Below are 57,671 nucleotides of genomic sequence, written 5' to 3'. Positions count from 1 at the left end.
GCCGCCGAAAGACATTTTCGAACGCCCGCAATCGCCGCGACTGGCGGAATTTCTCAAGAACATTCGTTTTTAAATCATCACTTCAGGAGATCCATTATGAGCATTACTCGTTACGGCACCGGCGCCACGGCCGGCGGCGGCCAGCCTCGTCCTTTCGCCCGCGCGGTGGAAGCGGATGGCTGGTTGTACGTGTCGGGCCAGGTGCCGGCGGTGGACGGTGAAATCATCACCGGCGGCATCGTCGAGCAGACGCACCAGACCATGCGCAACGTAGTAGCGATTCTCGAAGAAGCCGGCTACGCCCTTGAAGACGTGGTGCGCGTGGGTGTATGGCTGGAAGACCCACGGGACTTCTGGAGCTTCAACAAAGTGTTCGGCGAATACTTCAACCCGGAACATGCCCCGGCGCGGGCGTGTGTGCAGGCGAACATGATGGTCGATTGCAAGGTTGAGATTGATTGCGTGGCCTACAAGAAAAAAGGCTAAATGCCCGTCTCTTGAGACCACAGGAGACCCAATGTGGGAGCGGGCTTGCTCGCGAAAACGGTGGATCAGTTGCAGATGTATTCACTGACACACCGCCTTCGCGAGCAAGCCCGCTCCCACAGGGGATCTGTGTTGATAGCTACATCTTCAAACGGGACCGACTACTGCCATGACCGAAGACACCATCAAACGCCGCGCCAAAGGCCTCGACCGGGCGTTCGATATCCTCGATTTCCTCAAGGAAATCGGCCAACCCCTGCGCCCGAATGATATCGCCAGCGGCATCGGCAGCCCCAAATCCACGGTCTACGAACTGGTGGCCTCGCTGCTGGAACGGCGCATCCTCGAAACCGTCGGCAAGGACGGTCACGTCTACCTCGGCCGTCAGCTGTACTTCCTCGGCCAGGCCCACCTGCGCCATTTCGACCTGACCCGCGAAGCCGACCACGCCCTGCAGGAAATCGTCAGCCAGACCCACGAAACCGCCCAGATGTGCCTGCTCAATGGCCGCAAATACACCGTGGCCCTGATGCGCGAAGGCGAGCGGCATTTCCGCATTTCCTCAGACATTGGCGAGAACGCGCCCATCCCCTGGACCGCCTCCGGCCGCCTGCTGCTGGGCCACCTGAGCGACCAGCAAATCATCGACCTGATCGACAACGACGACTTCATCCTCCCGGACGGTCAGCGCCTGCCTCTGGAAACCTTCCTTGGGCAAATCCGCCAGGCCACCCTCGACGGATTCTTCTCCTTCGACAGCGTCGCCGACACCTTTACCCATTGCTTTGCCGCCCCGGTTCGGGACGCCCAAGGCATCAGCATTGCGACCCTGTGCATCGTCGCCCCACGGGCCGATGCCATCAAAAACTACAACGACTATCGCCGGGTGCTGATCGACAGCGCGAACAACCTGGCCCGTCGCATCAACGAATAGGAAACCCTTATGTCTGCCTTCAATGCCGTTGAAAAAGGCGCCGCCCCGGTCGGTGCGCACCTGGTCCGTGACGTCAGCCTGCCGGCCCTGGTGCTGCACCGCGATGCCCTGGAGCACAACATCCGCTGGATGCAGGATTTCGTCAGCAACAGCGGCGCGCAACTGGCGCCCCACGGCAAGACCAGCATGATGCCGGCGTTGTTCCAGCGGCAGATCGAGCAGGGCGCCTGGGGCATCACCCTGGCCAACGCCGTGCAGACCCGCGCCGCGTATGCCGGTGGTGTTCGCCGGGTGTTGATGGCCAACCAACTGGTGGGCGCGCCGAACATGGCGCTGATCGCCGACCTGCTGGCCGACCCTGAATTCGACTTCCACTGCATGGTCGACCACCCGGACAATGTGGCCGACCTGGGGTTGTTCTTTGCCGCCCGCGGCTTGCGCCTGAACGTGATGATCGAATACGGCGTGGTCGGCGGCCGTTGCGGTTGCCGCACCGAACAGCAGGTGCTCGACCTGGCCAAGGCAATCAAGGCCCAGCCGGCGCTCGCCCTCACCGGCATCGAAGGTTACGAAGGAGTGATCCACGGCGAGCACGCCATCAGTGGCATCCGCGAATTCGCCGCCTCCCTGGTACGTCTTGCCGTCGACCTGCAAAACAGCGGCGCCTTTGACCTTGGCAAGCCGATCATCACCGCCTCGGGTTCCGCCTGGTACGACCTGATCGCCGAATCCTTCGAAGCCCAGAACGCCGCTGGCCGCTTCCTCAGCGTATTGCGCCCGGGTAGCTACGTGGCTCACGACCATGGCATCTACAAAGAAGCGCAGTGCTGCGTACTCGACCGTCGCAGCGACCTCAACGAAGGCCTGCGCCCGGCGCTGGAAGTCTGGGCCCACGTGCAGTCGCTGCCGGAGCCAGGCTTCGCGGTGATCGCCCTGGGCAAGCGCGACGTTGCCTACGACGCCGGCCTGCCGGTGCCGCTCAAGCGCTACAAGGCGGGCGTGCTTCCGGCCGAGGGTGATGATGTGACCGCGTGCAAGGTCACCGCCGTGATGGACCAGCATGCGTTCATGGTCGTCGCGCCAGGGGTTGAGTTGCGCATTGGCGACATCATCTCCTTCGGCACTTCCCATCCGTGCCTGACCTTCGACAAGTGGCAAGTGGGTAATTTGGTGGATGAGCAGTTGCAGGTGATCGAAAGCCTGCATACCTGCTTCTAGACCTAATCGTGCCCTTCGCGAGCAAGCCCGCTCCCACATTCGACCGAGTTCCTTCAGTTGAAATGCAATCAAATGTGGGAGCGGGCTTGCTCGCGAAGAGGCCCTCCAGTACATCGAGAGACCCCTTGGCATGAACACACAACCGCGCATCGCCTTCATCGGCGAATGCATGATCGAACTGCAACACCGCGCCGACGGCAGCCTGCAACAAAGCTTCGGCGGCGACACCCTGAACGCCGCCGTCTACCTGCGCCGCGAACTGGGTGAACCCAGCACCGTCGACTACGTCACCGCCCTGGGCGATGACAGCTTCAGCGACGCCATGTGCAAGCACTGGGCCGAAGAAGGCCTGGGCCTGAGCATGGTCCAACGCCTGCCTGATCGCCTGCCGGGGTTGTACTGCATCCAGACCGATGCCAACGGCGAGCGAAAATTCCTCTACTGGCGCAACGAAGCCGCCGTGCGCGACTGCTTTACCACGCCGGCGGCCGAGCCGATCCTGGCGGCGCTGCCGGCATACGACGTGGTGTATTTCAGCGGCATCACCCTGGCGGTATTGGGCGAAGTCGGCCGTGCACGCCTGCTGGAAACCCTGGTCGAAACCCGCCAGCGCGGCGGCAAGGTGGTGTTCGACAACAACTACCGGCCGCGCTTGTGGGCCAGCGTGGACGCGGCGCGTGCGGCGTATCACAGGGTATTGGCCGAGGTGGATATTGCTTTGCTGACCGAGGATGACGAGCGCGCATTGTTTGGTTATGAGGACAGCGAGCAGGTGTTTGCGGCGTATCCGGGCATTGCCGAGGTGGTGCTGAAACGTGGCGCGGATGCGTGTTTGATTCGTTGTGAGGGTGAGCGATTCGAGGTGCCGGCGTTGGTGGTGGAGAAGGTGGTCGATACGACTGCGGCGGGGGACTCGTTCAGTGCGGCTTACCTGGCCAGTCGGCTCAAGGGCGGCTCGCCGCAGGAAGCAGCCTTGGCCGGGCATCGGCTGGCGAGCCGGGTGATTCAGGTGCCAGGAGCACTCATTCCCCGAGACTAACGCTATCTATTGTGGCGAGGGAGCTTGCTCCCGCTGGAGTGCGAAGCGCTCCCGGCTTTTTTGGGGCCGCTACGCAGCCCAGCGGGAGCAAGCTCCCTCGCCACAAAAAAGCCATCAATCCCGGTAAAACACCTGCACCAGGTGATACCCAAACTTGCTCTTGATCGGCCCATGAACCACCTTCACGGGCTTCTTGAAGATCACCGCATCAATCACCCCCACCATCTGCCCCGGCCGCACTTCACCCAAATCACCGCCGCGCTTGGCAGAAGGGCAGGTGGAGTACTTCTTGGCCAACACGTCAAACGCTTCGCCCTTGGCAATACGCTGCTTGAGCTGTTCGGCTTCTTCACTGGTTTTCACCAGAATGTGACGGGCTTGGGCTTTCATTGATCGGTCCTGATGTGAAACGGCGCGCGATTATGCCTGAAGTCAGGCCTCTGAGCTGATCATGCTACGGATTTTGTTAGCCAGCAGATCGATCGAAAACGGCTTGGCTACCATGTCCATGCCTGCCTCCAGGAACCCCTGGCGCTCGGCGGCTTTCTCGGCATATCCGGTCATGAACAATACCTTGAGCTCCGGCCGGTGTTGCCGGGCGATTTCTGCCAGTTGCCTGCCGTTCATCCCCGGCAAGCCCACATCGGTCACCAGCAAATCCACCCGCAGGTCGGACTCCAGCAGCGGCAACGCCGCCCGTGCATCCGCCGCCTGGTGCGCGGTGTAACCCAGCTCATCCAGCACATTCACCACCAGCATCCGCACCGCCGGGTCGTCCTCGACCACCACCACAGCTTCGCCTTCCAGCGCTACCGGGGCTTCGCCCTGACTGGCGGGCACCGTCCTTTCCAGCGCGGTGCCATGCAGGCGCGGCAAGTACAGGCGCACGCAAGTGCCCTGGCCCGGCTCGCTCTGAATGGTCACGTGGCCGCCGGACTGCTGGGCAAACCCATAGATCATCGACAAGCCAAGGCCGGTGCCCTGGCCGATGGGCTTGGTGGTGAAGAACGGGTCGAAGGCCTTGGCGAGGATTTTCGCGGTCATGCCGGCGCCGTTATCGCTCACGCCGAGCATCACATAATCGCCGGCCTTGACCGGCTCCAGGGTGGTGATGTCGGTGCCGTCGAGGTAACTGTTGGCGGTCTCGATGCACAATTGACCGCCGTCGGGCATGGCATCCCGGGCATTGATCACCAGGTTGAGCAGGGCGTTTTCCAGCTGGCTGGCGTCGGTGTTCACCGGCCAGATGTCGGTGCCCAGTTGCACCTTGAGTTCGATGTGCGCGCCCTTGGTGCGGCGGAACAGGTCTTCCAGGGACGCCACCAACTGATTCGGATCCACCGGCTTGGGGTCCAGGGATTGGCGGCGGGAGAACGCCAGCAGGCGGTGGGTCAGCGCAGCGGCACGATGGGCCGAGGACACGGCGGCGTCGGTGAAGCGGCCGATCTCGTCGCTGCGTCCGGCAGCGATGTAGCGTTGCATCAGGTCCAGGCTGCCGATGATCCCGGTGAGCATGTTGTTGAAGTCATGGGCGATGCCGCCGGTGAGCTGGCCGACCGCTTCCATCTTCTGGGCATGGCGCAGGGCGTCTTCGGCGCGCTCGCGCTCGAACATCTCGTTTTGCAGGCGCTGGTTGGCTTCGGCCAGGGCCTGGGTGCGTTGGTTGACGCGCTCTTCGAGGTTTTCGTTGAGGTGACGCAGGGCTTCTTCGGTCAGTTTGCGCTCGGTCTCGTCAATCACAAAAATGTAGAAACCGTTGACTGAACCGTCAGCGCTGAAACGCGGCAGGTACTTCATCAGCGCGTGGCGGGGGCGGCCGTCATGGTGTGGCGTGACGGTGACAAAACTGCAGGCCTTGCCCTTGAGCGCCGCCTCGATCTTGTCGACGCGCCCGGCATAGATTTCGTCGCCCACGACTTCGCGGATGGTCTTGCCGTACAGCTCCTGCGGGGTCATGCCGTACCAGTCCAGGTAGGCGCTGTTGTTCAGGCGAAAGCGCTGCTCGTGGTCGACATAGCCAATCAGCACCGGCATGGCGTTGATGATTAGTTGCAGCTCGGTCTGGCTTTGGCGCAGGGCCTGTTCGGTGTGCTTGCGTTCGGTCAGGTCGAGGGCGGCACCGAGAAACCGTGCCGGTCGGCCATGATGGTCCTTGTAGCAACGGCCCCGGGCAAACACCCAGCGCACTTCGCCGTCGGCTTGCAGCAGGCGATATTCCTCGGCGTATTCGGTGCCGTGGGTGATGCAATGCTTGATGCTCCGGGCCACCATGCCACGGTCTTCAGGGTGCACGCCTTGCAGGTAGTCGCTGATGGGCAGCAGGCCGGCATCGCAGGGATCAACCCCGTGCAGTTGGGCGAAATGTGCGTCGGCGATAAACCGGTCTTCGCCAATGTCCCAGTCCCAGGTGCCCACGGCGTCGGTGGCGGCCAGGGCCAGTTGCAGGCGCTGCTCGGTGTTGCGCTGGGCCTTGAGGCTGTTTTCGGTGCGCTGCTGGAGTTCCAGGGCGATGCGCCGGCGCTCGTTGGTTTCGATGGCGGTGATCAGGATCCCGGCGACCTCACCGCGCTCATCGCGAATCGGGCTGTAGGTCAGGTCCAGCCAGATCTCGGTGTCGCGGTGGTTGCGTTGCAGCACAAAACGCTGCTCGGTGAACGTGCGCACCTGGCCCGCGAAGACGGCGCTGTAGATCGGATCGGTAAACGGCTTCAGTTCCGGCCAGATCAAGTCGGCAGGCTGGCCGAAGGCGCCAGGGTGCTTGTTGCCGGCCAGCAGGGCGAAGCCGTCGTTGTAGATCTGAGTGAGTTCGGCGCCCCACAGCAACAGCATCGGCATGGGTGAATGGATCACGATGTCGACGGCTGTACGGAGGCTTTGCGGCCAATCAATGGCGTCACCGAGAGGGCTTCGTGCCCAGTCCAGCCGCGCAATCAGTGCCGCGGCCTCGCTGCCGGTGGGTGATACGTTCATGTAAATGCCCTGCGCGTAACGCTTGAATAATGACAAAAGCCGATTATCCCGCGAGGAGAGATCGGCTTTCCACCCTCGAAAAATAGCATGCTTGAGGGTTTTGTCTTCAAATGAGTGCTTAAGCGCTAAAACGTTTCATCTTTCTGCCAGCTCCGGGCGATCACGAAACTGCTCCAGGGCTTCGGGGTTGGCCAGGGCGTCGGTGTTCTTCACCACTTCGCCATGCACCACGTTGCGCACCGCCAGTTCGACGATCTTGCCGCTGATGGTGCGCGGGATGTCCGTCACCGCCAGAATCTTCGCCGGCACATGGCGCGGTGTGGTATTGGCGCGGATCACCTCGCGGATCTGTTGCTCCAGGGCGTCATCCAGTTCGACGCCGTCGTTGAGCCGCACAAACAGCACCACCCGCACGTCATCCTGCCAGCGTTGGCCGATGGCCAGGCTTTCCAGCACCTGCGGTACCTTTTCCACCTGACGATAAATCTCTGCGGTGCCGATGCGCACGCCGCCGGGGTTGAGCACGGCGTCTGAACGGCCATGAATCAGCAGGCTGCCATTGGGTCGCTGTTCGGCGTAGTCACCCTGGGCCCATACACCGGGAAACTGGCTGAAATACGAAGCCCGCAGTTTTTCCTGGTGCGGGTCATTCCACAAGCCGATAGGCATCGCCGGGAAGTGCCGGGTGCACACCAGTTCGCCTTTTTCGCCTACCAGCGGGCGGCCCCGGTCGTCCCAGACTTCGATGGCCATCGCCAGGCTCTTGCACTGCATCTCGCCACGCCGCACCGGCAGCACCGGGTTGCCGATCACGAAGCAGGAGACGATATCGGTACCGCCAGACATCGACGACAGGCACAGCTCGGGCTTGATCTCGCGGTACACGTAGTCGTAGCTCTGTGGCGACAGCGGCGAGCCGGTGGAGATCAAGCCCTTGAGGCTGCTCAGGTCATGGCTCAGCCGCGGTTGCAGCCCGGCCTTTTCCAGGGTGGCGAGGAACTTCGGACTGGTGCCGAACACGCTGATTTTTTCCTGGTCGATCAGGTCCATCAGGCGTTCCGGCCCCGGGTGAAACGGTGAGCCGTCATACAGCACCGCCGTGGCGCCGATGGCCAGCACCGACACCAGCCAGTTCCACATCATCCAGCCGCAGGTGGTGTAGTAGAACAGGCAGTCATCCCGGGACAGGTCTGCGTGCAGGCCGTGTTCCTTGAGGTGGGTGAGCAACACGCCGCCGGTGCCGTGGATGATGCACTTGGGCACGCCGGTGGTGCCGCTGGAATAGAGGATGTACAGCGGATGATCGAAGGGCACGGCGACGAAATCGGGTTCGCCGCCGGGGGTGTAGAAGTCGTCCCAGAGTGCAACGTTGGCCCGGGTCTGATAATCCTCGGGACGCGCTTGCGGGCGGGCGTACGGCACGATGATCAGCTGTTGCAGGGACGGCAGCCGCTCGAGGATTTCATTGAGCTTGCTGCTTTGGTCGATGACCTTGCCGGCGTAGCGATAACCGGCGCAGGTGATCAGCACCTTGGGTTCGATCTGGCCGAAGCGGTCGATCACGCCCTGGGTGCCGAAGTCGGGCGAGGAGCATGACCAGATCGCGCCGAGGCTGGTGGTGGCGAGCATGCCCACCAGAGTTTGCCAGGTATTGGGCATGCACGCTGCGACCCGGTCACCTACGCCCACACCAGCCGCCCGCAGGCTGCGTTGCAGGCCGGCGACGTGGTGGGCCAGTTCGGCGTAGGTCAGTTGTTCGCGCTGGCCGTCTTCGCTGATGGCGACCACGGCGGGATGATCGTCGCGACGGCGCAGCAGGTGCTCGGCAAAATTCAGAGTGGCTCCGGGAAACCACTGGGCGCTGGGCATCTTGGCGTCTTCGATCAGCACCGCGCTGGGTGGCGTGCGGAACTGCACCTCGAAAAACTCGACAATGGACTGCCAGAAATCCGGGCGCTGGTCGATGCTCCACTGGTGCAGGGCCGGGTAGTCGCTGATCTGCAAGGCATGGCGATCATTGATGAAGCGCCGGAACTGATCCATCCGGGTGTTGTGGATGCGTTCGGAGGAGGGTTGCCAGAGTATTTCGGACATAAGGAAATCTCTTTTTTATTATCTGATCTATCAAGCGACACCGTTCAAAATGTGGGAGCGGGCTTGCTCGCGAATACGGTGGGTCAGTTCCAGATGTGTTAACTGATACACCGCATTCGCGAGCAAGCCCGCTCCCACATTTGATCTCCGGTGTCTTGGGGATCGTCGTTTACTGCGCCAGCCAGCCGCCGTCGATATTCCACGCCGCGCCCCGCACCTGGCTGCCGGCTTCACTGCACAGGAACAGCACCAGCTCACCCAGTTGCGGCGGCGTCACAAACTCCAGGGACGGCTGCTTCTCCGCCAGCAAATCCTGCTGCGCCTGCTGTGGGTCAACCCCGGTGGCGATGCGATCATCAATCTGTTTCTGTACCAGCGGCGTCAACACCCAGCCCGGGCAGATGGCGTTGCAGGTGACATTGCTCTGGGCGGTTTCCAGGCCCACCACCTTGGTCAGCCCGATCACCCCATGCTTGGCAGCCACATAAGCCGCCTTGCCCACCGAACCCACCAGCCCATGCACCGAGGCAATGTTGACGATCCGCCCCCAGCCCTTGGCCTTCATGCCCGGCAGGCTCAACCGCGTGCTGTGGAACACCGACGACAGGTTGATCGCAATGATCGAGTCCCAGCGCTCCACCGGAAACTCGTCAACCAGCGCCACATGCTGAATCCCGGCGTTGTTCACCAGGATGTCGATGCCGCCAAACTCGCGCTCCGCGTAGGCGATCATCTCGGCGATCTGTGCCGGGTCGCTGACATCCGCCGGGTGATGCCCCACCTTGCCACCGAAGGCCTGCACCTGGGCGATCACCGCGCTGGCGTCGCCGAAGCCGTTGAGGATCAGGTTGGCGCCGGCTTTGGCCAGGCTCAGGGCGATGCCCAAGCCGATGCCGCTGGTGGAACCGGTGACCAGGGCGGTCTTGCCGTTCAATGTCGTCATATCAACCTCACACAATGCCGGTGGCGTAGAAAGTACCAATCACCACGAACACCGCGAGGGTCTTGATGATCGTGATGCCGAAAATATCTTTATAGGCTTCGCGGTGGGTCAGCCCGGTGACCGCCAGCAGCGTGATCACGGCACCGTTGTGGGGCAGGGTGTCCATGCCGCCACTGGCCATGGCCGCGACCCGGTGCAGTACTTCAAGGGGGATATTGGCCGCATGGGCCGCTGAAATAAAGCTCTCCGACATGGCCGCCAGCGCAATGCTCATGCCGCCCGAGGCGGAACCGGTGATACCGGCCAGCAGGGTCACGGTAATCGCTTCGTTGACCAGCGGGTTGGGAATGCCCTTGAGCCAGTCCGCCAGCACCAGGAAGCCCGGCAGCGAGGCGATCACCGCACCAAAACCGTATTCCGAAGCGGTGTTCATCGCCGCCAGCAATGCACCGCTGACCGCGCTCTTGCTGCCCTCGGCGAGCTTGCTGCGAATCGCCGAGAAGCCGAATACCAGCACCACAATGATCCCCACCAGCAACGCCGCCTGCACTGCCCAGATCGCCGTGAGCTTGGCGACTTCGGTCTGCACCGGCACGCTCATGCCCGGCAGGCTGAGGGTGTGGGTCTTGCCGTACCACAGCGGAATCCAGTGGGTGAACAGGAGGTTCATGATGCCCACCAGCAGCAGCGGCGACAGCGCGATCCACGGGTTGGGCAGCTTGATGTCTTCGGCGGTCTCCGGCTCGTTGCGCAGGTTGGTGCCATAGCCTTCACCGGCGCGCTGGGCCTTGTTGCGCTGGCGCGCCAGGTACAGCATGCCGACGCAGAACACGAAGATGGTGCCGATCAGCCCCAGCCACGGCGCAGCCCAGGCGGTGGTGTTGAAGAAGGTACTGGGGATGATGTTCTGGATCTGCGGCGTGCCGGGCAGGGCGTCCATGGTGAACGAGAACGCGCCGAGGGCGATGGTTGCCGGCAGCAGGCGCTTGGGAATATTGCTCTGGCGGAACATCTCGGCGGCAAACGGGTACACCGCGAACACCACCACAAACAGCGACACGCCGCCGTAAGTCAGCAGGGCGCACACCAACACGATCACCAGCATTGCCTGGCGGGTGCCGAGCAACCGGATCGCGGCGGCGACGATGGAGCGCGAGAAGCCGGAGATTTCAATCAGCTTGCCGAACACCGCGCCGAGCAGGAATACCGGGAAATACAGTTTGAGGAAGCCGACCATCTTCTCCATGAACACCCCGGTGAAGGCGGGAGCGACAGCGGAAGGGTCGGTGAGCAGCACAGCGCCGAGGGCGGCGATGGGGGCAAACAGGATGACGCTGTAGCCACGGTAGGCGGCCAGCATCAGCAGCGCCAGGGCTGCGAGGGCAATGATCACACTCATGGTGTGTCTCCATCTGATTGTTATTTTTGTGGGGTGAGGCGATGGGAGGGGCTATAGCGAGATGTGTGCCAGGTTCTTAACATGTTGAAATATATAGAGAAATTCTTGATCTGTGAGAGTGTTCTCAAGTTTTGTCCCGAGTTTGAGACTGTTGGAGATCAAATGTGGGAGCGGGCTTGCTCGCGAATGCGGTGTATCAGGCAGTAATTCAGGCACTGACACACCGCATTCGCGAGCAAGCCCGCTCCCACATTGGATTTTCTCTGTATTTGGAATTGTGTCTCTTTTTTGAGACTAGGCGATGCCCAAGGCAACCATCTTCTTGTACAAGGTCGACCGGCCAAGCCCCAGCCGCTTCGCCGCCTCCACCACATTCCCCTCACATTGCTTCAACGCCGCCCCAATCACCTGCCGGTCAAAGCGCTCCCTGGCCGCGCTGAAACTCTCACCCTCAACGGTCTCTACCGAGCTGTGCTCTACCGGACTGAACGTACCAATTGCCGCGCGAATTTCACTGGCATCCAGCACCAGGTCATCACTCAACAACGCCGCCCGCTCCAGCACATTGCGCAGCTCGCGGATATTCCCCGGCCACGCATGCTGCGCCAACAACGCCAAGGCCTCGCGGTCCAGTTCATGCTGGCTGCGCAACTCCTCCAGTATCGCCTCACTCAACGCCGGCAAATCATCCAGCCGCGCACGCAACGGCGGCACCTGGATCGGCAGCACATTCAGGCGGTAATACAGGTCCGCGCGGAACTCTCCGCGCTTGATCGCCGCTTCCAGATCCATGGAGGTGGCGGCAATCACCCGCACATCACTGTGGATCATCTCGTTGGAGCCCACTGGCTCGAACTCTTTCTCCTGCAACACCCGCAGCAGCTTGCTTTGCAGCGGCAGCGGCATGTCGCCGATCTCATCGAGAAACAGCGTGCCGCCCTGGGCAATCTGCAACTTGCCGGGGCGGCCCTTGCGGTCTGCGCCGGTAAACGCGCCCGGTGCCGTGCCAAAGAATTCGGCTTCCAGCAAATCATGGGGAATCGCCGCGCTGTTGATGCTCACAAAGGCTTTGTGCGCCCGAGGCGATGCACCGTGAATCGCCTGGGCCAGCAACTCCTTGCCGGTCCCGGTTTCCCCCAGCAACAACACCGGCGACTCCGCACTCGCACTGCGCCGGGCCCGGCGTTTGACTTCCAGGCTGGCCGCGCTGGTGCCGATAAAGTGCGCAAAGTTGTACTTGCTCTGCCGCGACCGTAGCAGCGACCGGGTGGAAGCCAATTCCTGCTGCATGCTCAGGTAGCGCTCGATCAGCGGCGACAGGTTGCGCAATTCATCAAACAGCGCAAACCCGATCGCACCGATCACCTTGCCTGCGTCGTCGTGGATCGGCAGCCGCATCACCACCAGCGGGCCTTTGGGCGTGTCCTGGATATCCAGCAGAATCGGCTGGTCGTTGCGGACCACCTGGCGCAACAGGCTGTTGGAAATCACCTGCTCGCACGGCTGGCCGATGGCTTCGTCGGCGCTTTTCAGGCCGAAGCGCCTGGCGTAGCGCTCGTTCATCCAGACGATATTCGCGTCACCGTCGACAATCACCGTGCCTTCGCTGGACTGCTCGATGATCTCGAACAACGACTGGATCGCCAGGCCTCGAACGTATTGGTAATCCTTGAGGCTGCCGGTGGCGTTCATGGATGCGCCGCCGCGAGGAGTTCCTGGGTGTAGGGATGTTGAGGCGCGGCAAACACTTCATCGCTCGGCCCGCGCTCCACCACCTTGCCGTCCTTGATCACGATCATGTCGTGGGCCAGGGCCCGCACCACCGCCAGGTCATGGCTGATAAACAGGTAGGTCAGGCCATACTTTTCCTGCAACTCAAGCAGCAGGGCGACCACCTGTTTCTGCACGGTACGGTCCAGCGCCGAGGTGGGTTCATCCAGCAGGATCAGCGCCGGTTTGAGTACCAAAGCCCGGGCGATGGCGATGCGTTGGCGCTGGCCGCCGGAGAATTCGTGGGGGTAGCGATGGCGGCTGGCCGGGTCCAGGCCGACATCTTCCAGCACGCGGATCACTTGCGCTTCGCGGTCCTTGAGGCTGCACGGGGCGTGCACTTCGAGGCCTTCGCTGATGATCTGCGCCACCGACATCCGCGGGCTGAGGCTGCCGAACGGGTCCTGGAACACCACCTGCATCTGCTTGCGCCACGGCTGCATCTGCTTTTGCGTCAGGCCGTCGAGGGCCTCGCCCTGGAAGCGAATCGCGCCGCTGGAATCCAGCAGCCGCAGAATCGCCTGGCCCAGGGTGGATTTGCCCGAGCCGGACTCGCCGACAATCCCTAGCGTCTTGCCGCGCTGCACCGTCAGGCTGATGCCGTCCACCGCTTGCAGGTACTGCTTGCGCCGGAACAATCCGCCGCCCAGCGGGAACTGCACGCTCAGGTTATCCACCTGCAGCACGGTCTCCCGCGCCTCGTGATTCAAGACGATGCCTGCCGGTTCAGCATCCAGCAGCAGGCGGCTGTAAGGGTGCTTGGGGGCGCAGAACAGGGTTTCGCAATCCGCCTGTTCGACAATTTCCCCTGCTTTCATCACGCACACCCGCTGGGCAATGCTGCGCACCAAGTTGAGGTCATGGCTGATCAGCAGCAGCGACATGCCCAGCCGTTGTTGCAGGGACTTGAGCAGCAGCAGGATCTTGCGCTGCACCGTCACATCCAGCGCGGTGGTGGGTTCGTCGGCGATCAACAGTTCCGGCTCGCAGGCCAGGGCCATGGCGATCATCACCCGCTGGCGCTGGCCGCCGGAGAGTTGATGGGGGTAGGCCTTGAGGCGTTCCCGGGGTTTCTGGATGCCCACCAGTTCGAGCAATTCAAGGATCCGCGCCTGGGCTTGCTTGCCGCCCAGGCCCTTGTGCAACAGCAGGGTTTCGCCGATCTGCTTCTCGATGCTGTGCAGCGGATTCAGGGAGGTCATCGGCTCCTGGAAGATCATCGCGATCCGGTTGCCCCGCAGTTTTTGCAGGGTGGCGGGCGAGGCGCCGAGCAGTTCCTGGCCGCGATAACGCACCGAACCGGTGGTTTCGGTGCCGGCCTCGGGCAGCAGTTGCAGGATCGAATGGGCGGTCACCGACTTGCCCGAACCCGACTCGCCCACCAGCGCCAGGCACTCGCCGGGGCGCACGTCCAGGCACAGCTTGCGCACCACGGTCTGGCCGTTGAAGGCGACACTCAGGTCGCGAATCTCGATCAGGTTTTCAGTCATCTCAACGGCCTTCATGAGCGTGGGTCGAAGGCGTCACGCAACGCCTCGCCGATAAACACCAGCAACGACAGAATCAGCGCCAGGGTGAAAAACGCGGTCAGCCCCAGCCATGGCGCTTGCAGGTTTTGCTTGCCCTGGGCGATCAGTTCACCCAGTGACGCGCTGCCGGCGGGCATACCGAAGCCGAGGAAATCCAGGGCGCTCAAGGTAGAAATCGCTCCGGTCAAAATGAACGGCAAATAGCTCAAGGTGGCGGTCATTGCGTTTGGCAGGATATGCCGGCGGATGATCTTGCCGTCCCCCAAGCCCAGTGCCCGCGCGGCCTTGACGTACTCCAGGTTGCGCCCCCGCAGGAACTCGGCGCGCACCACGTCTACCAGGGCCAGCCACGAAAACAGCGCCATGATCCCCAGCAACCACCAGAAATTCGGCTCGACAAACCCCGACAGAATGATCAGCAAGTACAGCACCGGCAGCCCGGACCACACTTCCAATATTCGTTGCCCGAGCAAGTCCACCCAACCACCGTAGTAACCCTGCAAGGCCCCGGCGGCGATGCCGATGGCAGCGCTGATGGCGGTGAGGGCCAGGGCAAACAGGATCGATACCCGTGCGCCGAAGATCACCCGTGCCAGTACGTCGCGGGATTGGTCGTCGGTGCCCAGCCAGTTCACGCCCGATGGCGGGCTGGGGGCAGGGCGGGTCAGTTCATAGTTGGGCGTGTCGTCGCTGAACGGGATCGGCGGGAACAGCATCCAGCCGCCGTCCTTCTTGATCAGGTTCTGCACGTATTCACTGCGGTAATCCGCCTGGAAGGGCAGTTGCCCGCCGAACTCCTGCTCGGTGTAACGCTTGAACACCGGGAAATACAGTTCGTCCTGGTAGCTGAGCACCAAAGGTTTGTCATTGGCGATCAACTCGCCGCCGAGGGTCAGGATAAACAGGCCGATAAACAGCCACAGCGACCACCAGCCGCGACGGTTTTTCTTGAAGCGTTCAAAGCGCCGACGGGCCACGGGAGAGAGCTTGAGCATCAGGCGTTCCTCGCGGCGAAGTCGATACGCGGGTCCACCAGGGTGTAGCAAAGGTCACCGATGAGTTTTATCAAGAGGCCAAACAGCGTGAAGATAAACAGCGAGCCGAACACCACCGGATAGTCCCGTGAAACCGCTGCTTCGTAGCTCATGCGGCCCAGGCCGTCGAGGGAGAAAATTACCTCGATCAGCAGCGATCCTGCAAAGAACACCGCGATAAACGCCTGGGGAATCCCCGAAATCACCAACAGCATGGCATTGCGGAACACATGCCCGTAAAGAACCCGGCGTTCACTCAAGCCTTTGGCCCGGGCGGTGACCACGTACTGGCGGGTGATTTCATTGAGGAACGAGTTTTTGGTGAGGATGGTCAAGGTGGCAAAGCCGCCGATCACCAGGGCGCTGACCGGCAGTACCAGGTGCCAGAAGTAATCGGCGATCTTGCCGACGGTGCTCAACTGGTCGAAGTTTTCCGAGACCAGGCCGCGCACCGGGAACCAGTTCAACGAGGTGCCACCGGCGAAGACCACGATCAGGAACATCGCAAACAGGAACGCCGGCATTGCGTAGCCAATGACGATCGCGGTGCTGCTCCACACATCAAAGCTGCTGCCATGGCGCACCGCCTTGCGAATCCCCAGCGGGATCGACACCAGGTAGGTGATCAAGGTGGCCCACAGGCCGAGGGAAATGGTCACCGGCATCTTTTCCAGGATCAGGTCGGTCACGCTTTTGCCACGGAAGAAACTGTTGCCGAAGTCCAGCTGGGCGTAGCTCTTGAGCATCAGCCACAGGCGTTCCGGCGCGGGTTTGTCGAAGCCGTATTGTTTTTCGATGTCCTTGATCAGCTTCGGGTCCAGGCCACGGCTGGCCCGTGAGCCGCTGCTGAGGCTTTCGGCAGACGAACCGCCGACGCCACCGCCACCGATGCCTTGCAGGTGGGCGATGGCCTGTTCCACCGGCCCGCCGGGCGCGGCCTGCACGATAACGAAGTTCACCAGCAGGATAATCACCAGGGTGGGAATGATCAGCAGCAAGCGCCGCACGATATAGGCAAACATCAGCGGGCTCCCGGGCGTTTGGTCAGTTCGGCTTTCATCTGTTCATTGGTCAATGGCGTGGGGCTGATTTCCCACCAGGTTTCCAGGGCCTCATCGGTTTTGGCCTCCACGGCCGGGCGGCCGAAGCGGTTCCACCACGCGGCGGAGGTGCCCGGCGGGTAGTAGTTGGGAATCCACAGGTAATTCCATTGCAGCACGCGGTCCAGGGCGTGGGCATAACTGAGCATCTGCGCCTGGGTGTTGGCCTTGACCAGGCCGTTGATCAGGCTGTCGACGGCCGGGTCTTTCAGCACCATGTAGTTGTTGGCGCCGGTATCAAATGCAGCGGCGGAACCGAAGTAGTTGTACAGCTCCATCCCCGGCGAGGTGGTGACGGGGAAGCCGGTGACGATCATGTCGTAGTCCCGGGCCATCAGGCGGTTGACGTATTGCGAGGAGTCGATACGGCGGATATTGAGGGTGATGCCGATCTGCGCGAGGTTGCGTTTGTACGGCAACAGCAAGCGCTCAAGGCCGTTCTGGGCATTGAGGAAGGTGAATTCCAGCGGCTCGCCCTCGGCATTCACCAGCTTGTCGCCGTCGGGTTTCCAGCCAGCCTGCTCCAGCAGCGCCAGGGCTTGCAGTTGCTTGTCGCGGATCATCCCGCTGCCGTCGGTGGTCGGCGCCTTGAAGACTTGGGTGAACACTTCGTCGGGAATCTGCCCGCGCAGGGGTTCCAGAATCGCCAGCTCCTGGGCGTCCGGCAGTTGGGTCGCCGCCAGCGGGCTGTTGGAGAAGAAGCTCTGCTGGCGGATGTACATGTTGCGCATCATCTGCCGGTTAGCCCATTCGAAGTCCCACAACATGGCCAGGGCCTGGCGCACGCGGCGGTCCTTGAACATCGGCTTTTGCACGTTGAACACATAGCCCTGGGCCGGTTGCGGCGCCTCTTTGGCCAGGTGCGCGCGCTGCAGGCGACCATCGTCGAGGGCCGGGCCGTTGTAGCCGATGGAGTAGCCGGTGGCGGAGAATTCGCGGTTGAAGTCGTAGGCACCGCCCCGCAGGACCTGGCGCGCCACTTCGGTGTCGCCGAAATATTCCAGGCTCAGGTGATCGAAGTTGTAAAGGCCGCGGCTGATGGGCAGGTCCTTGCCCCACCAGTTCGGGTCGCGCTTGAAGGTGATGGTGTTGCCGGCATCGACCTTGCTGATGGTGTACGGGCCGCTGCCCAAGGGAATCTCGTAGCCGCCACCGTCGGCGAAGTTGCGGGTTTTCCACCAATGTTCGGGGAATACCGGCAGGGTGGCGACATCCAGGGGCAGGGTACGGTTTTCGTTGCTGGAGAAGTCGAAGCGCACCTGGCGCGGGCCTTCGACTTCGACGTGTTTGACGTCGGCGAACAGCGTGCGGTAGCGCAGGCTGCCCTGGGTCATCAGCAGGTCGAAGGTGTAGCGCACGTCTTCGGCGGTGATCGGTTGGCCATCGGCGAAGCGCGCCTTGGGGTTCAGGTAAAAACGCAGGGACAGACCGTCGTCTGACCGCTCCATCTTTTCCGCCACCAGGCCGTAGACCGTGTAGGGCTCATCCAGGGAGCGCTGGGCCAGGGGCGAATACAGCCAACCGTCGACCTGGCTGACGCCGATGCCTTTGTCTCCATAGGGCAGTACATGGTCGTAGCGCCCGATTTCGATCGCCGAACGCCGCAAGCTGCCGCCCTTGGGGGCATTGGGGTTGGCGTAGTCGAAATGGGTGAAGCCGGGTTGGTATTTGGCCGGTTCGCCGTATACGGTCAGCGCCGACTGCGGCGCGGCGATCACGGCGGTGCTGGCCAGCAATAGGGCCAGGGTGGAGCAAAACAGGGTAGAAAAAGCGACTCGCATTATCAGCCTTGGGCGCCGGGTGAAGAGGTAAAGGGATTTGTACGCTATGCGCGTGCGCCCCGCCAGTTATCACACTGTCACAGATGCACAACGGCCCACCAAAAGGCGGGCCGTTGTTTTAAACATTAGCGCGGACCGAATCAGTCCTGACGGCTGGTCACTTCCAGCAGGTGATAACCGAACTGGGTTTTCACTGGGCCTTGCACGGTGTTGACCGGGGCGCTGAAGACGACGGTGTCGAATTCTTTAACCATCTGGCCCGGGCCGAACGAACCCAGGTCGCCGCCTTGACGGCTGGACGGGCAGGACGAGTTGGCTTTGGCAACTTCGGCGAAATCGGCGCCGCCTTCGATCTGTGCTTTCAATTCGTTGCACTTGTCTTCGGTGGCAACCAGGATGTGACGGGCGGTGGCTTTGGCCATGAGGGATAACTCCTTGGGTAAAAACGGTGAGCGTACCGGATTCAGGTGGTTATTTCCTGGCAAAGTTCCCCCGGGTTGCATGGACGGTTCAGGAGCTCCGCCCCCTGTAGCAGCTGTCGAGCTCCAGCGAGGCTGCGTCGGCCGCACCACCGCGGTTGCGCCAGGCACATGACCGGGTCGCTCCCAACGCAGCCTCGCTGGGGCTCGACAGCTGCTACGGGGGGGTCAGGTGTGGCGGGCCATTACGCCGCTGTGGGTCAGCCAATCGATAAACAGCGCAAACAGCTCCGCCTGGGAGTTGATCTCAAGCTTGGTATATAAATGCTTGCGGTGCATGCGCACGGTTTCCGGGGAAATGCCCAGCACTTGGGCGGTGGATTTCACCGAGTGCCCGCGCAATATCAGGTGGGCGATCTCCCGTTCGCGCACGGTCAATACACCGCTGCCAAAATGCATGAACGCCGCTTCTATCTGCTGATGCACCTGGGTCTGGGTGAAAGTCTCGTCACTGATCACCTTGCACAGCCCGCCGGTGGTGCCGAAGCGCCGCAGCAGTTCACGCACGATCGGTTGGGCGGTTCGTTGCAGCGCCAGTTGTTCATCGCTGAACTGGCCGGCACTCAGCCCCTGGAACATGCACAGGGAAATCTTGCTGTTGGGGCACAGGTCGACGATGTAATAGCTCTCTTGGGCGCCGCCGCTGCGCAGGTAGTAGGTCTTGTAGTACTCGCTGTTGAAGAAATCGTCCGGGGCGATTTGCGCCAAGTGGTAGAAACCTTCGGCCAGGCCCTTGTCCACCGCCAGGCAGAACGGGTCCAGCAGGTAGCCCCGGGAAAAGTAGCGGTTGATGATTTCTTCGTAGTGCGGCCGGGGGATGCCTTGCTGGTACAGCAAGTGCGGCGCCTGGCCCTGGCGCTCCAGGCTGATCATCATCGATTCGATGGGTGTCAGGGCGCTGAGGGCGCGGGCCAGGTGTTCAAGGAACGACGCTTCGTCAACGCTGACGAAGGCGTGGGCCAATGCGCCATTCCAGGCTTCAAGCACCTGGAAGGACGGGGCAGGGCAGTGATCGGCATTCTGGTTCATGCCGGCCAGTCTACCCGCCGGCCAGGGCCCCGGCAAAAGCACCGGGGCGCCCAGGCTCATCGGCCCTGATACTCGCCGCTCTGGCGCAGCTCTTCGGCGGTGTCGAGGATGCACTGGCGCAGGATTTCCACCACTTGATCCACCTGGGCATGGGTAATGATCAGCGGCGGCGACATCACATTCAGGTGACCGATGGGCCGCACCAGCAAACCTTTGGCCTGGGCCCGCAGGTGGATCTTCTCGCCGATATTCACCGCGTCCGGCAGCAGCGCCTTGGTGTGTTTGTCGGCGACAAACTCAATGCAGGCCATCAAGCGCTGGCAGCGCACGTCGCCCACCAACGGCAGGCTGGCCAGGGTTTGCAGGCGCTGTTCGAGGTACACGCCGACATCCTCGACATGCGCCAGCAGGTTTTCCCGCTCGATGATCTCGATGTTCTTCAGCGCCGCCACGCAACTCACCGGGTGGCCGCTGTAGGTGAACCCGTGGGTAAAGCAACGGCCCTTGCCCGGCTCGCCGATCACTTGCCAGATGCGATCCGAGAAAATACATGCGCCCAACGGCAGGTAGCCTGACGTCAGGCCCTTGGCGGTGGTGATGATGTCCGGCTGCATGTCGAACACCTCCTCGGAGGCGAAGAATTTTCCCAGCCGGCCGAAGGACGTCACCACTTCATCCGCCACGTAGAGCAGGTCGTAGCGTTGGCAGATTTCCCACATGCGCCGGTGATAACCTTTCGGCGGAATGATCACGCCGCCCGAGCCCATGATGGGTTCAGCAAAGAACGCGGCGACTTTATCGGCGCCGATGGTCAGGATCTTGTCTTCGAACTCATCCACCAGGAAATCGAGGAACTGCGCTTCGCTCATGCCCTCCGGCGCCCGGTAATAGTTGGGGCACGAGATGTGGTGGAACAGGTCGCTCATGAAGTCGAATTCGGGGGCGCGGTCGGCGGCCTTGTTGCCGATGGACATCGTGAGGAATGTCGAGCCGTGGTACGCACTGAAGCGCGAGATGATGTGTTTCTTCTCATGCTTGCCGCGGCTGTTCTGATAGAACTGCACCAGGCGGTAGGCGGTATCGACGGCCGTGGAACCGCCGGTGGTCAGGAACACATGGTCGAGGTCGCCGGGGGCCAGGCTGGCAAGTTTGGCGCACAGTTCGATGGCGGTGACGTTGGCCATGTCGCAGAACGGGTTGGAGTAGGCCAACTGGCGCACCTGGTTGGCGATGGCGTCGGCCATTTCTTCGCGGCCCAGGCCGATGTTCGTACACCACATGCCGCCGACGGCATCCAGGTAACGGTTGCCGGTGGTGTCGTAGATGTAGGCACCGTCACCGGCCGCGATGTTCAGCGAGCCTTGCTCACGGTGCTCATCGAACATATGGAAGCCGTGCATGTAATGCGCCTTGTCGGCGGCGTCCAGTTGCTCGTGGTCGAACTGGGCGAAAAAAGCAGGATTTGGCAGAGTCATGGCATTTACCTTCAATGGCTGGGTTTCACTTGCCGGTCTTCACGGCGTTCCAGGTACGGGTGATCAGGCGCACGGCGGCTTGGGACTGGCTTTTCTGGGTGAACAAGCGCTGCATCGTCGCCGCGTCCGGGTAGATGGCCGGGTTGTCGCGTATCTCCGCATTTACAAAGGGCTTGGACGCCAGGTTGCTGTTGGCGTAGTGAATGGTGTTGCTGACGCCGGCGATGACCTGCGGTTGCAGGAGGAACTCGATGAACGTGTGGGCATTCGCCACGTGCGGGGCGTCGGCCGGGATGTAGAAGTTATCGAACCAGATCAGCGAGCCTTCATTGGGAATGAAGTAACCCAGGTTGACCTTGGCCCCGGCTTCCGCCGCCCGGGCCTGGGAAGTGGCGTAGTCGCCCGACCAGGTAGTGGCCATGCACAGCTCGCCGTTGGCCAGGCCGTTGATAAAGCCGCTGGAATCGAATTTGCGGATGTACGGCCGTACCGCCATCAGTACATCCTGGGCGGCCTTGAGGTCTTTGGGCGCCACGCTGTTGGGGTCGAGGCCGAGGTAGGTCAGGGCCAGCGGGATCATGTCAGTAGGGGAGTCCATGAAGGTGATGCCACAGTCGGCAAAACGCGAAATGATCTTGGGGTCGAAGATCATCGCCAGGGAACCGATGGGCGCATCCGGCATGCGTTCCTTGATCTTGTCGATGTTGTAGGTCACGCCATTGCTGCCCCAGGTGTAGGGCGCCGAATAGGTCACGCCCGGATCATGGGTTTCAAGGCTTTTCAGCACTAGCGGGTCTAGGTTGTTCCAGTCGGGCAGCAGCGTTTTGTTGAGGGGCTGGAAGGCCTTGGCCTTGATCAGCAGCGGTACCAGTGACGCGTTGAGCACCACCAAGTCATATCCCGAGCGCCCCGAGAGCAGCTTGCCCTGCACGGTTTCGTAGGAGTCGTAGGTGTCGTAGACCACCTTGATGCCGGTGGCTTTCTCAAAGTCGGCGAGGGTGTGTTCCCCGATGTAATCGGCCCAGTTGTAGATGCGCAAGGTGTTGCCCGGGTCGTCAGCGGCCTGGCTGAGGGACGTGAATGCAAGCAAGACAGCGCTGAACAGGGCGATAACAGCTTTATGCATGGCGGACCCACCTTGAAATTGTGCTTGTTGTCAGGCCGAGGGGCTGATTGCACTTTCAGGCAGGTAGCGGGTGGGCGCCATACCCCGTTCGGGTAGGAGGCGTCAGGGCAGTACGATGTAGTCGTTTCGCGTGACGACCGGGCGGTGAGCGCCTTGCTCCAGGTGGATATAGCGTCCGTCTACCAGGTCGATGGGCAGGCAGTCATCGATATCCAGCACACCGTCGGTATGAGATTGCGTCCAGTGCGGGAGCATCTGCCGTTTGCCCTGGGCAGCAGCTTCCTTGGCCGTGCGCGCAACCACCAGCAGGTAGTGGTGGGCTTCGCCAAAGATGTTCGATTCATAACCGCCCAGATTGATGAAGTACAGGCGCGGCGCACCGGCGTTAGGCGCCAGGTGGCTGAGCTGGACTTTCCAGCCGTCGACGCCGTCGACCGTCATCCAGGAATCGATATGCACACCTTTCGGGCTGCCAAACCAGCCCTCGCGCAGTTGCGGGTAGGCGCCTTCCAGGGTGTCGGCCACGGCGAACACTACGTCATGCACTTCGATTTTCGCACGGGGGTGCTTGCCCCCAAGCATGACCACAAACAGCATTGCGCGTCCTTTGTTTGGCTGGGATGGAAAGGGCCACGATCCTTCGATTGAACCCTTTTGTCCAGTCGGTGCCACACTGTTAATTCGCGAATTCATCAGGAGGTTGTCATGCGCACCATTGATCTGGCCGGCGTTCCCGTCCCTGTTATCGGCCAGGGGACCTGGCGCATGGGCGAAAATCCCGGCCAACGCAGCGCCGAGGTCGCCGCGTTGCAATTGGGTATTGATGAGGGCATGACCCTGATCGATACCGCTGAAATGTATGGCGAAGGCGGCGCCGAAGACGTCGTCGGCGAAGCGATTCGCGGCAAGCGCGACCAGGTGTTCCTGGTCAGCAAGGTGTACCCGCACAATGCCAGTCGCAAAGGCGTTCCACTAGCCTGTGAAGCCAGTCTCCGGCGTCTCGGCACCGACTACATCGACCTGTATCTGCTGCATTGGCGTGGGCAATATCCCCTTGAAGAAACGGTGGAAGCCTTCGAGCGCTTGCGTGAGGCGGGCAAGATCGGTCGCTGGGGCGTGTCCAACTTTGATGTGGCCGACCTGCAGGAACTGGCGTCCCCGGTCTGTGCCACCAATCAGGTGCTCTACAACATCGAAGAGCGCGGCATAGAGTTCGATCTGCTGCCTTGGTGGCAGCAGCATAATTTGCCATTGATGGCCTACTGTCCCATTGCCCAGGGTGGCGAGCTGTTGGCCAGCCCAACCCTTAAGCAAATTGCCCGTCGCCATGAGGTCACACCCGCCCAGGTTTCCCTGGCCTGGGTATTGCGCCAGGACGGTGTGATCGCCATTCCCAAGGCCGTGACGCCCGAGCATGTTCGGCTCAATGCCGCGGCGGCAAAGCTGGTGCTGGATGAGCACGACCTGGATGCGATTGACCGGGTTTTTGGTGCGCCGAAGCGCAAGCACCCATTGGCGATGGTTTAGTAACCGACAGAAACGGCGCCGTCCATGGCCTTGCCGTGTCTGTTTCGGTGGGTGCTTAGCCGGCGGCTACCGGGCTGCGCCAGTCATCAGAGCCCGTGGTACCGCATGCCTTATGGGTCCATAGGATTTTTCGGTAAGTGAAATACACATCCTCCAAGTGAGTGAAGTGCGCATTGGTCGGGTCCTGGCAGTTGGGCATCCGTGACTGGATGTCCACCAGAATCGCGTCCTCCAGCTCGATGGTGAAGTAGTGCTCCTGGTTGCCGACTGAACAGGTGCGGTACAAGTCAAGGCGGCACTTGACCATTTCCCCGGAGGTCAATGCGTTGAACAGTAGCGGCGAAGATTTATCGAATATCTTGCTGATCATCAGCGGCTTGTGCACGCGCTGCCCGGTGGGTTGGCCGGATTGTGGATCACGGGGAATGATCACCTGGTGCTGGAACCCCTGCACCAGAATCTGGTTTTCGTGGCCTTCCTGATAAATGTTGCCGACCGAGTCCTTAGTGAACGTGCCTGCCGTAATGAAGCCTTGCTTGGCGCCGGTGATGGATAGATACGCGGGTGTTGGCATAAGTGGTTTCCTTGCCTGATAAATGAGGTCGCCCCAGTCGGCTGATTTGCCGACTGGGTAATACTCGATATCAAGAAGCGTGCCGGAAAGTCCAAAAGCTAATGAAATCTGGGAGTTAAGATTTTATTGGTTTTCTTTTATGGCGTGATGCTGGTTTGTAGCTGAAGTTAGTTGTATTTGTTTGCGCAGAGGTGTGCAGTTAGTTGCAGCGTATTGATACGTGGCTTGTTCGCCGGGGCGATACATAAAACATAGTCGTACGCGTTATTTGGGTTGCGCAACTTGTTGCGCACCGGCGAATTTTTATTTTTGTAGGAAATTCCTTAACCGTTACTTCGTGGCTTGAACATTGCCTTTTGCATGGATAAGGTTCGTACTCTTCTCGCCGGGAAGACGAACTTAAAGCAGTGTTCTGACGTTTGCTTAAATTGCCGTTAGTTCACTCATGTGTCCAGGGAAGTAGAGTGCGGCCCATAATGGTTTATTCAGACAGGCTTTCCGATTTCTACCTGAAACTTGCGCAGACGCCCAACTCGATAGAGAGTTTTGCGGGCGCCGATATGCGTTTTTCTACTGAGTACGAGGCACTTGAAACCGAACTGGGCAAGGCGCATTCAATGCACGGTAACAGTCAGCCTGACTGGCAATGGGTCGTGGAAAAAAGTGAGGCCTTGTTACGCCAACAGTCCAAGGACTTGCGAGTCGCGGTCTGGTTGACCTGGGCATTGCATCAGCGCGAATCCTTCCCCGGATTGCTCGCAGGCCTCGGATTGTTGCGCTACCTCTGTGAGCATCATTGGGCGGTCGTATACCCAAGCAAACCGCGCACCCGCAGTGCAGCATTTGGTTGGCTGGTCCCTCGCCTCGATCAGATGCTTGCGCAAAATCTTTCGTTCAAGGACCAACGGCCCTTATTCCACTGCATGCTCGAACACCTGACCCGGCTGGATGAGTTATGGACTCAACATCTCTGCGGAGATGCGCCATTGTTGCTACCGATTCGCAGGCGGCTCTCGGACGGGTTGCAGCAGACAACCGAGAGCGATCCACCGAGTGTTATCGCAGCAGGGATCGCCCAGATCACACAGGTAGCGACTCAACTGCTGGCGCCCGAGCCGGTCGTGGATAACGAAAGGGATGCCCATAAGCTGCTGCGTACGCTGCAGGAGAATGCCCGGCCTTTGTCTGCCTGGTGGCAGCGCCAGAATGCTACTGACCTGCGCGCGCTACGTCTGAACCGAACGTTGACCTGGCTGACGATCACCAGCCTCCCGGACTGTGACAACGAGCAGGTCACGCCTTTGCGAGGCCCGGCGCCGGACAAGCTCAAGCGCTACCAGGAGCGCTTTGTCCAAGGGCAGTACGCCGACCTGTTGTTGGAGCTTGAGGTCAGCCTGGCTTGCGCTCCTTTCTGGTTTGACGGGTTGTACAGGGTGTGGGAGTGCCTGCAGACACTTCAGGCCGATTTGGCCATGACCGAGCTGGAAGTGCACTTCGCCTTGTTGCTCCAACGATTGCCTGGGCTCGTGCAGTTGCGCTTTCACGATGGAACACCGTTCGCCGACTCCGTCACCCGGGGCTGGATCAACACGCAGGTTACCCGCCATCTGCAAGGTCCGGTGTCACCCAAGACTGCACTTGATGCCCAAGCTGCCCCTTGGGACAAAGCATTACACGACGTCATGCCCGTGCTGCGCAAGGATGGCTTCAAGGCGGCCGTTCGGTCGCTCAAGCAAGGCCTGCAAAGCGCCGCAGGCGACCGTGCCCGATTTCATTGGCGGCTAGGCCAGGCCAGGTTGTGTGTGCTGGCGGGCAAGCATGACCTTGCCAAAGTCCAGCTTGAGCACCTGGACCACGAACTGCAGCAATCAGGCTTGCAGCGCTGGGAGCCCGAACTCGCGGTTGAAGTGCTTCAACTCCTGCATGGCTGTTGTGACGTGTTGCCGCAAAGCCATTCTGTGCGTGAGCGCAAGGAAGATGTCCATCGCAGGCTATGCCACTTCGATCTTGAAGCGGTACTTGAATAGGCTTTCGAGCCACCCGAAAAAAAGGAGAAATACCATGGCGAAAGAAGGTTCGGTAGCCCCCAAGGAACGCGTCAATATCACGTTCAAACCCGCCGTCGGCAACGCGCAGGAAGAGGTGGAGCTGCCGTTGAAACTGCTGGTGCTTGGCGACTTCACCCAGCGCGAAGACCCGCGCCAGCTCGAAGACCGCAAGCCCGTCGGCATCGACAAGAACAGCCTTGACGAGGTGTTGGCCAAGCAAGCCTTGAGCTTGACCTTAAGCGTCCCCAATCGGCTCCAGGATTCTACCGAACCCGATGAGCTGGCGATCCAGGTCAGGATCAACTCCATGAAGGACTTCAACCCTGCGCATCTGGTTGAGCAAATACCCGAGCTGAAAAAGCTCATGGAACTGCGTGATGCACTCGTGGCGCTGAAGGGGCCGCTGGGCAACACACCGAGCTTTCGAAAAGCCATTGAAAACGCCCTCGCCGATGACGAGTCCCGCACCCGGGTATTGGCGGAATTGGGGCTGGGCAGCCCAGCCGTATGACTCACTCAGTAAAAGGACACTGACACTATGACTACCAGCCAAAGCCCGTTGCACGCTCCCGCAACTGATGAATACAGCATTCTCGACGACATCATTGCCCAGACCCGTCTCAGCGCCGACGATGAGGCCTATGGCATCGCAAAGCGCGGGGTCTCGGCATTTATCGAGGAACTGATCAAGCCGCAGAACCGGGGCGAACCGGTCAAGAAGCGCCTGGTTGACCGGATGATTGCCGAGATTGACGCACGGCTGAGCCAGCAAATGGATGAGATTCTCCACCATCCCGATTTCCAGGCGCTGGAGTCGTCCTGGCGCGGCCTGCAATTGCTGATTGAGCGCACCAATTTTCGTGAAAACATCAAGATCGAACTGCTGAACGTCTCTCGCCAGGACCTGCTGGATGACTTCGAAGACTCACCGGAAGTTACCCAGTCTGGCCTCTACAAGCATATTTACAGTGCCGAATACGGTCAGTTCGGCGGTCAGCCCGTAGGGGCAATCATCGCCAATTATTTCCTCTCGCCCAGTGCGCCCGACGTCAGGTTGATGCAGTACGTTTCAAGCGTTGCCTGCATGGCCCATGCACCGTTCATCGCGGCCGCCGGCCCAGGGTTCTTTGGCCTGGAGAGCTTCACCGGCCTGCCCAACCTCAAGGACCTGAAGGACCACTTCGAAGGGCCGCAGTTTGCCAAATGGCAGAGCTTTCGCCAGAGCGAAGATGCCCGTTACATCGGCCTCACCGTTCCGCGCTTCCTGCTGAGGACGCCATACGATCCCATTGATTGCCCGGTCAAGACCTTCGCTTACCAGGAAAATGTGGCCAGCAGCCACGAGCATTATCTGTGGGGTAACACGGCGTATGCCTTCGCCACCCGCTTGACGGACAGCTTCGCCCGGTTTCGCTGGTGCCCGAACATTATCGGCCCGCAAAGTGGTGGCGCGGTAGAGGACTTGCCGCTGCATCACTTTCACAGCATGGGTGAGATCGAAACCAAGATTCCTACCGAGGTGCTGGTATCCGACCGACGCGAATACGAACTGGCGCAAGAAGGCTTCATCGCCTTGACCATGCGCAAGGGCAGCGACAATGCGGCGTTCTTTTCCGCCAGCTCGGTGCAGAAACCCAAGTCCTTTGGAATCAGCGCCGAGGGCAAGGTCGCGGAGCTGAACTACCGGCTTGGCACCCAGTTGCCTTACATGATGATCGTCAATCGACTGGCCCACTACCTCAAGGTACTGCAGCGCGAACAGCTGGGATCGTGGAAGGAACGCACCGACCTCGAACTGGAACTCAACAAGTGGATTCGCCAATACGTAGCCGATCAGGATAACCCCAGCGCCGAAGTGCGTGGACGTCGCCCGCTTCGGGCGGCACGTATCGTAGTCAGCGATGTCGACGGAGAGCCCGGTTGGTACCGCGTCAACCTGAGCGTTCGGCCGCACTTCAAGTACATGGGGGCGGACTTCACATTGTCTCTCGTCGGCAAGCTCGACAAAGAATGAGCCGTAGCCACGTGATTACCCAAAACCGCAGCCTGTTCGAACGCCTGGATTCCGGCGTGGGGCGCAGCCCGCAGGGCTGTGCCGTGGAGTCCGTGGCAAGCCACTTGGCGAAAATGCTCAGCACCCGTGTGGGCAGCGTACAGACGCTCCCGGACTACGGGTTGCCTGATCTGAACGACATGCGCCTCAGCCTGCATGACGCGTTGATCCAGGCCCGTTTCCTGATTGAGCGCTCTATCCAGGCCTATGAACCTCGTCTGAAGGATGTATGTGTCAGGGCAATACCTCAGGACCGTGATCCGTTGACCCTGGCGTTTTCCATCGAAGGTGCAATGGAGGTCGACGGCTTGACGCAAACAGTCGCTTTCTGCGCAAGCCTGGCTCACGGCGCACAGGTTGAGGTCAAACCGGATGTCGTTTAATCGCTATTACCAGGGAGAGCTGAGTGCGCTGCGGCAGTTGGGGCGACGCTTCTGCGAGCGTAACCCGGCACTCGCACCGTTTCTGGGGGAGGCCGGACAGGATCCGGATGTGGAGCGGTTGCTCGAGGGTTTTGCATTCCTCACGGGTCGCTTGCGTCAGAAGCTTGATGACCAGTTGCCGGAGTTGAGCCACTCGTTGATGCATTTGCTGTGGCCCAACTATATGCGGCCGCTGCCGGCGTTCAGCATGCTGCAGTTTGACCCGCTCAAGCGGGCAGGGCCTGCCATCAGGGTCGAGCGGGATACACCGGTGGAAAGCATTGCCATCAACGGTGAGCGTTGCCGTTTTCGTACCTGTTACCCGACGCAGGTTTTACCGCTGCAACTGGCGGCCCTGGAGTACTCGGTACAGGGCGAGGGCGCTTTGCTGTGCCTGCGTCTGGAAATGACGGCCGAGGGTAACTTCAGCGAGTTGGCACTGGACTGCTTGCGTCTGCATCTAGCGGGGGAGCAGCCCCTCAGCCAGGCGCTTTACCTTGGGCTTTTGCGTCATTTGGACGGGTTCGAGTTAGTGCCTTTGGGACGCGACGGGCAGCCGGTTATCGGCGCTGATGGCGAGGCTACCTCATTGCGTCTGTCCAGTAACGCGATCAGCCCAGTCGGCTTTTCCGAAGAGGAGGCACTGATCCCTTACCCGTTGAATACCTTCCGTGGCTATCGCCATTTGCAGGAGTATTTCGCCTTCCCCGACAAATACCTGTTTGTCGATGTAGGTGGTCTGGATGTGCTCAAAGGGTTGCCCGTTGACCTGCTCAAGCAGGTGCACGGCCTGGCGCTACGCTTCAACATGCGTGGCCGCGGCCTTGAACGACTGACGCCGACCCTGGACAACGTGAAGCTGTATTGCACGCCCATCGTCAATCTGTTCAAGCACGATAGCGTGCCAATACGCCTGGACGGCAGGCAGGACGAATACCTGCTGTTGCCTGGCGAATACACCCGGGGTAACTGCGGCATATTTTCCATCGACAAAGTCACAGGATGGCGGCCGGGAGGCCTGGGTTATCAGGAATATGTACCGTTCGAGTCGTTTGAACATGATTTTGGCAGCGGGTCGCCCAGCTATGGCGTTCGCCTGCGACCTTCACTGCAACATACCGGAATGGACACCTGGCTGAGTTTCGACCAACGCCAGGGGCATGATCAGGAAACCCTGTCGGTTGAGCTGACCTGTACCAACCACAACCTGCCGCGCCTGTTGCAGGTGGGGGATATCAACCAGGCCTGCGAGCAGACGCCCGAGTTTCTGACGTTTCGCAACCTCACAGCCGCAACGCCCAGTTTTTCGCCTCCTCTGGACAGCGACTTCCTGTGGCGACTGATCAGCAATATGTCGCTCAACTATTTGTCATTGACCGATATCAACGCCTTGAGAGTGATCCTCGAAACCTACGACCTGCCGCGTTATCACGACCGCCAGGTTGAGAAGGTCAGCCGGAGACGGTTGGGCGCACTCCAGTCGATCAGTCACCAGCCTGTGGACCGGTTGCACCGAGGCCTGCCATTTCGCGGGTTGCGGGTTGATCTCACCATCGATCCAGAAGGTTACCTGGGGGAGGGCGACGTGTTTGTTTTTGCCTCGGTACTCAATGAGTTCTTTGCACTTTACGCCAGCCTCAACTCGTATCACGAACTGCGAGTGATCAGCACACAAGGAGACGTGTACCTATGGCCACCTCGCATGGGCCAGCAGCCCCTGCTTTAACCGCACTGTCCCGAATGATTCGCGAGTACTCGGTGTTTCAGGCGGTCGCGCAGATCATCGAGCGTTTGCGCGAGGCGCACCCCTCGCTTGACGAGGAAGCGTTGTACGACCAACTGGAGTTCCAGGCCAATCCTGGCTTCGGGTTTCCCGGCAACGATATTGACCGCGTGGAGTTTTTTGTCGAGCACGGCCATTTGCGGGCACGCCTTCGTCTCAATGTGCTGGGGCTGTTTGGTACGGGGTCACCGCTGCCAGCGTTCTATGGTGAGCAAGCCTTTGCCGACGCAGTGGGCGGTAATTCGACGCGTGATTTCCTGGATCTTTTTCACCATCGCCTGCACCGGTTGATAGTGCCGATCTGGCGGAAATACCGTTATCAGGCGAGCTTTCAAACGGGCGCCTGCGATCCATTTTCCGAGCAGATGTTCGCGTTGGTAGGTCTGGGTGGCAGCGCGATTCGCAGCGGCGCCCAACTGAACTGGAAGCGTCTGTTGCCCTACCTGGGACTGCTCAGTCTGCGTGCGCACTCCGCCGCACTGATCGAGACCGTGCTGCGTTATTACTTCAAGCACAGTCGGCTGGTCATCGAGCAATGGGTCAAGCGCACGGTGGTAATCGGCCAAGAGCAGCGTAATGACCTTGGTCGCAGCTATAGCACGCTGGGTTCTGACCTGGTGCTGGGCGACCGGATTATCGATCGCAGCGGGATGTTCAGGGTCCATGTGCTGGCACTGGGGTGGGAGCGGTTTCATGATTTTTTGCCCACCGGGTCAGGTTATGAACCGCTGTGTGCGCTGGTGCGTTTCGCCGTCCGGGACCCCTTGGAGTACGACGTGCGATTGGTGTTGGCAGAGGGAGAGGTTCGGCCGTTGCACATTGGTGAGCACAACGTCTGCCGCCTGGGCTGGACCAGTTGGTTGGGGCATGAGCGAGCCGACGGTGTGGTCACCTTGGCCAGTAAAACTCATTAGGGATTGATGAATATGATGAATGTGGACCTGCAACAACTTATCCAGGCATTGACGGCGTCCACACGGCGCGATCTGGAACGCTGCGCCGAACGTTGTGTCACTCGCGGCGGCGGCGAGGTCTTGGTGGAAGACCTGCTGTTGACTCTCCTGGAGCATCCGGAGGCTGTACTGATGCGTGCGCTGCAGGATGCGGGCGTGGATGTGGGCGAGTTGCATGCAGTGCTGCAACCCAGGACTGACCAGAGCGCCTCCCGTAATCCGGTGTTTTCACCCGCCTTGGTGCAATGGTTGCAACAAGCCTTGCTGGTCGCCCACCTGGAGCTTGGGCGAAGCGAAGTGGAACACGGTGCCTTGTTGCTCGCTTTGTTGCGCCACCCGCTGCAGCACGCGGGCAGCCGTTATCAGGCGGTGTTGAGCAAGCTTGATGCGCAACGCGTGCTCGATTTTCTCTTGAGTGACAGCCCTCGGATGCCTCCCGCTGAAGTGGGGCGTTCATTACTGGAGCGCTTTACCCATGATCTGACGCGCCAGGCTCGGGACGGAAAGCTCGACCCCGTACTCTGTCGCGATCACGAAATTCGCCAAATGATCGATACCCTTGCGCGGCGGCGCAAGAACAACCCCATTCTCGTGGGCGAGGCGGGTGTCGGAAAAACCGCAATAGTCGAGGGCCTGGCCCTGCGAATCGTGAGTGAGCAAGTGCCAGAGGGGCTGAGGGACGTGCGTCTGCTGGTCTTGGACATGGGCTTGCTGCAAGCCGGTGCCACCATCAAGGGTGAGTTTGAACGGCGCCTGAAGGGCCTGATCGACGAGGTCAACGTCTCGCTGCAACCGGTCATTCTGTTTATCGACGAGGCCCACACCTTGGTTGGCGCAGGCGGCCAGGCCGGTAGCTCCGATGCTGCCAACCTGCTCAAGCCGGCATTGGCGCGGGGTGAGCTGCGGACCATCGCTGCCACGACCTGGTCGGAGTACAAGAAATACTTCGAGAAAGACCCTGCGTTGGCGCGGCGTTTCCAGCCGGTGCTGGTGCGCGAGCCGACAGTAGAGGAGGCGGTGACCATTTTGCGTGGGTTGGCCCCGGTGTATGAGGCCAGTCACGGCGTCTACGTACGCGATGATGCCGTGGTTGCCGCCGCGCAGTTGAGTGCTCGCTATCTGGCCGGACGCCAGTTGCCTGACAAGGCCGTGGACGTGTTGGACACCGCTTGTGCCCGGGTGCGCATCAGCCTGGTGACGGCGCCAGACGAACTGCAGCGCCTGCGCGCCGAGCTGGCCGAGGGCAGGCGTCAGCAACTCGCCGTGCGCCGGGACGCCGACGCGGGGTTGGCCATCGATGAACCGGCGTTGCAACGACTCACACAGAGACTGGAAGAAGTCGAGGTCGCACAGTCACGGCTTGAACAACGCTGGACCTGCCAATGCGACCTGGCCCACAAGATGCTCTCGCTGCGCCAGCAACTGGTCGACGCTCGTAACAGCGGCGAAAACATTGAAGCCATTGAACGGCTTTTGGCTGAGGCCCACCAAGCGTTGCAGGCCATACAGCACCAGCAGCGGCTGGTCAGTTTTGAAGTGTGCCCACGGCTGGTGGCACAGGTGATCAGCGCCTGGACCGGCGTTCCACTGGAACAATTGGCCCGTGAACACAGTGCGAAGGTCCTGAGTTTTGCCGATGATTTACGCGGTCGCATCCTCGGTCAGGAGTGCGCCGTGCAGGTCCTGGATCGCTGCCTGCGCGCTGTCGCCGCCGGTGTGAACAGGCCGGATGCTCCCGTAGGTGTATTCCTGCTGGTAGGCCCCAGCGGCGTAGGCAAGACAGAAACGGCCCACGCCCTGGCTGACTTGTTGTACGGCGGTGAGCGGTTTGTCACCACGATCAATATGTCTGAGTACCAGGAGAAACATTCCCTGTCCCGACTGATCGGAGCACCGCCGGGTTATGTGGGCTATGGAGAGGGCGGCGTGCTGACGGAGGCCGTGCGGCAAAAACCCTACTCCGTGGTGCTGCTCGACGAGGTCGAGAAGGCCGACCCGGATGTCTTGAACCTGTTTTACCAAGTGTTCGACAAAGGCGTAGCCAATGACGGCGAAGGGCGTGAAATCGATTTTCGCAACACCCTGATCCTGATGACTTCCAATCTGGGCGGCCAACGTATCACTGAGCTCTGCGCCGAAGGGCAACAACCGGAGGTCGAGACCCTGCACGCCGCTATCCGGCCGGTGCTGACCGCTCATTTCAAACCGGCGTTGCTGGCCCGTATGCGCGTGGTCCCGTATTACCCGATGGCGGGCGTGGTGCTGCATCAACTGATTGAAAACAAACTTCAGCGCCTGGGTGCGCGCCTGCTTCAGCGCAAGCTGACGTTCAGTCACGCAGAGGAACTGGTCGCACACATGGCCGAGCGCTGTAGCCACGGCGAAAGTGGCGCGAGGTTTATCGATCAATGGATCGAGGCAAACCTGTTGCCGCAGGTGGTGGATCGGTTGCTGAATGCGATGGCCGTTGGCAAGTCGCTGCAGTTCGCTCATGCCAGGCTTGATCCCAGCGGCACTGTCGTTTGTGAGTTCAGCTGATGGCGGACAACCTGTTTACCCAGTTGCCGAACCCGCTGGATTACGCCGCGGCCTTGCTGGGGTGGTTCACCCGATTAGGTATTGATAGCGACGAATCGACATTGGCCGAAAACCTTGCCGCAGGCACCGCGTTGTTGAGCGGTTGCGAGCTGAGCCAGTTGTACCTGCTCGATCAAGCGAATGGCCGCCTCGATCTGGTTGCCCAGCACTTGCCGGGTGTATTGCCGGCCGGTGACCTTGCGAACCCGGGAGCGGACTTCAAGAGCGAGCAACTGTTGCAATACGTTCTGGAACACAACCGTGTCCTCCACCTCACCGAGCTGCGTGGCAGCCTGTATGACACGGGATTTCTGCCGGCGGCCGCATCGCCCTGGCAATCACTGCTGTGCGTGCCACTGCTCGGGCAGCACCAGCAGGTGTCCGGAATGCTGTTGTGTGCCAGCCAACGCACGACGGAACTGGCTGGCTACGGCCCCTCCCTGGGCCAATTGGGTAGTTTTGCCTTGAATCAGTTGGCCATGTTGCGGCGAATGCATAGGGCTCCCGGTGCGTTGAAAGTGGTTCGCAGCACGCCCGGCACCAGTGCCTATGGCTTGATAGGAAACAGCACGGCGATGGACGAGACGTGCCGTCTGATCGGCAAGGTTGTGAATAGCCCCTACACCGTATTGCTGCGAGGGGAGACCGGCACAGGTAAAGAAGTGGTCGCCCGGGCCATTCATGCTGCCGGGCCGCGCAGCCACAAAGCATTTGTGGTGCAAAACTGCGCTGCGTTTCCCGAGGGCTTGCTCGAAAGTGAATTGTTCGGTTACCGCAAAGGCGCGTTCACCGGGGCCGAAAGAGACTACGCCGGTCTGTTTGACACCGCCCACGGCGGCACGCTGCTGCTCGACGAAATCGGTGACATGCCGCTGTCACTGCAAGCCAAGTTGTTAAGGGTGCTGCAGGAAGGCGAGATTCGCCCATTGGGTGCCAATACGGCCCACAGGGTCGACGTACGAATCCTCGCGGCGACCCATCGGGACCTCACCCGCATGGTGGCTGAAGGGAGCTTTCGCGAAGACCTTTATTACCGATTGGCGCAATTTCCTATCGAGTTGCCAGCGCTACGCCAGCGCGAGGGTGACGTGCTGCAACTGGCCCGGCATTTCGCAGACAAGGCCTGCGCAATGCTGGGTCGAGCGCCGGTGGGCTGGTCGAGTGCGGCGCTGGATCAACTGTCCAGCCACAGCTTCCCCGGCAATGTGCGCGAGCTTAAATGCATGGTGGAGCGGGCGGTGCTGCTGTGCGACGACGAAGTCATCCTGCCGCCGCACCTGTCGCTGTCGCCTGGCCTGACTGCGCCGGCTGTTGACGCGACGCTGCGCCAGCGCATGGAGCGGGTCGAGCGGGTTGTCCTGATCGACTGCCTGCGCAAAAACCGTGGCAACCGAACGCGCACGGCCCGTGAGTTGGGTGTCGCCCGGCGCACGCTGCTGTACCGCCTTGCACGCCTGGACATTCCTTTTGGCGACGTCAAGGGGGAGTGCTGAATGACGCGCCCCTTAAATTCCGGGAGATATCTGATGCCTGTTAGTCAGTGGCAAGCCCTGATGCTTGTGTTGTTTTTGCTGAGTGGCTGTAACACCAACCATGTCTTTGACGACGGTGACTACCGCCCGCTGGGCGATCCCCAGTCTACCGGTCGTGGCCAGTGAGCGCAGGGGAGCCCTACATGCAACTAGTGTTTGAAGTATGCCCTGCAGGGCAAGGACGGGCGCCGGCCCTGCGCAAAACCTTTAACGGCGTTGGCGGCGTCGTAGGCCGTGGGGCCAGTTGTGACTGGGCCCTTCCTGACGCCAGCCGCCAGGTTTCCAGTCGTCACGCGGTGATCAGCTATCGCGACGGCCGTTACTTCCTGACGGACATCAGCAGTAATGGAACCCGCCTGGCAGGCAGCGCCGAGCGTCTGCGGGTGGGGCAGGAGTATCCGGTAGATGACGGCATGATATTTCAGCTAGGGCCGCTGAGTATTCGCGCACGGCTGGTCAGCCCGACGACGGTGCCGGACCATGACGGATTGCCCACGCTGATTCCCGATGATGCATTTCTTGAGCTGGATCCGGTGCAGGCACTGGCCAGCGAGCGACAGCTTCAGGACCAGTCGCAAGACTTGGCCGCGCTGACCATGGCCAATCACGAGGCATTGCGGTGGACGGACCATGCAGCGGCAGACCGGGATCATCTGACGGTTCCCGAACTTGTGGAGCCTGCCCGTAGGGTGGGGCCGAGCCTTCCATCGCCACTTCCAACTCAAGGCTCAGAGCCATTTTGGTCTGCGTTTGCGCAGGCCCTGGGTATCGATCTGGACACCCTTGATGAGCCAGGAAGAGAGGTGTTGGCGATAAAGGCGGCGGGGCTGCTCAGGCAAATGACGGAGGGATTGCAACAGAGCCTGAGTACTCGCAATGAGCTTAAACGCGAGTTGAATCTATCACTTACCCATACACCGCTCCAGAGTCCCGATCCGCTTAAAGACTGCGTCGACGTCAGCACAGCCTTGGGATTGCTGTTGGGTGCCGGGCAGTTGGGGCAGGTGTCCGCCGAGATGTTCGTCACACGAGCCTACCGTGACATGCAGGCCCACCAGGTGGCTCTGCTGGTGGCCTGCCGCGCGGCGCTGCGCGGGGCGCTGGCGGCCTTTGCTCCCAGTCATTTGCGCCTGTGTTTCGAGCGCCAAGCGAAGCCCCCGTTGATTCCTCGGTGTGGCACCTACTGGCGTGCGTATCAGCGGCACTACCAGGCGCTGATCGAGGACGAGCACTTGAGCGAGGGCCTGCTGGGCAGCGACTTCACCAAGGCCTATGAAGAGCAGATTCGTCTGATCTCAACCCTTCACCGTTATCCAGGATGATCTTCATGTCCCGAGTCGTCGTTGCATTGTTGTGCGCTGTGATGGGTTTGCTGGGTGGTTGTGCCCTGTCGCCCTTTTCGAAGCTGACCAAGGTGGACCTGACACTGACGGCCAGTGAGCAGGTCAACCCCGATCTCCATGGTCGCCCATCGCCGATCGTGGTGCACCTGATGGAACTGCGACACCCCGTGGCTTTTGAGAATGCAGACTTTTTCAGCCTTTACGGCCATGCAGAGCAAGCCTTGCCCAAAGACCTGGTGAACCTCGAAGAACTGGAGCTGCGCCCTGGCGATCACTCCACACTCAAACTCAGTCTAGAACCAGGCAGTCGCTATGTCGGCGTGCTGGCGGCGTATCGTGATTTGCCCCACTCGCAATGGCGCTATGTGTTGCCGGTGACCGCGCAGCGATTGACGCGCGCCGAACTGGTCCTTGATCAGGCCGGTATTCGGCTGGTGAACCCGCAACCAGCCAAGGCGGGCGACTGACATGCACAGCCAAAAAGTCATCTGGCAGGAAGGCATGTTGCTGCGCCCTCAGCATTTTCAGCAAAACGATCGTTACCACGATCAGCAACTCAAGCGCCGCACCCAGTTGTTGTGCGCCCACGGCTGGGGCTTCCTGGCCCTGGAAATCGATCTGCAATACTTGAACATGGGCAAGGTCGTGGTGAATCAGGCCAGTGGAATATTGCCGGACGGCAGCCTGTTCGAACTGGGTGGGTCCATGGAGTCGCTGGTGCTGGAGGTTCCAGTGAATACCGGAAAACAGGCGATATACCTGGCCTTGCCGTTGGCCACGAGTCACTGCGTTGAAGCCCGTCGCCCGGAGCAGGTCGATGTAGTGGCGCGCTACAAGACCCTTGCGGTAGACGTCAGCGACTCCAACGCCGGGGAGGATTCCCTTCGTCAGATACAGTGCGGGCAGCTGGATTTTCGTCTGCTGCTGGGAGAGCAGCACAGCGACCAGCATTACGTGAAGCTCAAGGTTGCCCAGGTGCTCAACTGCACCGAAGAGGGTGTGAGCCTGGATGCCGATTTTATCCCGACCTTCATTCACCTGCATGGCTCGAGTTACCTGCTGTCTTGCCTCAAGGAGGTGATCAGCCTGCTCGCTTGCCGGGGGGATGCCATCGCCGAACGGATTCGCGTCAACGGCACCGCCGCCGGCGCGGAGGTCGGTGACTTCCTGATGCTGCAATTGATCAATCGCACCGAACTGGTCTTGCGTCACTACCTGGGCCTGAGCCAGGTCAGCCCTGAGGCGCTGTATCGAACATTGCTGTCGATCCTGGGTGAGCTCGCGACGTTTGCCAGCGACAGCAAGCGTGCGCACTTCGAGGGGCATTACCGGCACAGCGACCAGGGCGCCAGCTTTCGCGGCTTGATGGAGCCGATTCGCGGCCTGCTGTCGATGGTGCTTGAGCAGCATGCCATTGAGCTGGCGCTGCAGCCCCGCCAGTACGGGGTGTTGGTGTGCCCGGTAAGCGATCTCAATCTGTTGGGTTCGGCGACCTTCGTTCTGGCCGCCAGTGCCCATTGTGAGGCCGATGAGCTGCGCCACCGGCTTCCGGCGCACCTCAAGGTTGGGCCTGTGGAGCGGATTCGCGAATTGGTCAACCTGCATTTGGCGGGCATCAAGGTCAAGCCGCTGCCGGTGGCTCCCCGACAGATACCGTTTCATGCCGCAAAAACCTATTTCATGCTCGAACTCAGTGCCCGGGACATCGAGCAGTTGAAGCAGTCGGGAGGTTTTGCCTTACACGTCAGTGGCGACTTTGCCGAACTGGAACTGAAATTTTGGGCTATCAGGAACTGAGACCATGGACAGGGAATATCCGCAGGATGAAAAAACCATCCTGCTCGATCGACAGGGGCGCGGGCCGGCGCAGGGTCCGATAACCGACTTCGCATCGCCGCCACGCTTCGAACAACTGGAAGACCGGATGATTTACGCCGCCCGCTTGCAGGGCGTGGAGCACTTCAAGGTTGGCCTGAACAGTTTGGTTGCGCCTGCGTCGGCACTCTTGTCCGAGGTGGTCCAGCTCAAGCGCAGCACCGCTCAGGAAAGCCTGCGCGCGCTCAACGAACGGCTGTCATCCGCGGTCAGGTTGTTCGAGACGCGCGCCCGGCATGACGGTGCGCAGAGCAGTGAGGTGATGGCGGCGCGGTATGTGCTGTGCAGCGTGATCGACGAAGCCGTGGTCACCACCTCATGGGGCAGCCAGAGCGATTGGTCGAAGATGAGCCTGCTGAGCAGCTTTCACAACGAAACCTTCGGCGGCGAAAAATTTTTTCAACTGCTTGAGCGTATGTCGAGGGACCCCATCAAGCACCTGGCGATGCTGGAACTGATGTACCTGTGCCTGTCACTCGGGTTCGAGGGCAAATACCGGGTCATGGAGCGTGGGTTGTTGCAGCTAGAGCAGGTTCGGGACGCGCTGTATCGGCAGATCCGGCATGTGCGGGGCGACTCCCGGCCTGCCTGCGCACCGCCGCCCAAGGCGGAACAGCAGCCCCAAAAACGGCTGAGGGTCGTGCCGGTCACCTGGATTGCGGTGTTTGTCGTCTCCAGCCTGTTAACCCTGCATGCGGGGTTTACCTGGGTACTGGGCCAGCAGCGCGAGACCGCGCTGCAACCGTATCAACTTGTGGCGCCGGATATTACCCGAGCGCCCCTCTAACGCAGGGAGCAACACATGAACGCATTCTTCAGGAGCGCGGGCACCGTGCTGGGCAGGATTTGGGTCTGGAGCCTGTTGCTGGTGCTCGCGATCGCGGTGGCCGTGTGGTTTTTCGGGCCATTGCTGGCCGTCGATGATTATCGATTCTGGCAAACGACGGCGGCGCGCTTGCTGACGATCAGCGGGCTGTTCTTGTTGTGGGGCCTGGCGATGGTGTACGCCAATTGGCGCAGCATTGCCCGGCAAGGAAAGGTCGATAATGTTCAGTCGTTCCCGCACAAAGGTCTGGTGGAAAACGAGCAGCGGCAACTGCGCGCTCGCTTCAAGGACGCTCTGTACACCCTGAAAAACTCCAGCATTTATGGCGAGCGCAGCCCGCGTGGGCGCGATGCGTTGCCGTGGTATTTGCTGATCGGCAAGGAGGGCAGTGGCAAGTCCCAGATGTTGGCGGCCAGTGGGTTGCAGTTGCTCCAGGATCGGGGCGAGCCAAGGGTGACGGCGGAAGGCGGTGGCACACGTGACTGTGAATGGCACTTCGCCGAAGACGGGGTGTTACTCGATACTGCTGGCCGCTACGTCAGCCAGCCTGACAGCCAGGTGGATGGCGCGGGTTGGTCGATGCTGCTGGGCCTGCTCAAGGCGCGGCGCCGCACCGGCCCGCTCAATGGTGTGGTGGTGGCGCTGTCGATGGATACGTTGCTCCATGGCAGTGAACGTGATCTGGAGAATGATGCGCGGGCAATCCAGAGTCGGCTGCTGGAGATCCGGCAGACGTTGCATGTGGATGTGCCCATCTACCTGGTGGTGACTCAGGCCGACCGGTTGTCGGGGTTTGGGGAGTTCTTCGATCGTCCACTGGGAGAGGGCAGTGATGCGGTGCTTGGTGAATCTATCGCGCCCGGCAAGGACGGGATTGATACTGGCCAGGTACGCCAGGCGTTTGAAGCGCTGCTTCAGCGCTTGAGTGGTGAGCTTGTGCAGCGACTCCATCAGGAGCGCAACAGCGACCTGCGCGGTCGGATGCTCGACTTTCCTCATCAGGCGGCTCGAATTGGCGAGCGTCTGAGCCTGTATATCGACGTTGCGTTCTGCGGCCCGCGTTATCAGCACAGCAACGGCTTTCGGGGTTTCTACTTGACCAGTGCGGACGGTGGCCCGCAACCACTTGAGCTTCGCCCGCACTTTATCCAGGGCTTGTTCAGCCGGGTGATTCTGGCGCAAGCCGATCTGGCGGGCCTCGATAGCCAGGAGCGACGTCGCATTTGCTGGCGCCAGGGTTTGCTGGGCCTGAGCGCGTTAGTGGTCGTCGGGGCGGCGGGCCTGCTTTGGACCCATAGCTACTCTTTCAATCATCAACGCCTGGAGCAACTTCAGGATCTGGTGCGACGGCCCGCGCCCGTGCAGCCCGGATCGGACGCTACCGTGGCGCTTCTGCCGCTGCTCGATAGCCGCCTGGCGGCCACGCGGGTTTTCCCTGCTCAAGGCGAAGCCAGACTGGTTGAACGGGCTGGGTTGTACCAAGGCACTATCAGCCGCCCCGTGCTGGAACAGGCCTATGAGCACGCCTTGGATCAACTGCTGCTGTCCCAGGTCGGCGAGATGTTGCAAGAGCAGGTTCGCGGCAGCCTGGAAGATCGCGAGCGGCTGTTGGACAACCTCCGGGCGTACCTGATGCTCAACCTGCGGGAGCGTCGGGATGTCGGCTGGCTGCGCGAGCGGGTGGCGGGGCATTGGTCTGTGCGTTTTGCCGGTGAGCCCTCCGTGCAGAGTCGTTTGAATGAACACTTCGCGCACTTGCTTGAACAGCCGTTCGTATACCCGCTCGACAGCGAATTGGTGGCCCACGCGCGGCACGTGTTGCGGGGCGAATCGCTGGTCGATGTGGTGTACCGCGTGCTGCGTGAACAAGCCCGCGGCCTTGAACCGTTGCGCCTTGCACACGGGCTGGTGTTTGACGGTGGCGACCAGCCCATTCCGGGATTTTATACACGCAAGTACCTGCGGTATTTCGAGTCGCAGGGCGCGCGTCTGGTGAACACCATCGTCCAGGACAACTGGGTGCTGGGGGAGGGGGCCGACCTGAGTGCGATGGACTTGCGGCGGTTGATGATGGAACTTGAGCAACGCTACTTCAGCGAGTATGCCGAGGCTTGGAGCGAGGCGATTGGACGAATTCGCCTGCGCGAGATTGACAATTCCAGGCAAGGCGCCGAGCAAATCGCCAGCCTGACGTCAGCCCAGTCGCCGTTGTTGCAGCTGTTACAACAGGTTCGTGAAAACACGCGTTTGCCATCGGTCAACGAGCGTCTGGATGAGTTGGCTGCCAAACTGCCCGTCCCTGGGGCAGAGCTGTTGCAGGTTGCGCAGACTGCTGCCGTCGACGTCCGGGGCGGATTGGCCGACACATTGCCCGACATGGCACGGCGCGCCATGCAACGCCGCTTCGAGCCCTTGCACCAGTTGCTGGACAGCCACGAGAACCCAGGCACCGAGTTGACCCAGGCGCTGCAGGCACTCAATGACTTGCACCTGCAATTGGCGACCTTGAATCGCGAAGGCTCGCCCGAGCCGGTCGCCTTCGACATGGCAAAGCGTCGGACCCAAGGCCAGCAGGATGCACTGAGTCATCTGCGTAACGTTGCCGCCCGTTTGCCGTTGCCGCTGGCGGGTTGGTTTGAAAGACTGGCCGACGAGCATTGGAGCCGCCTGCTCGACCAAGCTTATCGCCATGTGAACCAGCGTTATCAGAGTGAGGTATATGGTTTTTACGCCAAGGCGATCAAGCAACGTTATCCGTTCAATGCCCACGCCAGCAGCGACGTCTCCCTTGATGATTTTCAGGAGTTCTTCAAGCCAGGGGGGATAATGGCGCGATTTTTTGACAGCTATCTAAAGCCTTTTGTCAGCGCCGATGCCGGTCGCTACAGGCTGCGCAGCCTGGATGGGCGCAGCTTGCCGATGTCCCGGGCGTTCCTCGACCAGCAAGCGAAGGCGCAGGTGATCAGGCGCGGTTTTTTTGCGGATGAACCGGGTGGCTTGCAGGTTCGTTTCACCGTCGCGCCCTACAGTTTGGACCCTTCGGTAAGTCGCGCGGTCTTGCGTTTGGGCGGCCAGCAGATGGAGTACCGGCACGGGCCGATTGTCCCGATGGCGATGCAGTGGCCAGCCGAGGCTGAAAATGGTCGCAGCAGCCTGGTGCTGGAGCGGGGTAGCGAGCGGGCGTTGGGGCTCGAAAAAAATACCGGGGCCTGGTCCCTGTTCCGCTTGTTCGACCTGATGCAGAGCGAGCCCTCCAGCGGGCAGGATGTCCTGATCCTCAAGGCTGACCTGGCAGGCTTGCGCGCCAACTACCTGCTGACCAGCCGGCGCGCGCCCAATCCGTTTCAGATCGCGCAGTGGCGTACCTTTCGCCTTCCGGAGCAGCTGTGAACCGAGGTCAGGATCGCTGGCGCAGTGCTGGCCGTACGGACCGTGGCAAGCTCAGGTCGCGCAACGAGGATGCCTTTCTCGATTGTCCTCGGCAGGGCTGCTGGGCCGTGGCAGACGGGATGGGCGGGCATCAGGCAGGGGATGTCGCCAGCCAACTGGTAGTCGATAGCCTGGCGTTATTGCCCGGCCAGGGGAGCCTCGACGAACGGGTCGAGGCGACCCGCCGTTGCCTGCAATGGCTCAATCGGCGGCTGGGTGAAGAGTTGACGGTCAGCGCCCAGGGTGGTGATCGCACCATGGGGAGCACGGTCGTGGCTTTGCTGCTTCAGGGCGATCGCGCTGCCTGTGTCTGGGCGGGTGACAGTCGTTGTTATCTGTGGCGAGCGCAGACGTTGTACCAGCTGTCGCGGGACCATTCGCTGTTGGAGCAGTTAATTGACCAGCGGGTGAGCCTGGAGCGGGCCAAGGCGCACCCCGATGCGCGGGCGCTGACCCGCGCCATCGGCTCGCGGGAACCATTGAGTCCGCAGGTATTGGAACTCGGGACTCTGTCAGGAGATGTCTTTCTGCTGTGCAGTGATGGCCTGTATCAGGCGCTTAGCCATGGTGAGTTGGGGCAGGCGTTGAGCCTGGGAAACCCACAGCGGATTCTGGACCAACTGTTCGCCGGCGTATTGCGCGGTGCCGCCCGCGACAACCTGACCGCTGTGGTGGTGCAGTCATGAACGATAAGCCTGGGCTTGAGGTTATGCCCAGTCGCCCGTTGACCCACTTTGCTTTCGCCCGGGCGCAGGGCAACCCGCAGCGCGACGGGATACCTGCGTTGCTGGCCGGGCGATACCTTATCGAACGAGTGCTGGGCGCTGGCGGCATGGGCGTGGTCTATCGCGCCCGGGATCTGCTGCACGAACAGTTTGGTGAGTCGCGTTCCAGTGTGGCGATCAAGGTGCTGGGTGAAGCCATTCGTGAATGTGCAGACGCCCACGTACTGCTCTACAGCGAGTTTGCCCTGACGCGCAGCCTTCGGCATGAGCAGGTGGTGCGGGTGTTTTCGTTTGAAGTAGACGCTCCCTGTCAGATCGCTTTTTTCACCATGGAACTGCTTCAGGGCATGACTCTGGATCGGCTGCTGCTGGAGCGCCCCGGTGGCTTGCCGTGGCGAGAGTGGCAAGGCATCGCCGTGCAATTGCTCGATGCGTTGCGTCATAGCCATCAGCAGGGCGTGCTGCACGGGGATGTGAAACCCGGCAATGTGATGGTAGGAGAGGGCGGGCTGCGTTTGTTTGATTTCGGTCTGGGTCAGGCTTGCGGACAGGCCTCGGCGGGGCCGCCAGGCTTGAGTCGCAGTCGTTTCAACGCTTGGACGCCAGCGTACGCCGCGCCGGAGTTGCTGGCCGGCGCAGCACTGTCGGCCAGTGCCGATCTGTATGCAGTGGCTTGTGTACTGTACGAATTGGCCCAAGGACGGCGCCACTCCAGTGACAGACCGGTCCGTCCCGGGCAATTACCTCGCCATTGCTGGCGAGCGTTACGCACGGCTTTGGCGATCGACCCAGAGCGCAGGGTGATCACCCCTGAAGAATTGCATGCAGCGCTCAGCGATCCCCGCCAGTGTTTTAGCCGCTGGTTCTACTCGGGCAAGTCATGCAACTGACAATATTCGGCCCAACTCAAGCCCGCCATCTGCGCCACTTCCTTGTGCACCTCAAGGCGCTGGGCCTCGAACTTCGCAGGGGAATGCGCCGTCAATTTCAGCGTCAGCTCCCAGGCAAACAAGCCCTGTTGCTCGGCTTCTGCCTCGAAGGCTTCATGCAGGCGTTCGGCGCGGTACTGCTCCATGGTTTCCCCTTTAGCCTGCGCCGCCAGGGGGTTCAACGTATTCAGTTCTTCGGCCAGGGCAGGGTGTTCGCTCAGGAATCTGTCCAGGGCTAGCTGGTGGTTTTCGCCGGGTTGGGACAAAGGTTTACTCCACGGTAAGAGAGACGGCTGGTCAGACCCAGCAGTGCGCAGGCCATGAGGGAACGTCGCTTTTTACGACAACAAGTGCGCCGAAGGATGGGCCAACCCGGGGCAATCGACAAGCATCAGCGCGACGGCGCGAATCTGAATAATTGCGCCGATGGCAGCAAAAGCCTTTCGTTCGCGGTATCAGGGCGTGTAGCGTTACCTCGTCGATAAAGGCAACGGCACATGTGTCTTTGCGACTTTGGCATCAGGGATCGAGTGCTATGTGCAGAGGGACAGGTGATGGCGCAAACGCTGTTCAAGCTTTTCTTCACCCAACGGCTGACGGCCTTGGCCAGCACCGAGTCGTTGCGGGCCATTCGTGAGGGATTGTTGTGGATCCTGCCATGTCTGCTGGTGTCGGCTGGGTTCCTGATCCTGTCTGAATGCGCTCGTGTGCTGGGTTTCGACCCTCAGGTGGTGGCCTTGCTCGCGGGGCTGCACAGCCAGATCAGCTCGGTGATCCCGCTGCTGGTGGCCGCCTCCATCGGTTACATGCTTGCGATTCAGCACCGCCTGCCGCAGCTACCGGTGGCGTTCCTGTGCCTGGCCCATGTGGTGATCGCCACGTTTGTGCTGCGGGATTTCCCCCGTGCCTCAGCGACCTTCGTGTTGTTCATCGCCATCGCCTCGCCGTTGATCAACGTGCCCGCCATCGCCTGGCTGCATCGGCGTCGCTGGACCCGGTTGATCAACGAAGACCTGGTGGGGCACAACCTCAAGGGCACCATCAATATGGTGGTGCCGGGTGCGATCACCGCGCTCGGGCTGGTGCTCCTGCTGTCGTTGCTGTTGCAGATTCCGCAGGTGGCGCAGCTTCAGGGGCCGCAGGTGCTCGATGCGCTGGAAACGCCCTATGGCAGCGGCTTGTTTGTAACCCTGATGAATTCGCTGCTGTGGTTTTTTGGGATCCATGGTGTCTACGCCATGCAGCCGTTGTTTGACGTACTGGATCAGGCTGTCGCGCTCAATAACGCGGCGCTGGCGGCAGGCGAACCGGTCAAATATCTACTGAACGGCGGCTTGCTGGGCAGCTTCGCGTTTATCGGCGGCTCGGGTGGCGCGTTGTGCCTGCTGCTGGCGATCCTGCTGTTTTCCAAGAGCCGGTCGATGCGATTGGTGGCGATGGCCAGCTTGCCGCTGTCGCTGTTCAATGTCAGTGAAGTGTTGTTGTTTGGCTTGCCGATCATTCTCAATCCGCGTCTGTTCATTCCTTTTCTGGTGGTGCCGGCGTTCAACGCGATGCTGGCGCTGATGGTGGTGCAGATTGGCTGGGTCTCGCCTGCGGTGGTGAGTGTGCCGTTTACCGCGCCGGTGTTGCTCAACGCCTATTTGAGCACCCATGGCGACCTCGCGGCGGTGTTGCTGCAGGTGGTGTTGCTGGGGGTTGGCATGCTGATTTATGCACCCTATGTGCGGGCGATCAATCGCCAGGCCACGGAAGGCGGCACGGTGTATTTGAAGTCGCTGGACATGACCTTTCGCGGCCTGGAAGAAAAGGGCCGCTTGCTGGAGCTGGATCCGGTAATGGCTTCCCACAAGGCCCAGGCGCGCCAGGTCAGCGAGTTGAGCCATATCCAGCAGATCAGCGACTATGAGTTTTACCTTGAATTCCAACCGCAGATTTCTACCCGGACCGGGCTATGCACCGGTTGTGAAGCGTTGATGCGCGCACGGGATGCCGAGGGCACGGTGCATTCGCCCTGGGAGTTCCTGCAATGGCTGGCCAATGCCAGGTTGATGCCCGATGTGGATGTGTGGGTGGCGTCCCAGGCTGTGCGCCAGTACCAGAAGTGGCGGAAGGTCGGTTTCAGGTTACCGATGACAATCAATATCTCCAGCGCCACGCTCACCACCCCGGCCTATGGTGACCGGCTGGTGGAGATACTGGCCCAGGCCCATGGGCAGGTGTCGGTGGAGATCACCGAGGATGCATTGGTGGGGGATATCCAGGGCGCCCGGCAGATGATCGAGAAGCTGCAGGCGATCGGCGCCAAGGTGTACCTCGACGATTTCGGCACCGGGTTTTCGGCGCTGAGTTATCTGCATCAGTTTCCGGTGGATTTCATCAAGATCGATCGCAGTTTCGTGGTGGCCCAACATGATCCAAAGGGCGCTCAGGTGCTGACCGGGATGTTGAGGTTCTGTGAGGCGTTGAACCTCGGGGTGGTGGTCGAGGGCGTAGAAACCGCCGAGCAACTGGCGTTTTTGCAGTCGGGCTCGGAGTTGATTATCCAGGGCTGGTATTTCAGCAAGGCGCTGCCGGGAGACGAGCTGGAGCGGTTTGTGCGCGGGCGCTATGCGCAGATGCAACCTAACGCTCCAGAACCCCTCTGAAGGTTGCACTCAAGGCCCGCAATGTCTCACGGGAGCGGCCATCGCTGATCCGGCTGTGCAGCACGATTTCACTGACGGGCAACGCCGGTAGTCTGTACTGTTCACTCACGTCCACAGCGCCCGCCGGAGCAACCCGCCGAGCCAGCGCTGCAACGCCCAGGCCGGCGCTGACGGCCGCACCGACGGCCATCACGCCGCCGCCGACAAACACTTCGGTCCAGTCAATCCGCGCTTCATCCAACGCCCGCACCGCCAACTGTCGCACGCCGCAGGGCGAGGCCATGGTTGCCATGCGCAACGGCGTGCCGGGCGTGTGCTGCCAGGTCAGTGCAGCGAACCAGCCAAAGCGTTCAACCACCAATACTTCGCCGTCCTGGCGGTCGCCTTCGTTGCGCACGATCACCGCGTCCAGTTCATTGCGGTCGAACGCTGCGACCAAGTCCCGGGACGAGGCAATCCGCACCTCCAGAATCACCAGTGGGTCGTACGCTGCCAGGCGGCTGAGCCACAGCGGCAGGTCGGGCCCGGCCACATGGTCGCTGATGCCGATCACCAGCCTTCGTGGTGCGCCGTTGCCCATGTCACCCAATGCCCGTTCGTGGGCATTGAGCAACGCGCGGGCGGCAACGATGAACTGTTCGCCCTGGGGCGACAGCCGCACATGCCGTGGCGTGCGCACCAGCAGGCGGTAACCGAGGCGCTCTTCCAGGCGCTTGAGCTTGAGGCTGATGGCCGCCTGTGACGTGTCAAGGGCCTGGGCTGCACGGGTGAAACTGGCGAAGTCGGCCACCAGTACGAAGGCGTGCACGGTGTCGATATCCAGCGGCTTGAGGGCGTCGGTCATTTCAGTTCCTTATCACACCTATATCTGGTGATATCTTGCTGAAATCATGGGCCCGGCACAAGCTGTCCACTCATCTGAACAGGAGCGCCATGATGTTTGCCAAACAGTATTCACACCGCTTGCCAGCTGATTACGACATGGGTGTCATCCGCGAGCGCGCCGCCCGGTTGGGGCCGCAGTGGGATCACACCGAGGGTTTGCTGTTCAAGGCGTTTATCGCTCAGGAACGGGGGCAGGGGCCGGGCGTGGGCAACCTGTATTCGTCGGTTTATCTGTGGTCAGATCCTTTGCAGGCCGCAGACTTTTTACTTGGCGAGCGCTTTCAGAAGGTCCTCGACAGTTTTGGCCGGCCGCACATTGAGTCCTGGTTACCGCTGGATGTGCAGCGAGGTCCGGCGCAAACCGCTTTGAGCCTGTACCGGGAGGAGTGGGCGCTGGAGCCCAGTGCGGACCGTGGGCAAATTCTCGAAACCGAAAAAGCCCGCAATCAGCAGATTGCAGACACCTGCGATAACTTTGCGGTGTTTCTGGCGCTGGATGTGCAGGCGTGGAAGCTGGTGCGGATTACCTTGTCGAGCAAGGCGCTGGATGTGAACCATCCGGGCAGTGGCTATGAGGTGTTCTACCTGGCGCGGCCAGGGGTGTGAATGCCGGTCGCCGCCGATCCGTCGGCGGCGACCGGCTTCCTGTGAGCGGATCGTTGTAAGATATTGAAATATCTCCGCCAGAGCGATTTGTCATGCAGGCCACCCGGTTGACCCTGATTTCCCACGCCAGCACCCGTGCCCAGAAATGTGCACGCTTTGCGCTGGATGAGTCGGTGGAGATGGACTGGCAGCAGGCGGCGTTGTCCCAGGCGCAGCGTTTCAAGCGTGCGCCCCTTGTACTGTGTGGCCCAGAGGCGCGAACCCGGCAGACGGCGGCGCTGTTTGCCGCCGAGGCTTCGGTTGAAACAGCCCTGCGCGATTGCGATTTAGGCCGCTGGCAAGGGTTGGCAATCGATGAGGTTCAACAGGCCGAGCCCGAAGCGCTCCAGGCCTGGTTGACCGACAGCACTTCGGCACCCCACGGCGGCGAGTCGGTGGTGCAGCTGTGTGAGCGGGTGGGGCAGTGGTTGCAGTCCCTCGAGCAAACGCCGGGGCATGTGCTGGCGGTCACCCATCCCTTCGTTATCCGCGCGGCGCTGCTGCACGTCATGCAATCCCCGCCCTCGATGTTCAACCTGATCGACGTGGAGCCGCTCTCATCCACCGAGCTGCGGTTCAACGGCCGTTGGCGCCTGCGCCTGGAAACTCACGCCTGACGTCCCGAACATGGCAAAATCCGCTCCCCGCACCGAGAACACCCATGAAGACTTTCCCATGAAACGCATCCTGATCATCGGCATTGGCGCCGGCAACCCCGACTACATCACGATGCAGGCGGTCAAGGCGCTCAACCGCACCGACGTGTTTTTCCTGATGGACAAGGGCCAGAGCAAGGACAAGCTGATCGACCTGCGCCGGGAAATCTGCGAGACCTACATCACCGACCACGCCTACCGCTTTGTCGAGGCCGATTGCCCTGAGCGGGTGCGTGGCGACATCGACTACACCACCGCCGTAAAGGATTTGAACCGCGACAAGCAACAGACCTTCGAGCGGATGATCAATGAAGAAATGGCCGACGGCGAAGTCGGTGCATTCCTGGCTTGGGGCGACCCGGCGCTGTACGACAGCACCATCCGTATCCTGCAGGCGATTCTGGCCAGCGGCAGCTGCGAGTTCGAGTTTGAAGTGATCCCCGGGATCACCAGCGTCCAGGCCTTGGCGGCCCAGCATAAAGTGCCGTTGAACCGCATTGGCCGCTCCATCGAAATCACCACCGGGCGTCGCTTGGCAGCGGGGCAGGCGAGTGATGCCGACACCCTGGTTGTCATGCTCGACGCCGAAGATTCCTACCGCACCGTGGCCGACCAGGACCTGGATATTTACTGGGGCGCCTACCTGGGCACGCCGGACGAAATCCTGATCAGCGGCAAGGTGGCTGAGGTGGCCGAAGAGATTGAACGCGTGCGCAAGGCGGCGCGCCAGGCCAATGGCTGGATCATGGATACCTATTTGTTGCGCAAACCCTGAAGGTTGATGCCCATGCTCAAACTGATCGCCCTGACAGTGGCGCTGTTCGCCAGCGCTGCCCATGCCGAAGACGAATTGCACACGGACTTGCCCCTGCCTTACCTGGAACAGACCCAAAGCGATGCACGCAACGAGCCGCTGGTGATCTTCCTGCATGGTTATGGCAGTGACGAGGCCGACTTGTTCGGGCTCAAGGACCGCTTGCCGTCGACCTGGACCTACCTGTCTGCACGGGCACCGATGCCGGTGGAGGGCGGTGGTTATCGCTGGTTTCGCAAGAAGCCGGGCGATGGCGATTTTGATGGCGAGACCGCCGATTTGCAGAGCAGCGCCAAGCTGATCGAAGACTTCGTCGCAAAGGCCACCACCAAGTACCACACCCAAAGTGAGCGGGTGTTTCTGGTGGGGTTCAGCCAGGGCGCGATCATGTCGTACGAGGTCGGGTTAAGGCATCCCGAAACCCTGCGCGGGATTGCGGCGTTGAGCGGCAGCCTGCTGCCGGTACTCAAGGCCGAACTCAAGCCGGACGCGCGACTGGGCAAGCTGGCGATTTTCATTGGGCACGGGACGCTGGACCAGGCGCTGCCTTACTACTCGGCAACGCGGGCCAACGAGATGTTGCAGGGGATTGGCCTCACCCCGGAATTCCACGGCTACCCGGGGATGATTCATACCGTGGGTGAGGCGGAGTTGCTGGACTTGAAGCAGTGGCTGGAGAAGAGCCTGCGCTGAGTCCAGCGATGTGAACGCGGTCAAAATGTGGGAGCGGGCTTGCTCGCGAAAGCGGTGGGTCAGTTAATACATGTGCTGACTGAAACACCGCTTTCGCGAGCAAGCCCGCTCCCACATTGGATTTTCATTGTCAGGTAAATCGGGTTACTTACCGCCAATAATCTGCTTCACCAACAGTGCATGACCGGCTTCATCATCCGCCCGGGAAATGGCCTGCACCACCAACTGGTGGCTGCCGGAGCCCGTGAGGAAGGTGGAGCTCAGCGTCTTGCCTCCGCCCATGGTTGCGGTGCTGTCGACCTGGCGCAGGGCCAGGCCCTTGACGGTGAGTTTCTTCTCGGCGCCTTTCTTGAAGTCCGGCAGGGCCGCGCTTTGTTCCTTGACGAAGTCCGCCACGGCGCCGTCGAGGAACTGCGGGTCGTTGTCCTTGATCAGGCCGGCGACACTCGGTTTCTCGACCACAAAAATCACGCTTTTGGTGGCCTGGTCGCTGTACATCGTGCCGCTGGCGCCCGCCGTGCCGTGTTCGGCATCACCGGCCGGCAACGGGTCGGCCAGGTAGGACTTGGGCAGGTTGAAGCTGAACTTGCCGTCCAGGGTAGAGATGGTCTGGGTGGCGGTTTTCTGCGCCGCAGGCTTGCTGGCGGCGAGGACTTGGCTGGCGCCGAAGCCGGCGGCCAGTGCGAGGGCCAAGAGGGCTGCGGTCTTGCTGAGGGTGGCCATGAAGCTCTCCAGGGATGAACGAAATTGCGCCGTATTCTGTCAGAATTTTCGCAAGATCGTTCATCTCCATCCTTACACCTTGTCGGACTCCTCCTCGAGTCGGTCCATCTCAAACAGCCGCGCCAATTCCGTCCGGGCTTCCTGGGCCGACTGCATCACCTTGGCCGCGTCGTCATACACCGCGTGCTGGGCGGCCAGCAGTTGCAGGTCATGGTTTTTGAAACGGTTGATGCGCGCATCGGCCTGGGCTTGGGTCAAGCCAAGGCCTACCAGGGTGCGGCGGCTCATTTCCAGGCTGGAGTAAAATGTTTCGCGCACCGGTGATGCGTCGAGGTCCACCAGGCGATGCACGTGTTGGCGGTTACGGGCGCGGGCGATGATCTTCATGTGCGGGTAGAGGCTGCGCACCAGCTCGGCGGTCTTGATGTTGATTTCGGGGTCGTCCATGGCGATCACGAAGAATTCAGCCTGGTCGACTTTCGCCGCGTGGAGGATTTCCGGGCGCTGCGGGTCGCCGTAGAACACCGGCATGCCGCCGAAGCTGCGGGTCAGTTCGATGGTTTCCACCGAGGTGTCGAGGGCGATAAACGAGATGTTTTGCGCCCGCAGGATCCGCGCCACGATCTGTCCCATACGGCCCATCCCGGCGATCACCACCCGGGGGGCATCGCTTTCGATGGCGCGGTATTCCTCGGGCACTTCCACCGGCTTGACCTTGGGCTTGAACAGTTTCGGGCAGAGCAACAGCAGCAACGGGGTCACGGCCATCGATAGGGTAATGGTCAGCACCAGGATGTCGTAGAGGTGCGGTTCGAACAGGCCCTGGTCGCGGCCGATCTTGAACACCACGAAGGCAAATTCACCGCCGGCTGCCAGCACCACACCCAGGCGCAGCGCGCTTTCACGGTTCAGGTCACCGGCCAGACGGCCTACGCAAAACAGTAACGGCAACTTGATGGCGATCAGCAGCAAGGTCAGGCCGAGCACGATCACCGGCGCACTGAACAACAGGCTGATATTGGCGCCCATGCCCACGCTGATAAAAAACAGGCCCAGCAGCAGGCCCTTGAACGGTTCGATCTGCGATTCGAGTTCGTGTCGGTATTCGGAGTCTGCCAGCAGCAGCCCGGCGAGGAAGGCGCCGAGGGCCATGGACACGCCCACCAACTCCATCAGCCATGCCGTGCCAATTACCACCAGCAACGCGGTAGCGGTGGACACTTCCCGCAGGCCGGTCTTGGCCACGATGCGAAACACCGGCCGCAGCAGATAGCGTCCGCCGATAATCACCACGGCGATGCTGCCCAGTACTTCCAGGCCGTGCTGCAAGCCTTGGGAGGTGGTGGCGGGGTGATCGCTGCCAGCGAGCAGCGGCACCATGGCGATCAGCGGGATCGCCGCGATGTCCTGGAACAACAGGATCGCAAAGGCCAGGCGCCCGTGGGGCTGGTTAAGCTCCTTGCGCTCGGCCAGGCTTTGCAGGCCGAAAGCGGTGGAGGAGAGTGCCAGGCCAAGGCCCAGCACAATCGCACTGTTCCATGACTGGCCAAACGCAAACAGCGCTACCACGCCGATCACCGTACCCGTCAGCAATACCTGCGCCAGGCCGACGCCAAACACCGCCTTGCGCATCACCCACAAACGCTTCGGTGACAACTCCAGGCCGATGATGAACAGCAGCAACACCACCCCAAGTTCGGAAAACTGGCTGACGCTTTGCGGGTTGCCCACCAGGCCCAGCACCGAAGGGCCGATGATCACGCCGGCCAGCAAGTAACCCAACACGGCGCCCAGTTGCAGGCGCTTGGCCAAGGGCACGGTCAGTACGGCGGCGAACAGGAATACAACCGCCGCTTGTAACAGGTTGCCTTCATGGGGCATTGGGGACTCCAGGATCGTTTTGCTGAATCAACAGGTTTTACTGTAGGAGCGAGCTTGCTCGCGAAAGTCGTTAACGATGACGCCGACTGGCTGAATACACGCGGTGCCTTAGCGCTTTTCGCGAGCAAGCTCGCTCCTACAGGGGTAACACAGCGCGTTATTAGAGCGCTTTTTTACATTGTGAAATCTGAATTTTTGCGCGGCTCAGAGCGTTCAGCTCCGCGTTCATTGGATGTCGTCCGGGTCCTGCGCGGCACTCGCGAAAGTATTAATACCATTTATTTCAATGAGTTTTATGCACGCGGCTAACGTTGTGACGAACAGGATCAGTTGTTATCACGGTCAGGTGTTTCGACGTCGATGCGTGTTTGGATCTAATTTTGGGCTTCTACGCATTCATGGATGAAAGGCTTTGACCACAAGGAGTTTCACGTGGAAAGAAGACTTGCTACTGCCGCCATACCTCGTATTTCTCCTCTTAATCTTGCTATTCGCCTCGGTATTGCCGGCCTGGTTCTAGGCCTGGCGAGCCCGCAGGTGATGGCGGCCTGTACGCCGGCAAGTCCCGCGGCGGGTGGCACGGTCACGTGCAGTGGCGTGCCTTCGCTGCCGTTGTTCTTGAACACGTTCTCCAGTGCAGTGAATGACCTGACCGTCAACGTGGGCTCCGCTGCCCAACTGAACGCGACGCTGGCTGGCCAGGTGCTGAACCTGACGGGCAATAACATCACCTTGAACAACGCGGGCCTTATCGACCCGGCATTGCTCGGGCTGGTCACTGCCTTGAGTGGCGGCGTGGTGCTGGGTAACGCGGGGGCGAGTGTGGTGAACGTCACGAACGCCGCCACCGGGATCATCCGAGGTACTGCGGACCTGCTGGGTGTCAATCTTGCCAGTCTCAATGGTATGGCGCTGAACCTGCAAAACGGCGCCGGCGGCAGCACCAATATTGTGAACAATGGCACCATCGGTTCCACCGCATTGCTCAACCTGTCGCTGTTTGCCGCGGATGCGCCAGTGGTCGCGATTCGCGGGGGCTCGCAAGTCAACGTGATCAACGCCGGCACAATCAACGGGCGGATGGCCTTTGAAAGTTCCTCCACGGGTAATACCTTCGTCAACTCCGGTACGATTTCCGGCGGCGTCTCCATGGGGGCGGGCAGTACCAACACCTTCACCGCCATCACCGGTTCGACTATCTCCGCTGGTGGCGGTATAGGGCTTTCGTTGGGTGGCCTGATTGGTGTCAACCTGACCTTTGCTCCTACCGGCCAGGTTGACGGAGGCGCAGGTGGCGTCAACTCGCTGATCCTGCAAAACCCCATTGGCATCGGCGGCGGTACCAGCGGTGTTGGTGTGGCGTCGAGTGCCAGCTACGTCAACTTCAACAACCTGACGGTCAACAGCGGTACCTGGACCCTGCAAGGGCCGCTGGTGAGTGGCAGCACCACCCTCAACGGCGGTATCGCGCAATTCAACAACAACCAGGCATTCGGTAGCGGCGTACTGACCTCCAATGGTGGCGCCCTGCAGGCGAGCACCGGCGGTTTGAGTCTGAGCAACCTGATCAACCTCGGGGCGAGCGGCTTGACCCTGCAAGGTACCAACGCCATCACCCTGGGTAACGTGGTCTCGGGCTCGGGCGGCCTGACCAAGAACGGCACCGGGCAGTTGGTCATCAATGGCGCCAACAGTTACCTGGGCAACACCACCCTCAATGGCGGTTCCGTACAACTGGGCAATAACCTGGCCTTCAGTGCCGGCACCGTGACCATCGGTGGTTCGACGGTGCTCCAGGCGCCCGGCACCATCACACTGAACAACGCACTTGTGCTTAACAGTGCCGTCGGCACCAGCGGCGTCGGCAGCCTCACGCTGGCCGGTAACGTCAGCGGCGCCGGCGGGATCTCCAAGAATGGCAGTGGCAGCCTGACACTTAGCGCGGCCAACGCCGGCTACACCGGGAGCACCGACTTGAATGCCGGCACCTTGATCGTCGGCAGCGGCAGCTCCCTGGGTTCCGGATCCTTGAACGTAAATGCCGCCGCCAGCCTGGGCAACACCGGGGCGGCGACGCTGGCCAATAACGTTGCGGTCAACGGCAATTTGACCTTGCTTGGCACTAATGCGCTGACCCTCGGCGGTGTGATATCGGGCCCCGCCGGGCTGATCAAGAATGGCGCGGCCACCCTGACGCTGACCGGCAACAACACTCAAGCCGGGAACACCCAGCTCAACGCCGGCACGCTGTTGGTGGGCAGCAACACTGCACTGGGCACCGGCATCCTGAGCACGGCGGCAGGCACCACCCTCGATGCCACCACGGCGGTAACCCTGGCCAACGCGGTGACCCTGGCGGCCGATTTGACCATCGGCGGCACGCAGGCGCTGGGCCTGAGTGGTGTGGTCAGTGGTACGGGCGGGCTGATCAAGGACGGTGTGGCAGCGTTGACCCTTGGTGGCGCCAATACCTACACCGGCAACACCACCCTTAACGCCGGTTCGCTGATCGTCAGCTCCAATACGGCGCTGGGGGTGGGCGGCATTTTGAACACGGCGGACGGCACCACGCTGGACGCGAGCACCACCGTTGCCCTGACCAACGACATTGGCATAAACGGCAACCTGAACCTTGGCGGGAGCGCTGGCCTGACCCTTGGTGGCGTCGTCTCCGGCAGCGGCGGCCTGACCAAAAATGGCGCGGCCAACCTGGTCCTCAACGGTGCCAACACCTTCCTCAACGGCGTAACGCTTAACGCGGGCACGCTGACCGCCGGTAATAACGCAGCCTTGGGCGCCGGTAACCTGACCGTCGCGGGCGCGGCCTCGCTGGACAGCAGTGCCAACGTGACGCTGACCAACAACGTCGCAGTGAACGCCGACCTCAGCGTGGCGGGCAGCAACGCCCTGACCCTGGGTGGCGTGCTCAGCGGCAGCAACCAACTGATCAAGAACGGCGCGGCCAACCTGACCCTCAACGGCGTCAACACCTATCTGGGTGGCACGACGCTGAACGCCGGCAGCCTGACCCTTGGTAATGGCGCAGCACTGGGCACCGGCGCATTGACCGTGGGCGGTGCCAGCACCCTCAACAGCGCCGGCGCGCTGACCTTGGGTAATGCGATCAACCTCAATGCCAACCTGACCGCCCGCGGGGCCAACCCGCTGACCCTCGGAGGCGTTATCGCCGGCGCGGGTGGCCTGATCAAGACCGGTGCCTCACTCCTGACCCTCAACGGCAGCAACACCTACACCGGCACCACCGCGCTGAATGCCGGGACCTTGATTGTCGGCTCCAATACCGCGTTGGGCTCTGGCACGCTGAACGCGTCCAACGGCACCACACTGGACGCCAGCACCGCCGCCTCTCTGGGCAATTCCGTCAACCTCGGTGGCAGTCTGACCCTCGCTGGCAGCAACGCGCTGACCCTCGGCGGCAACGTCAACGGCATCGGAGGCTTGATCAAGAACGGCGCGGCCGACCTGACCCTCAACGGCAGCAATAACTACCTGGGCAACACGACGCTCAACACCGGCAAGATTATCCTCGGTGCCAACAACGCCTTGGGCAGCGGCGTATTGACCACGGCCGCCAACACCAGCCTGGACGCCAGCACTGCCGTCAGCCTGAACAACCAGATCGGCATGACCGGCCCGCTGACGATTGGCGGTAACGCAGACCTGACCTTGGGCGGCGTGATCAGCGGCAACGGCAACCTGGTGA

48 protein-coding genes and 1 pseudogene (2 of these 49 running past the window's edge) are annotated in these 57,671 nt (G+C 61.1%); 29 read left to right on the top strand and 20 right to left on the bottom strand.

Annotation, left to right across the window (positions count from 1 at the left end):
• The 5 genes from HBJ59_RS14195 to HBJ59_RS14175 form a co-directional block, all read left to right on the top strand.
• Nucleotides 1–73: the final stretch of an amino acid ABC transporter ATP-binding protein gene (locus HBJ59_RS14195; RefSeq protein WP_167663901.1), read on the top strand. Its footprint begins 713 nt before the window's first position; the window shows 73 of its 786 coding nt (coding positions 714–786); its start codon lies beyond the left edge, outside the window; the stop codon is at nucleotides 71–73.
• Nucleotides 74–96: 23 nt separating this feature from the next.
• A complete protein-coding gene (locus HBJ59_RS14190; protein WP_003208000.1) occupies nucleotides 97–486 on the top strand; it encodes a RidA family protein in 390 nt (129 codons plus the stop codon).
• Between the two features lie 169 nt (nucleotides 487–655).
• Nucleotides 656–1,420, top strand: coding sequence for an IclR family transcriptional regulator (locus HBJ59_RS14185; protein WP_076016318.1), 765 nt, complete (start codon nucleotides 656–658; stop codon nucleotides 1,418–1,420).
• A 9-nt stretch (nucleotides 1,421–1,429) separates the two neighbouring features.
• Complete coding sequence (locus HBJ59_RS14180; RefSeq protein ID WP_076016317.1) at nucleotides 1,430–2,638, top strand: amino acid deaminase; 1,209 nt, start codon at nucleotides 1,430–1,432, stop codon at nucleotides 2,636–2,638.
• A 130-nt stretch (nucleotides 2,639–2,768) separates the two neighbouring features.
• Complete coding sequence (locus tag HBJ59_RS14175; RefSeq protein WP_167663900.1) at nucleotides 2,769–3,677, top strand: sugar kinase; 909 nt, start codon at nucleotides 2,769–2,771, stop codon at nucleotides 3,675–3,677.
• A gap of 114 nt (nucleotides 3,678–3,791) precedes the next feature.
• Here the strand turns inward: HBJ59_RS14175 and HBJ59_RS14170 are convergent.
• The 15 genes and pseudogenes from HBJ59_RS14170 to HBJ59_RS14100 form a co-directional block, all read right to left on the bottom strand.
• Nucleotides 3,792–4,082: pseudogene (locus tag HBJ59_RS14170) on the bottom strand (peptidylprolyl isomerase); the annotation flags it as partial.
• Nucleotides 4,083–4,109: 27 nt separating this feature from the next.
• Nucleotides 4,110–6,647 carry a PAS domain-containing protein gene (locus HBJ59_RS14165; RefSeq protein WP_076016439.1) on the bottom strand — a complete coding sequence of 846 codons (2,538 nt, stop codon included), beginning with the start codon at nucleotides 6,645–6,647 and terminating at the stop codon, nucleotides 4,110–4,112.
• Between the two features lie 135 nt (nucleotides 6,648–6,782).
• On the bottom strand, nucleotides 6,783–8,741 hold the full coding sequence (locus HBJ59_RS14160; protein ID WP_167663899.1) for an acetoacetate--CoA ligase: 1,959 nt from the start codon (nucleotides 8,739–8,741) through the stop codon (nucleotides 6,783–6,785).
• A gap of 169 nt (nucleotides 8,742–8,910) precedes the next feature.
• Nucleotides 8,911–9,684 (bottom strand): 3-hydroxybutyrate dehydrogenase, encoded by a 774-nt coding sequence (locus HBJ59_RS14155; RefSeq protein WP_167663898.1) that lies wholly within the window; start codon nucleotides 9,682–9,684, stop codon nucleotides 8,911–8,913.
• A gap of 7 nt (nucleotides 9,685–9,691) precedes the next feature.
• Complete coding sequence (locus HBJ59_RS14150) at nucleotides 9,692–11,083, bottom strand: GntP family permease (protein WP_093208848.1); 1,392 nt, start codon at nucleotides 11,081–11,083, stop codon at nucleotides 9,692–9,694.
• 294 nt (nucleotides 11,084–11,377) lie between these two features.
• Nucleotides 11,378–12,775, bottom strand: a complete 1,398-nt coding sequence (locus tag HBJ59_RS14145; protein ID WP_167663897.1) for a sigma-54-dependent Fis family transcriptional regulator — start codon at nucleotides 12,773–12,775, stop codon at nucleotides 11,378–11,380.
• Nucleotides 12,772–14,343 (bottom strand): ABC transporter ATP-binding protein, encoded by a 1,572-nt coding sequence (locus HBJ59_RS14140; protein ID WP_076016311.1) that lies wholly within the window; start codon nucleotides 14,341–14,343, stop codon nucleotides 12,772–12,774. The genes HBJ59_RS14145 and HBJ59_RS14140 overlap by 4 nt, the downstream gene beginning before the upstream one ends.
• Nucleotides 14,344–14,354: 11 nt before the next feature.
• A complete protein-coding gene (locus HBJ59_RS14135; protein WP_076016310.1) occupies nucleotides 14,355–15,377 on the bottom strand; it encodes an ABC transporter permease in 1,023 nt (340 codons plus the stop codon).
• The gene (locus HBJ59_RS14130; RefSeq protein ID WP_003208021.1) at nucleotides 15,377–16,438 is read right to left on the bottom strand and encodes a microcin C ABC transporter permease YejB; all 1,062 of its coding nucleotides are present in this window, start codon (nucleotides 16,436–16,438) and stop codon (nucleotides 15,377–15,379) included. The genes HBJ59_RS14135 and HBJ59_RS14130 overlap by 1 nt, the downstream gene beginning before the upstream one ends.
• Nucleotides 16,438–18,297 (bottom strand): extracellular solute-binding protein, encoded by a 1,860-nt coding sequence (locus HBJ59_RS14125; protein ID WP_167663896.1) that lies wholly within the window; start codon nucleotides 18,295–18,297, stop codon nucleotides 16,438–16,440. Before HBJ59_RS14125 ends, HBJ59_RS14130 begins: the two co-directional genes overlap by 1 nt.
• 140 nt (nucleotides 18,298–18,437) lie before the next feature.
• The gene (locus HBJ59_RS14120; RefSeq protein WP_003208024.1) at nucleotides 18,438–18,719 is read right to left on the bottom strand and encodes a peptidylprolyl isomerase; all 282 of its coding nucleotides are present in this window, start codon (nucleotides 18,717–18,719) and stop codon (nucleotides 18,438–18,440) included.
• Between the two features lie 225 nt (nucleotides 18,720–18,944).
• Nucleotides 18,945–19,805, bottom strand: coding sequence for a helix-turn-helix transcriptional regulator (locus tag HBJ59_RS14115; protein ID WP_167663895.1), 861 nt, complete (start codon nucleotides 19,803–19,805; stop codon nucleotides 18,945–18,947).
• A gap of 56 nt (nucleotides 19,806–19,861) precedes the next feature.
• Nucleotides 19,862–21,280: an aminotransferase gene (locus HBJ59_RS14110; RefSeq protein ID WP_076016308.1), complete on the bottom strand. Its 1,419-nt coding sequence runs from the start codon at nucleotides 21,278–21,280 to the stop codon at nucleotides 19,862–19,864.
• A gap of 25 nt (nucleotides 21,281–21,305) precedes the next feature.
• Nucleotides 21,306–22,406, bottom strand: a complete 1,101-nt coding sequence (locus HBJ59_RS14105; protein ID WP_167663894.1) for a polyamine ABC transporter substrate-binding protein — start codon at nucleotides 22,404–22,406, stop codon at nucleotides 21,306–21,308.
• 102 nt (nucleotides 22,407–22,508) lie between these two features.
• The gene (locus HBJ59_RS14100; protein ID WP_076016306.1) at nucleotides 22,509–23,003 is read right to left on the bottom strand and encodes a DUF1543 domain-containing protein; all 495 of its coding nucleotides are present in this window, start codon (nucleotides 23,001–23,003) and stop codon (nucleotides 22,509–22,511) included.
• A 108-nt stretch (nucleotides 23,004–23,111) separates the two neighbouring features.
• On the opposite strand from HBJ59_RS14100, the gene HBJ59_RS14095 reads away from it, so the two are divergent.
• The gene (locus HBJ59_RS14095) at nucleotides 23,112–23,933 is read left to right on the top strand and encodes an aldo/keto reductase (RefSeq protein WP_076016305.1); all 822 of its coding nucleotides are present in this window, start codon (nucleotides 23,112–23,114) and stop codon (nucleotides 23,931–23,933) included.
• A 55-nt stretch (nucleotides 23,934–23,988) separates the two neighbouring features.
• On the opposite strand, the gene HBJ59_RS14090 is transcribed toward HBJ59_RS14095, so the two are convergent.
• Nucleotides 23,989–24,507, bottom strand: a complete 519-nt coding sequence (locus HBJ59_RS14090) for an Hcp family type VI secretion system effector (RefSeq protein WP_076016304.1) — start codon at nucleotides 24,505–24,507, stop codon at nucleotides 23,989–23,991.
• Between the two features lie 476 nt (nucleotides 24,508–24,983).
• On the opposite strand from HBJ59_RS14090, the gene tssA reads away from it, so the two are divergent.
• From tssA to HBJ59_RS14010, 16 genes are read left to right on the top strand one after another with little or no spacing between them, the layout of a single operon-like run.
• The gene (gene tssA / locus HBJ59_RS14085) at nucleotides 24,984–26,534 is read left to right on the top strand and encodes a type VI secretion system protein TssA (protein WP_167663893.1); all 1,551 of its coding nucleotides are present in this window, start codon (nucleotides 24,984–24,986) and stop codon (nucleotides 26,532–26,534) included.
• 34 nt (nucleotides 26,535–26,568) lie between these two features.
• Nucleotides 26,569–27,066: a type VI secretion system contractile sheath small subunit gene (gene tssB, locus HBJ59_RS14080; protein WP_076016302.1), complete on the top strand. Its 498-nt coding sequence runs from the start codon at nucleotides 26,569–26,571 to the stop codon at nucleotides 27,064–27,066.
• Between the two features lie 27 nt (nucleotides 27,067–27,093).
• On the top strand, nucleotides 27,094–28,569 hold the full coding sequence (tssC, locus tag HBJ59_RS14075; protein WP_076016301.1) for a type VI secretion system contractile sheath large subunit: 1,476 nt from the start codon (nucleotides 27,094–27,096) through the stop codon (nucleotides 28,567–28,569).
• Nucleotides 28,566–28,991 (top strand): type VI secretion system baseplate subunit TssE, encoded by a 426-nt coding sequence (gene tssE / locus HBJ59_RS14070; RefSeq protein WP_167663892.1) that lies wholly within the window; start codon nucleotides 28,566–28,568, stop codon nucleotides 28,989–28,991. The genes tssC and tssE overlap by 4 nt, the downstream gene beginning before the upstream one ends.
• Nucleotides 28,981–30,756, top strand: coding sequence for a type VI secretion system baseplate subunit TssF (gene tssF, locus HBJ59_RS14065; RefSeq protein ID WP_167663891.1), 1,776 nt, complete (start codon nucleotides 28,981–28,983; stop codon nucleotides 30,754–30,756). Before tssE ends, tssF begins: the two co-directional genes overlap by 11 nt.
• A complete protein-coding gene (gene tssG / locus HBJ59_RS14060; RefSeq protein WP_076016298.1) occupies nucleotides 30,720–31,727 on the top strand; it encodes a type VI secretion system baseplate subunit TssG in 1,008 nt (335 codons plus the stop codon). The genes tssF and tssG overlap by 37 nt, the downstream gene beginning before the upstream one ends.
• 12 nt (nucleotides 31,728–31,739) lie before the next feature.
• Nucleotides 31,740–34,304, top strand: a complete 2,565-nt coding sequence (gene tssH / locus HBJ59_RS14055) for a type VI secretion system ATPase TssH (protein WP_076016297.1) — start codon at nucleotides 31,740–31,742, stop codon at nucleotides 34,302–34,304.
• Nucleotides 34,304–35,836: a sigma-54-dependent Fis family transcriptional regulator gene (locus HBJ59_RS14050; protein ID WP_167663890.1), complete on the top strand. Its 1,533-nt coding sequence runs from the start codon at nucleotides 34,304–34,306 to the stop codon at nucleotides 35,834–35,836. Before tssH ends, HBJ59_RS14050 begins: the two co-directional genes overlap by 1 nt.
• Before the next feature lie 33 nt (nucleotides 35,837–35,869).
• The gene (locus HBJ59_RS14045) at nucleotides 35,870–36,001 is read left to right on the top strand and encodes a type VI secretion protein TagU (protein WP_076016295.1); all 132 of its coding nucleotides are present in this window, start codon (nucleotides 35,870–35,872) and stop codon (nucleotides 35,999–36,001) included.
• Nucleotides 36,002–36,018: 17 nt separating this feature from the next.
• Nucleotides 36,019–37,197 (top strand): type VI secretion system-associated FHA domain protein TagH, encoded by a 1,179-nt coding sequence (gene tagH, locus HBJ59_RS14040; protein ID WP_167663889.1) that lies wholly within the window; start codon nucleotides 36,019–36,021, stop codon nucleotides 37,195–37,197.
• A gap of 5 nt (nucleotides 37,198–37,202) precedes the next feature.
• On the top strand, nucleotides 37,203–37,685 hold the full coding sequence (gene tssJ, locus HBJ59_RS14035; protein WP_076016293.1) for a type VI secretion system lipoprotein TssJ: 483 nt from the start codon (nucleotides 37,203–37,205) through the stop codon (nucleotides 37,683–37,685).
• A 1-nt stretch (nucleotide 37,686) separates the two neighbouring features.
• Nucleotides 37,687–39,015: a type VI secretion system baseplate subunit TssK gene (tssK, locus tag HBJ59_RS14030; protein WP_167663888.1), complete on the top strand. Its 1,329-nt coding sequence runs from the start codon at nucleotides 37,687–37,689 to the stop codon at nucleotides 39,013–39,015.
• A 4-nt stretch (nucleotides 39,016–39,019) separates the two neighbouring features.
• Nucleotides 39,020–39,880 (top strand): type IVB secretion system protein IcmH/DotU, encoded by an 861-nt coding sequence (icmH, locus tag HBJ59_RS14025; protein ID WP_167663887.1) that lies wholly within the window; start codon nucleotides 39,020–39,022, stop codon nucleotides 39,878–39,880.
• 15 nt (nucleotides 39,881–39,895) lie between these two features.
• On the top strand, nucleotides 39,896–43,309 hold the full coding sequence (gene tssM / locus HBJ59_RS14020) for a type VI secretion system membrane subunit TssM (RefSeq protein WP_167663886.1): 3,414 nt from the start codon (nucleotides 39,896–39,898) through the stop codon (nucleotides 43,307–43,309).
• Nucleotides 43,306–44,034, top strand: a complete 729-nt coding sequence (locus HBJ59_RS14015) for a PP2C family serine/threonine-protein phosphatase (RefSeq protein ID WP_167663885.1) — start codon at nucleotides 43,306–43,308, stop codon at nucleotides 44,032–44,034. Before tssM ends, HBJ59_RS14015 begins: the two co-directional genes overlap by 4 nt.
• On the top strand, nucleotides 44,031–44,963 hold the full coding sequence (locus HBJ59_RS14010; protein WP_167663884.1) for a serine/threonine-protein kinase: 933 nt from the start codon (nucleotides 44,031–44,033) through the stop codon (nucleotides 44,961–44,963). The genes HBJ59_RS14015 and HBJ59_RS14010 overlap by 4 nt, the downstream gene beginning before the upstream one ends.
• Here HBJ59_RS14010 and HBJ59_RS14005 read toward each other — a convergent pair.
• Complete coding sequence (locus HBJ59_RS14005; RefSeq protein WP_076016289.1) at nucleotides 44,939–45,268, bottom strand: DUF6388 family protein; 330 nt, start codon at nucleotides 45,266–45,268, stop codon at nucleotides 44,939–44,941. The two genes, HBJ59_RS14010 and HBJ59_RS14005, sit on opposite strands and share 25 nt — an antisense overlap.
• Nucleotides 45,269–45,556: 288 nt before the next feature.
• Here HBJ59_RS14005 and HBJ59_RS14000 point away from each other — a divergent pair, with 288 nt between their 5' ends.
• Nucleotides 45,557–47,650 carry an EAL domain-containing protein gene (locus HBJ59_RS14000; protein ID WP_076016288.1) on the top strand — a complete coding sequence of 698 codons (2,094 nt, stop codon included), beginning with the start codon at nucleotides 45,557–45,559 and terminating at the stop codon, nucleotides 47,648–47,650.
• Here HBJ59_RS14000 and HBJ59_RS13995 read toward each other — a convergent pair.
• Nucleotides 47,628–48,494: a LysR family transcriptional regulator gene (locus tag HBJ59_RS13995; protein WP_167663883.1), complete on the bottom strand. Its 867-nt coding sequence runs from the start codon at nucleotides 48,492–48,494 to the stop codon at nucleotides 47,628–47,630. The two genes, HBJ59_RS14000 and HBJ59_RS13995, sit on opposite strands and share 23 nt — an antisense overlap.
• A 92-nt stretch (nucleotides 48,495–48,586) precedes the next feature.
• Between HBJ59_RS13995 and HBJ59_RS13990 the strand changes: the two genes are divergently transcribed.
• The 4 genes from HBJ59_RS13990 to HBJ59_RS13975 all read left to right on the top strand — a co-directional run bounded on the left by HBJ59_RS13990 (nucleotide 48,587) and on the right by HBJ59_RS13975 (nucleotide 51,343).
• Entirely contained in the window at nucleotides 48,587–49,141 is a 555-nt protein-coding gene (locus tag HBJ59_RS13990; protein WP_167663958.1) for a DUF4865 family protein, read from the top strand.
• Between the two features lie 92 nt (nucleotides 49,142–49,233).
• Nucleotides 49,234–49,797, top strand: coding sequence for a histidine phosphatase family protein (locus HBJ59_RS13985; RefSeq protein WP_167663882.1), 564 nt, complete (start codon nucleotides 49,234–49,236; stop codon nucleotides 49,795–49,797).
• A 58-nt stretch (nucleotides 49,798–49,855) separates the two neighbouring features.
• Nucleotides 49,856–50,611 carry a precorrin-6A synthase (deacetylating) gene (gene cobF / locus HBJ59_RS13980; RefSeq protein WP_003208076.1) on the top strand — a complete coding sequence of 252 codons (756 nt, stop codon included), beginning with the start codon at nucleotides 49,856–49,858 and terminating at the stop codon, nucleotides 50,609–50,611.
• A gap of 12 nt (nucleotides 50,612–50,623) precedes the next feature.
• Nucleotides 50,624–51,343, top strand: coding sequence for an alpha/beta hydrolase (locus HBJ59_RS13975; RefSeq protein WP_167663881.1), 720 nt, complete (start codon nucleotides 50,624–50,626; stop codon nucleotides 51,341–51,343).
• 144 nt (nucleotides 51,344–51,487) lie between these two features.
• Here the strand turns inward: HBJ59_RS13975 and HBJ59_RS13970 are convergent, their stop codons facing one another.
• Nucleotides 51,488–52,066, bottom strand: coding sequence for a hypothetical protein (locus HBJ59_RS13970; RefSeq protein WP_003208079.1), 579 nt, complete (start codon nucleotides 52,064–52,066; stop codon nucleotides 51,488–51,490).
• Nucleotides 52,067–52,138: 72 nt separating this feature from the next.
• Complete coding sequence (locus tag HBJ59_RS13965) at nucleotides 52,139–53,947, bottom strand: monovalent cation:proton antiporter-2 (CPA2) family protein (protein ID WP_076016283.1); 1,809 nt, start codon at nucleotides 53,945–53,947, stop codon at nucleotides 52,139–52,141.
• On the opposite strand from HBJ59_RS13965, the gene HBJ59_RS13960 reads away from it, so the two are divergent.
• Nucleotides 53,939–54,256, top strand: a complete 318-nt coding sequence (locus tag HBJ59_RS13960; protein WP_167663456.1) for a hypothetical protein — start codon at nucleotides 53,939–53,941, stop codon at nucleotides 54,254–54,256. The two genes, HBJ59_RS13965 and HBJ59_RS13960, sit on opposite strands and share 9 nt — an antisense overlap.
• 123 nt (nucleotides 54,257–54,379) lie before the next feature.
• Nucleotides 54,380–57,671, top strand: partial view of an autotransporter-associated beta strand repeat-containing protein gene (locus HBJ59_RS13955; protein ID WP_372241472.1) — the 5' end (the start) only. 7,241 nt of this gene lie beyond the right edge of the window; 3,292 of the gene's 10,533 nt are visible here — the first part of the coding sequence; its start codon is at nucleotides 54,380–54,382; the stop codon falls past the right edge of the window.

Origin of the sequence: Pseudomonas sp. AN3A02 (genome assembly GCF_011765255.1) — a bacterium.
Taxonomy (GTDB): domain Bacteria; phylum Pseudomonadota; class Gammaproteobacteria; order Pseudomonadales; family Pseudomonadaceae; genus Aquipseudomonas.
This window is presented reverse-complemented; position numbering and strand designations above follow the sequence as displayed.

Coding starts and splice junctions, on each gene's coding strand:
- HBJ59_RS14165 (WP_076016439.1), bottom strand. CDS start 6,647: ATGAACGTATCACCCACCGGCAGCGAGGCCGCGGCACTGATTGCGCGG.
- tssM (WP_167663886.1), top strand. CDS start 39,896: ATGAACGCATTCTTCAGGAGCGCGGGCACCGTGCTGGGCAGGATTTGG.
- icmH (WP_167663887.1), top strand. CDS start 39,020: ATGGACAGGGAATATCCGCAGGATGAAAAAACCATCCTGCTCGATCGA.
- HBJ59_RS14175 (WP_167663900.1), top strand. CDS start 2,769: ATGAACACACAACCGCGCATCGCCTTCATCGGCGAATGCATGATCGAA.
- HBJ59_RS14120 (WP_003208024.1), bottom strand. CDS start 18,719: ATGGCCAAAGCCACCGCCCGTCACATCCTGGTTGCCACCGAAGACAAG.
- HBJ59_RS14090 (WP_076016304.1), bottom strand. CDS start 24,507: ATGCCAACACCCGCGTATCTATCCATCACCGGCGCCAAGCAAGGCTTC.
- tssJ (WP_076016293.1), top strand. CDS start 37,203: ATGTCCCGAGTCGTCGTTGCATTGTTGTGCGCTGTGATGGGTTTGCTG.
- HBJ59_RS13960 (WP_167663456.1), top strand. CDS start 53,939: ATGGGGCATTGGGGACTCCAGGATCGTTTTGCTGAATCAACAGGTTTT.
- tssH (WP_076016297.1), top strand. CDS start 31,740: ATGATGAATGTGGACCTGCAACAACTTATCCAGGCATTGACGGCGTCC.
- tssB (WP_076016302.1), top strand. CDS start 26,569: ATGGCGAAAGAAGGTTCGGTAGCCCCCAAGGAACGCGTCAATATCACG.
- HBJ59_RS14000 (WP_076016288.1), top strand. CDS start 45,557: ATGGCGCAAACGCTGTTCAAGCTTTTCTTCACCCAACGGCTGACGGCC.
- tssG (WP_076016298.1), top strand. CDS start 30,720: ATGGCCACCTCGCATGGGCCAGCAGCCCCTGCTTTAACCGCACTGTCC.
- HBJ59_RS14110 (WP_076016308.1), bottom strand. CDS start 21,280: ATGACTCTGCCAAATCCTGCTTTTTTCGCCCAGTTCGACCACGAGCAA.
- tagH (WP_167663889.1), top strand. CDS start 36,019: ATGCAACTAGTGTTTGAAGTATGCCCTGCAGGGCAAGGACGGGCGCCG.
- HBJ59_RS14050 (WP_167663890.1), top strand. CDS start 34,304: ATGGCGGACAACCTGTTTACCCAGTTGCCGAACCCGCTGGATTACGCC.
- HBJ59_RS14135 (WP_076016310.1), bottom strand. CDS start 15,377: ATGCTCAAGCTCTCTCCCGTGGCCCGTCGGCGCTTTGAACGCTTCAAG.
- HBJ59_RS14145 (WP_167663897.1), bottom strand. CDS start 12,775: ATGAACGCCACCGGCAGCCTCAAGGATTACCAATACGTTCGAGGCCTG.
- tssF (WP_167663891.1), top strand. CDS start 28,981: ATGTCGTTTAATCGCTATTACCAGGGAGAGCTGAGTGCGCTGCGGCAG.
- HBJ59_RS14150 (WP_093208848.1), bottom strand. CDS start 11,083: ATGAGTGTGATCATTGCCCTCGCAGCCCTGGCGCTGCTGATGCTGGCC.
- HBJ59_RS14095 (WP_076016305.1), top strand. CDS start 23,112: ATGCGCACCATTGATCTGGCCGGCGTTCCCGTCCCTGTTATCGGCCAG.
- HBJ59_RS14185 (WP_076016318.1), top strand. CDS start 656: ATGACCGAAGACACCATCAAACGCCGCGCCAAAGGCCTCGACCGGGCG.
- HBJ59_RS14125 (WP_167663896.1), bottom strand. CDS start 18,297: ATGCGAGTCGCTTTTTCTACCCTGTTTTGCTCCACCCTGGCCCTATTG.
- HBJ59_RS13995 (WP_167663883.1), bottom strand. CDS start 48,494: ATGACCGACGCCCTCAAGCCGCTGGATATCGACACCGTGCACGCCTTC.
- HBJ59_RS14105 (WP_167663894.1), bottom strand. CDS start 22,406: ATGCATAAAGCTGTTATCGCCCTGTTCAGCGCTGTCTTGCTTGCATTC.
- HBJ59_RS14160 (WP_167663899.1), bottom strand. CDS start 8,741: ATGTCCGAAATACTCTGGCAACCCTCCTCCGAACGCATCCACAACACC.
- HBJ59_RS14190 (WP_003208000.1), top strand. CDS start 97: ATGAGCATTACTCGTTACGGCACCGGCGCCACGGCCGGCGGCGGCCAG.
- HBJ59_RS14100 (WP_076016306.1), bottom strand. CDS start 23,003: ATGCTGTTTGTGGTCATGCTTGGGGGCAAGCACCCCCGTGCGAAAATC.
- HBJ59_RS14140 (WP_076016311.1), bottom strand. CDS start 14,343: ATGACTGAAAACCTGATCGAGATTCGCGACCTGAGTGTCGCCTTCAAC.
- HBJ59_RS14115 (WP_167663895.1), bottom strand. CDS start 19,805: ATGAACCAGAATGCCGATCACTGCCCTGCCCCGTCCTTCCAGGTGCTT.
- tssK (WP_167663888.1), top strand. CDS start 37,687: ATGCACAGCCAAAAAGTCATCTGGCAGGAAGGCATGTTGCTGCGCCCT.
- HBJ59_RS14010 (WP_167663884.1), top strand. CDS start 44,031: ATGAACGATAAGCCTGGGCTTGAGGTTATGCCCAGTCGCCCGTTGACC.
- HBJ59_RS13975 (WP_167663881.1), top strand. CDS start 50,624: ATGCTCAAACTGATCGCCCTGACAGTGGCGCTGTTCGCCAGCGCTGCC.
- HBJ59_RS14180 (WP_076016317.1), top strand. CDS start 1,430: ATGTCTGCCTTCAATGCCGTTGAAAAAGGCGCCGCCCCGGTCGGTGCG.
- HBJ59_RS13990 (WP_167663958.1), top strand. CDS start 48,587: ATGTTTGCCAAACAGTATTCACACCGCTTGCCAGCTGATTACGACATG.
- tssE (WP_167663892.1), top strand. CDS start 28,566: ATGAGCCGTAGCCACGTGATTACCCAAAACCGCAGCCTGTTCGAACGC.
- HBJ59_RS14155 (WP_167663898.1), bottom strand. CDS start 9,684: ATGACGACATTGAACGGCAAGACCGCCCTGGTCACCGGTTCCACCAGC.
- cobF (WP_003208076.1), top strand. CDS start 49,856: ATGAAACGCATCCTGATCATCGGCATTGGCGCCGGCAACCCCGACTAC.
- HBJ59_RS14130 (WP_003208021.1), bottom strand. CDS start 16,438: ATGTTTGCCTATATCGTGCGGCGCTTGCTGCTGATCATTCCCACCCTG.
- HBJ59_RS13970 (WP_003208079.1), bottom strand. CDS start 52,066: ATGGCCACCCTCAGCAAGACCGCAGCCCTCTTGGCCCTCGCACTGGCC.
- tssC (WP_076016301.1), top strand. CDS start 27,094: ATGACTACCAGCCAAAGCCCGTTGCACGCTCCCGCAACTGATGAATAC.
- HBJ59_RS13965 (WP_076016283.1), bottom strand. CDS start 53,947: ATGCCCCATGAAGGCAACCTGTTACAAGCGGCGGTTGTATTCCTGTTC.
- tssA (WP_167663893.1), top strand. CDS start 24,984: ATGGTTTATTCAGACAGGCTTTCCGATTTCTACCTGAAACTTGCGCAG.
- HBJ59_RS14045 (WP_076016295.1), top strand. CDS start 35,870: ATGCCTGTTAGTCAGTGGCAAGCCCTGATGCTTGTGTTGTTTTTGCTG.
- HBJ59_RS13985 (WP_167663882.1), top strand. CDS start 49,234: ATGCAGGCCACCCGGTTGACCCTGATTTCCCACGCCAGCACCCGTGCC.